Annotated in this window: 45 protein-coding genes and 2 tRNA genes (1 of these 47 running past the window's edge); 19 read left to right on the top strand and 28 right to left on the bottom strand. The window is 66.8% G+C overall.

The features are described from left to right. Positions 1-331: 331 nt before the first annotated feature. From queC to ACGTN6_RS14525, 4 genes are read left to right on the top strand one after another with little or no spacing between them, the layout of a single operon-like run. Positions 332-1,045, top strand: coding sequence for a 7-cyano-7-deazaguanine synthase QueC (gene queC, locus ACGTN6_RS14540; protein WP_394592753.1), 714 nt, complete (start codon positions 332-334; stop codon positions 1,043-1,045). Beyond that, positions 1,038-1,679 carry a 7-carboxy-7-deazaguanine synthase gene (gene queE, locus ACGTN6_RS14535; RefSeq protein WP_394592758.1) on the top strand — a complete coding sequence of 214 codons (642 nt, stop codon included), beginning with the start codon at positions 1,038-1,040 and terminating at the stop codon, positions 1,677-1,679. Before queC ends, queE begins: the two co-directional genes overlap by 8 nt. Then, positions 1,679-2,524 (top strand): 6-carboxytetrahydropterin synthase, encoded by an 846-nt coding sequence (locus ACGTN6_RS14530; RefSeq protein WP_394592751.1) that lies wholly within the window; start codon positions 1,679-1,681, stop codon positions 2,522-2,524. The genes queE and ACGTN6_RS14530 overlap by 1 nt, the downstream gene beginning before the upstream one ends. Next, entirely contained in the window at positions 2,521-2,787 is a 267-nt protein-coding gene (locus ACGTN6_RS14525) for a YkgJ family cysteine cluster protein (protein ID WP_394592749.1), read from the top strand. Before ACGTN6_RS14530 ends, ACGTN6_RS14525 begins: the two co-directional genes overlap by 4 nt. Before the next feature lie 111 nt (positions 2,788-2,898). Here ACGTN6_RS14525 and ACGTN6_RS14520 read toward each other — a convergent pair whose 3' ends face one another. Genes ACGTN6_RS14520 through ACGTN6_RS14510 form a run of 3 tightly spaced genes read right to left on the bottom strand, consistent with a single transcriptional unit; the run spans position 2,899 to position 7,925 of the window. Continuing rightward, positions 2,899-6,798, bottom strand: a complete 3,900-nt coding sequence (locus ACGTN6_RS14520; protein ID WP_394592747.1) for an AAA family ATPase — start codon at positions 6,796-6,798, stop codon at positions 2,899-2,901. A gap of 33 nt (positions 6,799-6,831) precedes the next feature. Then, positions 6,832-7,467 carry a MiaE family protein gene (locus tag ACGTN6_RS14515; RefSeq protein WP_394592744.1) on the bottom strand — a complete coding sequence of 212 codons (636 nt, stop codon included), beginning with the start codon at positions 7,465-7,467 and terminating at the stop codon, positions 6,832-6,834. A 23-nt stretch (positions 7,468-7,490) separates the two neighbouring features. Continuing rightward, complete coding sequence (locus ACGTN6_RS14510) at positions 7,491-7,925, bottom strand: DUF1289 domain-containing protein (RefSeq protein WP_394592742.1); 435 nt, start codon at positions 7,923-7,925, stop codon at positions 7,491-7,493. A 247-nt stretch (positions 7,926-8,172) separates the two neighbouring features. Between ACGTN6_RS14510 and acnB the strand changes: the two genes are divergently transcribed. The 3 genes from acnB to ACGTN6_RS14495 all read left to right on the top strand — a co-directional run bounded on the left by acnB (position 8,173) and on the right by ACGTN6_RS14495 (position 13,430). Further along, complete coding sequence (gene acnB / locus ACGTN6_RS14505; protein ID WP_394592740.1) at positions 8,173-10,776, top strand: bifunctional aconitate hydratase 2/2-methylisocitrate dehydratase; 2,604 nt, start codon at positions 8,173-8,175, stop codon at positions 10,774-10,776. A gap of 207 nt (positions 10,777-10,983) precedes the next feature. Continuing rightward, positions 10,984-11,469 carry a ribonuclease E activity regulator RraA gene (gene rraA, locus ACGTN6_RS14500; protein WP_394592738.1) on the top strand — a complete coding sequence of 162 codons (486 nt, stop codon included), beginning with the start codon at positions 10,984-10,986 and terminating at the stop codon, positions 11,467-11,469. Positions 11,470-11,507: 38 nt separating this feature from the next. After that, positions 11,508-13,430 carry a glycerophosphodiester phosphodiesterase gene (locus tag ACGTN6_RS14495; RefSeq protein WP_394592737.1) on the top strand — a complete coding sequence of 641 codons (1,923 nt, stop codon included), beginning with the start codon at positions 11,508-11,510 and terminating at the stop codon, positions 13,428-13,430. Positions 13,431-13,436: 6 nt separating this feature from the next. Here the strand turns inward: ACGTN6_RS14495 and ACGTN6_RS14490 are convergent, their stop codons facing one another. From ACGTN6_RS14490 to ppsA, 6 genes are all read right to left on the bottom strand, one after another. Then, positions 13,437-15,266 (bottom strand): gamma-glutamyltransferase family protein, encoded by a 1,830-nt coding sequence (locus ACGTN6_RS14490; RefSeq protein ID WP_394592734.1) that lies wholly within the window; start codon positions 15,264-15,266, stop codon positions 13,437-13,439. A gap of 54 nt (positions 15,267-15,320) precedes the next feature. Next, on the bottom strand, positions 15,321-15,764 hold the full coding sequence (locus tag ACGTN6_RS14485) for a hypothetical protein (RefSeq protein ID WP_394592733.1): 444 nt from the start codon (positions 15,762-15,764) through the stop codon (positions 15,321-15,323). 321 nt (positions 15,765-16,085) lie between these two features. After that, positions 16,086-16,847 (bottom strand): hypothetical protein, encoded by a 762-nt coding sequence (locus ACGTN6_RS14480; RefSeq protein WP_394592731.1) that lies wholly within the window; start codon positions 16,845-16,847, stop codon positions 16,086-16,088. A 13-nt stretch (positions 16,848-16,860) separates the two neighbouring features. Further along, a complete protein-coding gene (locus ACGTN6_RS14475; RefSeq protein ID WP_394592729.1) occupies positions 16,861-19,245 on the bottom strand; it encodes a Lon protease family protein in 2,385 nt (794 codons plus the stop codon). Positions 19,246-19,304: 59 nt separating this feature from the next. Next, positions 19,305-19,643: an anti-virulence regulator CigR family protein gene (locus ACGTN6_RS14470; protein WP_394592727.1), complete on the bottom strand. Its 339-nt coding sequence runs from the start codon at positions 19,641-19,643 to the stop codon at positions 19,305-19,307. A 15-nt stretch (positions 19,644-19,658) separates the two neighbouring features. Continuing rightward, positions 19,659-22,031 (bottom strand): phosphoenolpyruvate synthase, encoded by a 2,373-nt coding sequence (gene ppsA / locus ACGTN6_RS14465; protein ID WP_394592725.1) that lies wholly within the window; start codon positions 22,029-22,031, stop codon positions 19,659-19,661. A gap of 235 nt (positions 22,032-22,266) precedes the next feature. On the opposite strand from ppsA, the gene ppsR reads away from it, so the two are divergent. The 5 genes from ppsR (at position 22,267) to ACGTN6_RS14440 (ending at position 28,093) form a co-directional block, all read left to right on the top strand. Continuing rightward, positions 22,267-23,100: a posphoenolpyruvate synthetase regulatory kinase/phosphorylase PpsR gene (gene ppsR, locus ACGTN6_RS14460; protein ID WP_394592722.1), complete on the top strand. Its 834-nt coding sequence runs from the start codon at positions 22,267-22,269 to the stop codon at positions 23,098-23,100. A gap of 111 nt (positions 23,101-23,211) precedes the next feature. Then, positions 23,212-24,492, top strand: coding sequence for an imelysin family protein (locus ACGTN6_RS14455; protein WP_394592719.1), 1,281 nt, complete (start codon positions 23,212-23,214; stop codon positions 24,490-24,492). Between the two features lie 76 nt (positions 24,493-24,568). Next, positions 24,569-25,966: a di-heme oxidoreductase family protein gene (locus tag ACGTN6_RS14450; RefSeq protein ID WP_394592717.1), complete on the top strand. Its 1,398-nt coding sequence runs from the start codon at positions 24,569-24,571 to the stop codon at positions 25,964-25,966. Next, positions 25,966-27,003, top strand: a complete 1,038-nt coding sequence (locus tag ACGTN6_RS14445; protein ID WP_394592714.1) for an imelysin family protein — start codon at positions 25,966-25,968, stop codon at positions 27,001-27,003. Before ACGTN6_RS14450 ends, ACGTN6_RS14445 begins: the two co-directional genes overlap by 1 nt. Before the next feature lies 1 nt (position 27,004). Next, positions 27,005-28,093, top strand: a complete 1,089-nt coding sequence (locus ACGTN6_RS14440; protein WP_394592711.1) for a DUF1513 domain-containing protein — start codon at positions 27,005-27,007, stop codon at positions 28,091-28,093. A 30-nt stretch (positions 28,094-28,123) separates the two neighbouring features. Here ACGTN6_RS14440 and ACGTN6_RS14435 read toward each other — a convergent pair whose 3' ends face one another. From ACGTN6_RS14435 to ACGTN6_RS14360, 16 genes are all read right to left on the bottom strand, one after another. Beyond that, positions 28,124-29,344 (bottom strand): CaiB/BaiF CoA transferase family protein, encoded by a 1,221-nt coding sequence (locus ACGTN6_RS14435; protein WP_394592708.1) that lies wholly within the window; start codon positions 29,342-29,344, stop codon positions 28,124-28,126. Positions 29,345-29,399: 55 nt separating this feature from the next. After that, positions 29,400-30,581 (bottom strand): acyl-CoA dehydrogenase, encoded by a 1,182-nt coding sequence (locus ACGTN6_RS14430; protein WP_394592706.1) that lies wholly within the window; start codon positions 30,579-30,581, stop codon positions 29,400-29,402. A 96-nt stretch (positions 30,582-30,677) separates the two neighbouring features. Further along, a complete protein-coding gene (locus ACGTN6_RS14425; protein ID WP_394592703.1) occupies positions 30,678-31,919 on the bottom strand; it encodes a uracil-xanthine permease family protein in 1,242 nt (413 codons plus the stop codon). Positions 31,920-32,018: 99 nt separating this feature from the next. After that, the gene (locus tag ACGTN6_RS14420; RefSeq protein WP_394592700.1) at positions 32,019-33,665 is read right to left on the bottom strand and encodes a glycerol-3-phosphate dehydrogenase/oxidase; all 1,647 of its coding nucleotides are present in this window, start codon (positions 33,663-33,665) and stop codon (positions 32,019-32,021) included. A 164-nt stretch (positions 33,666-33,829) separates the two neighbouring features. Continuing rightward, a complete protein-coding gene (locus ACGTN6_RS14415) occupies positions 33,830-35,572 on the bottom strand; it encodes an ABC transporter substrate-binding protein (protein WP_394592697.1) in 1,743 nt (580 codons plus the stop codon). 74 nt (positions 35,573-35,646) lie between these two features. Beyond that, entirely contained in the window at positions 35,647-35,919 is a 273-nt protein-coding gene (locus ACGTN6_RS14410; protein WP_394592694.1) for a DUF2160 domain-containing protein, read from the bottom strand. A 12-nt stretch (positions 35,920-35,931) separates the two neighbouring features. After that, positions 35,932-36,825 (bottom strand): carbohydrate ABC transporter permease, encoded by an 894-nt coding sequence (locus ACGTN6_RS14405; protein ID WP_394592692.1) that lies wholly within the window; start codon positions 36,823-36,825, stop codon positions 35,932-35,934. A 1-nt stretch (position 36,826) separates the two neighbouring features. Then, positions 36,827-37,708, bottom strand: coding sequence for a carbohydrate ABC transporter permease (locus ACGTN6_RS14400; RefSeq protein WP_394592691.1), 882 nt, complete (start codon positions 37,706-37,708; stop codon positions 36,827-36,829). Continuing rightward, a complete protein-coding gene (locus ACGTN6_RS14395; RefSeq protein ID WP_394592688.1) occupies positions 37,701-38,801 on the bottom strand; it encodes an ABC transporter ATP-binding protein in 1,101 nt (366 codons plus the stop codon). Before ACGTN6_RS14395 ends, ACGTN6_RS14400 begins: the two co-directional genes overlap by 8 nt. 1 nt (position 38,802) lies before the next feature. Beyond that, a complete protein-coding gene (locus tag ACGTN6_RS14390) occupies positions 38,803-39,891 on the bottom strand; it encodes an ABC transporter ATP-binding protein (RefSeq protein ID WP_394592686.1) in 1,089 nt (362 codons plus the stop codon). 347 nt (positions 39,892-40,238) lie between these two features. Further along, positions 40,239-40,868: a uracil phosphoribosyltransferase gene (gene upp, locus ACGTN6_RS14385; protein ID WP_394592683.1), complete on the bottom strand. Its 630-nt coding sequence runs from the start codon at positions 40,866-40,868 to the stop codon at positions 40,239-40,241. Between the two features lie 134 nt (positions 40,869-41,002). Then, entirely contained in the window at positions 41,003-41,689 is a 687-nt protein-coding gene (gene ung, locus ACGTN6_RS14380; RefSeq protein WP_394592681.1) for a uracil-DNA glycosylase, read from the bottom strand. A gap of 3 nt (positions 41,690-41,692) precedes the next feature. Beyond that, positions 41,693-42,172, bottom strand: a complete 480-nt coding sequence (gene gpt, locus ACGTN6_RS14375) for a xanthine phosphoribosyltransferase (protein WP_183387039.1) — start codon at positions 42,170-42,172, stop codon at positions 41,693-41,695. 7 nt (positions 42,173-42,179) lie between these two features. After that, a complete protein-coding gene (locus tag ACGTN6_RS14370; protein ID WP_183387038.1) occupies positions 42,180-42,725 on the bottom strand; it encodes an adenine phosphoribosyltransferase in 546 nt (181 codons plus the stop codon). 21 nt (positions 42,726-42,746) lie between these two features. Next, on the bottom strand, positions 42,747-44,051 hold the full coding sequence (locus ACGTN6_RS14365) for an NCS2 family permease (RefSeq protein WP_394592678.1): 1,305 nt from the start codon (positions 44,049-44,051) through the stop codon (positions 42,747-42,749). 173 nt (positions 44,052-44,224) lie between these two features. Then, the gene (locus ACGTN6_RS14360; RefSeq protein WP_394592676.1) at positions 44,225-44,854 is read right to left on the bottom strand and encodes a riboflavin synthase subunit alpha; all 630 of its coding nucleotides are present in this window, start codon (positions 44,852-44,854) and stop codon (positions 44,225-44,227) included. 447 nt (positions 44,855-45,301) lie between these two features. Between ACGTN6_RS14360 and ACGTN6_RS14355 the strand changes: the two genes are divergently transcribed. The 4 genes from ACGTN6_RS14355 to ACGTN6_RS14340 all read left to right on the top strand — a co-directional run bounded on the left by ACGTN6_RS14355 (position 45,302) and on the right by ACGTN6_RS14340 (position 48,683). Next, positions 45,302-46,351, top strand: coding sequence for a methionine ABC transporter ATP-binding protein (locus ACGTN6_RS14355; RefSeq protein WP_394592674.1), 1,050 nt, complete (start codon positions 45,302-45,304; stop codon positions 46,349-46,351). Beyond that, positions 46,332-46,985, top strand: coding sequence for a methionine ABC transporter permease (locus ACGTN6_RS14350; protein WP_183387034.1), 654 nt, complete (start codon positions 46,332-46,334; stop codon positions 46,983-46,985). The genes ACGTN6_RS14355 and ACGTN6_RS14350 overlap by 20 nt, the downstream gene beginning before the upstream one ends. Positions 46,986-47,234: 249 nt before the next feature. Then, positions 47,235-48,029 carry a MetQ/NlpA family ABC transporter substrate-binding protein gene (locus ACGTN6_RS14345; RefSeq protein ID WP_394592670.1) on the top strand — a complete coding sequence of 265 codons (795 nt, stop codon included), beginning with the start codon at positions 47,235-47,237 and terminating at the stop codon, positions 48,027-48,029. Between the two features lie 198 nt (positions 48,030-48,227). Beyond that, entirely contained in the window at positions 48,228-48,683 is a 456-nt protein-coding gene (locus ACGTN6_RS14340; RefSeq protein ID WP_394592668.1) for a GAF domain-containing protein, read from the top strand. Between the two features lie 94 nt (positions 48,684-48,777). Here the strand turns inward: ACGTN6_RS14340 and ACGTN6_RS14335 are convergent. The 3 genes from ACGTN6_RS14335 to glpK all read right to left on the bottom strand — a co-directional run bounded on the left by ACGTN6_RS14335 (position 48,778) and on the right by glpK (position 50,550). Then, positions 48,778-48,854: transfer RNA gene (locus tag ACGTN6_RS14335), tRNA-Val, on the bottom strand. Between the two features lie 15 nt (positions 48,855-48,869). Continuing rightward, positions 48,870-48,946 (bottom strand) — tRNA-Val (locus tag ACGTN6_RS14330). Positions 48,947-49,041: 95 nt separating this feature from the next. Beyond that, a complete protein-coding gene (glpK, locus tag ACGTN6_RS14325; RefSeq protein ID WP_394592666.1) occupies positions 49,042-50,550 on the bottom strand; it encodes a glycerol kinase GlpK in 1,509 nt (502 codons plus the stop codon). Positions 50,551-50,762: 212 nt separating this feature from the next. Here glpK and ACGTN6_RS14320 point away from each other — a divergent pair, with 212 nt between their 5' ends. The 3 genes from ACGTN6_RS14320 to ACGTN6_RS14310 all read left to right on the top strand — a co-directional run. Continuing rightward, positions 50,763-51,521: a DeoR/GlpR family transcriptional regulator gene (locus ACGTN6_RS14320; protein WP_394592663.1), complete on the top strand. Its 759-nt coding sequence runs from the start codon at positions 50,763-50,765 to the stop codon at positions 51,519-51,521. A gap of 160 nt (positions 51,522-51,681) precedes the next feature. Next, positions 51,682-53,181, top strand: a complete 1,500-nt coding sequence (gene glpD / locus ACGTN6_RS14315; RefSeq protein WP_394592661.1) for a glycerol-3-phosphate dehydrogenase — start codon at positions 51,682-51,684, stop codon at positions 53,179-53,181. Positions 53,182-53,436: 255 nt separating this feature from the next. Further along, positions 53,437-54,142: the 5' end (the start) of a carbohydrate porin gene (locus ACGTN6_RS14310; RefSeq protein WP_394592659.1), read on the top strand. The gene runs 773 nt beyond the window's last position; only the first 706 of its 1,479 coding nucleotides appear in the window; the start codon lies at positions 53,437-53,439; the stop codon falls past the right edge of the window.

Below are 54,142 nucleotides of genomic sequence, written 5' to 3'. Positions count from 1 at the left end.
TGACTCCAGCGAATGCTGGACCACATGGCGTTTGAACTCCAGGGAGTACTGGCGACGGGTTTTCAAGCGCATAGCACCTTACCTCCGGGGTTGCAGGTAAGGTGTCTACAAATTCAGGGGCACATCATTAGCCCTTAGCCCTTAGCCCTTAGCCCTTAGCCCGCAGCCCGCAGCCCGCAGCCCGCAGCCCGCAGCCCGCAGCCCGCAGCGAGATTGCCGCCTGTCCCACCGGTCAAGTACACTGTGCGCCCTGCCGGACCGGACCCCGGCCATGGTCCCGACGCGCCCGAGGCGCGGCGGGCGGACAAATTCTCCGACCCACAGGTTACGTATGTCCCCATCTTCCACACCGGCCACCGTGGTGATCTACTCCGGCGGCATGGATTCCTATACCGTGTTGCACCGCGCCCTGCGCGAGGACCGCGAGGTCCACGCCCTGTCCTTCGACTACGGCCAGCGCCATTCCCGCGAGCTCGAGGTCGCCCGCGAGGTCTGCCGCGACCTCGGCGTGCCCCACCAGGTGATCGACATCACCGCCATCCATGGCCTGATCGACGCCTCGGCACTTACCGACGCCAGCCGCGAGCTGCCCGACGCCGACTACGCCGAGGCCAACCTCAAGGACACCGTGGTTCCCAACCGCAACATGATCCTGCTGTCGTTGGCCATCGCCAAGGCGGTCAACATCGGCGCCGATCGGGTCGACTACGGCGCCCACGGCGGCGACCACGTGCTCTATCCGGACTGCCGCCCCGAATTCGTCGAGGCCATGAACGCCGTGGCCGGCATCGCCAACTTCGAACCGGTCACCCTGCACGCGCCCTACCTGCGCGCCGGCAAGGAGGAGATCCTCGCCGATGGCCTGGCCATGGGCCTCGACTACGCCAGGACCTGGACCTGCTACCGTGGCGAGGCGTTGGCCTGCGGGCGCTGCGGCAGCTGCCGCGAGCGGCTCGACGCCTTCGACGCCAACGGCGCCGTCGATCCGATCGGCTATTCTCAGCGGCCCGCTGCCGAGACGGCTGATGGGGCTGGCGATGTATAGCGTCAAGGAGGCTTTCTACTCGCTGCAGGGCGAAGGCGGCCAAGCCGGGCGCGCCAGCGTGTTCTGCCGCTTCAGTGGCTGCAACCTGTGGTCGGGGCGCGAGGCCGACCGCGCGGCCGCGGCCTGTCGCTTCTGCGATACCGACATCCGCGGCACCGACGGCCAGCACGGCGGGCGTTTCGACGGGGCCGACGCCCTGGCCGACCACCTGATCGCGCTGTGGCCGGACGCACCGGGCACCGCCACGCCCCAGGTGATCTTCACCGGCGGCGAGCCGCTGCTGCAGCTCGACTCGGCGCTGATCGACGCCATGCACGAGCGCGGCTTCGACGTCGCCGTGGAGACCAACGGCACCCTGCCGGCCCCGCCGGGCATCGACTGGCTGTGCGTCAGCCCCAAGGGCGAGACGGCGCTGGCCCAGACCTCCGGCGACGAACTCAAACTGGTCTATCCGCAGAGCGATGCGCCGCCCGAGCGCTTCACCGCCCTGGACTTCCACCACTTCTTCCTGCAGCCGATGGATACCACCGCGGTCGGCGGTGGCGATGTCACGGCCGACACCGTGGCCTACTGCCTGAGTCATCCCCAGTGGCGGCTCTCGCTGCAGACCCACAAGATCACGGGGATCGACTGATGACGCTGTTCGTGAACCGACTCACTCATCTGGACGCTTCACTGTGGTGCCCCCAGCGGGGACTGATCGGTGCCAGCTGGCGTGTCGACGCCGAACTCGACGGCGAGCTGGGCGAAGACGGCATGCTGTTCGACTTCGGCGAGGTCAAGCCGTGGATCAAGTCGCGCATCGACCAGGGCCCCGATCACACCCTGCTGGTGCCCAGCGAAACGCCGGGGATCAGCGTGCAGGACTGCCCCGAGGGTCTGTGCATACGCGCCGAGGCGCCCTACCCGTTCGAGGTGCGAGGCCCACGCCAGGCCTTTACCCTGCTGCCCTGGGATACCATCACGCCGCAAAGGCTGGCCGATCACCTGTCGACGGAGCTCTCGCGTCAGCCACCGGCCCGCGTCGAGACAATCCGCCTGACGCTCGCCGATGAACCGATCGACGGCGCCGCCTACACCTACAGCCACGGTCTCAAACGCCACGATGGCAACTGCCAGCGCATCGCCCACGGGCACCGCTCTCGGCTGCACGTCTGGCAGAGCGGCGAGCGCCGCCCGGCGCTCGAGGCCGAATGGGCCGAACGGCTGGCGGACCGCTACCTGGTGGACGAAGCCGACGTCGTGGATGGCCTGGACGCCTCCTTCATGGGCCGACTGGCCAGCCGTTACACCGCCGAGCAGGGCCGCTTCGCGCTGACGCTGCCCCGTAGCCGATGCGTGGTGATGCCCACCCCCACCACGGTGGAGCACATCGCCGCCTGGCTGGCCCGCGAGATCGCCCGGGAGACCGGCCAGACCACGCGCGTCCAGGCCTTCGAGGGCATCGACAAGGGGGCCCTGGCAGAGGCACGACCATGACGGGATCGACCCACGGCGGCTGCCGCCCAGGCTGCGGCGCCTGCTGCATCGCTCCCTCGATCAGCTCGCCGATCCCCGGCATGCCCGAAGGCAAGCCGGCCGGCGTGCGTTGCGTGCAGCTAGACGAGCACAACCTGTGCCGGCTGTTCGGCCATCCCGAGCGTCCGGCGGTCTGCGCCCGATTCGACTACGATGCCGACCTCTGCGGCGAGCACCGCGACCAGGCGCTGGAACGCATCACCGCGCTGGAAGTCGCGACCTGACGGCGTCCCTGACCTCACCGCCGCTGCGTCGACCGAACCTGAAGACGACTCCCACAGCGCTCCCTGCCATCGGGCGGGGTCTGTGGGAGCCGGCTAGATCCTGGAAGGCGTTCAGTCTTCCAGGTCGGCGGTACGCGGCAGACGCTTGTCGAGCAGGGTCCGCCAGCGCACCAGCACCGGGGCGTCGCTGTGGCTGACCTCGCCGAGCAGTGCACGGAAAGACGCACGGGCGGACGCGTCGTCCGGATCGACCAGCGTCAGCCAGGCCTCCAGAGCGCACAGCTGCTGATGCAGATTGCCATCGTCTCGAGCCTGCTGCAGGGCCTGGTCGGTCAGCGCACGCACTTCCTCGGCAGGATGCCCAAGACAATGGCGCACTCTCGCCAGGTGCACCGCCAGCTCCGGCACGAACAGCGTGGCCCGCTCGCGAGCGATCAGCAGACACTGGTCGAGATAGTCTTCGGCGCGCGCCAGCTCGCCGAGCGAGACACAGGCATCCACGCACCACAGCGAGGGCCGCTGGTAAGGATCGCGGCCGGTCACCTCGACCAGCTCCTCCAGCGCCGCGTCGATGCGCTTCAGCCCTTCCCGGTCGGCGGACAACGCCCGCTGCCAGCCGAGCACGACCCGCGCCGACACCTGCCACAGCTGCAGGTCAGGCGTACCGGTGATCTCGTAGGCGCGCTCGGCGCGCTGGGCGGCCAGGTGCACGTGGCCGACCTGGCGATAGAGGGCGGCGGCATACATCAGCGCCATGGCCAGGCTGCCCGGATGGTTGATGCGCTCGGCCAGGCGGATCGCCGACTCCACCTGCTGCTCGGCGCGGCGGTAGTCGCCCCTCAGGCATAGTGCCCAGCCCTGGAAACAGGCCGCGGCCACCTGGGGATGATCGGAGAACGGCAGCCACTCGATCATCATCGGCGAATTGAGCGGATCGATCTCCTCGAGGTGCTCATAGGCCTGCTGGATGCGCCCTGCCCAGTACTCGCAGCTGGCCCGGGCGAAGTCAGCGAGTCGCCGATAACGGGGATCCTCGAGCTGCTCGGCGAGATCGGCCAGCCGTGCCGCCAGCAGGAAGGCATCGGCGTGGGCATTGCGCTGGCTACAGCCCACCCATAGCCCCCACTTGACCAGGAACGCCTGCTCCAGGTCCTCGCTTTCCTCAGGCGCCTCATCGGCGCAGCTCATCAGCTCACGAGCCCGCACGAAACTCTCATGGGCGGTCGGTGAGCCGTGCCCCTCCAGGGCGAAGGCCGCCTGGCCGCGCACCGTGTGCAGGCTGATCTCGCGCTCTGCCTGGCCCTCCACCTGGCGCAGGCTGGCCAGGCCGAAGTCGGCCATCTTGAGCGCCGTGCGATTGGCGCTGACCTTGAGCGCCTCGCGGGCGGCCAGCTCGAAGTAGCGGGCGCCGCGGGCGTAATGGCCACTGCGCCGCAGGTGGGTGGCGAAATCGCCGGGATGGCGGCTGATCCACACCGGGAAGCGCTCCTCGATCAGCCCCACCACCTGTCGATGCAGGGCCACGCGCACGTCGCGGGGGCAGGACAGGTAGGCGGCTTCCTGCAGCAGCTGGTGGGTGAACTGATACTCGCGACCCTCCTCGGCATCCTCCACCGGCTCGATGATCTCCAGCCGCGTCATCTGCTCAAGCGCCGACGTCAGCCGCGGCAGCTCCCAGCCGCTGCACTCGGCGAGGAAATCCAGCCGGAAGCGGCGCCCCAGCACCGCGGCCACGTGGGCGACTTCGCGGTCGCCGTCGAGTTGGTCGATGCGGCTGGCCAGCAGGCCGAGCAGCCCGCGCGGCAGCTCGTCCAGTTGGACGCTGCGACCCTCGCGGCGATCCATGTCGACCCGGCGGCAGATCTCCTGCAGATAAAGCGGCACACCGTCGCAGCGCTCGATGATCTGGCTGCGCAGGCGTGGGCTGAGGTGCAACCGATAGCGTCGAGCCAGTTGGGTCAGCAGCCGCGAGGACTGCATGGGATCGAGGCGCCCCAGGGTGATCTGCTGGTCCCAGTCGAGCTTGGCAGGCAGCGCTTCACGACCGTGGTGGCTGGCCACCAGCAGGAAGGGGCAGTTGATCGGCAGCCGCGCCTGGAGACCGGCCAGCACCTTGAAAGACGGCTCGTCGAGCCACTGCAGGTCGTCGATCATCAGCACCAGGGTCCGCTCGGCGGCCAGCCGGTCGATCAGCCGGTGCAGCAGGCCCACGACCAGCTCGACGGCCTCGCCGCTCTGGGCGAGCACCGCTATCTCGCGCGGTTCGCGCAAGCCCAATGCTTCCTCCAGCAGCCGCCGAGGCTCATCGTCGAGGTTCTCGGCGACGAGATCGCCCAGGGAATCGGCGTCGAGAGCATCGGCCAGATGCCAGCGCAGCAGCTGACGCGCCACCCCGTAGGGTTCCTGAACGGACAGCCGAGTGGTCGGCTGCCAGCAGATCGCGGCCTCACGGCTCTGCTCCAGCTGGCGAAAACCGACCAGCAACGCCGATTTGCCAAGCCCGGAGGGACCGCGCACCAGCACGCTCTGGCGCAGCCCGATGCCGGCCCGAGCCAGGGCGTCACGCAAGGTCCGCAGCGCCGACTCGCGGCCCACCAGGCTGGGCGGCAGGGCTTCCCGTCCGCCCTCGTTTTCCCCGAGGACCAGCGCCCGCAGGCGTACCCGGCCGTCGCTGGCCACCAGCCGCGACGACAGCCGCGGCTGCAGGTCAAGCGCCGGCGGCATGTGCTGGCTGGCATCCTGCGAAATCACCAGCTCACTGCCCTGGGCGGCGCTCATCAGGTCCAGCGCGCCTTGAGTGACCTGCCCCAGCGGATCGACCAGATGACGCTCCGGCAGGTAGACCACGCGACCGCTGTTGAGGCCGGCGGCCAGGGCGATGCGCGGCGGTTCGTCCTCGCCGCTCCAATGGCGCACGCTCTCCTCGGGCAGTACCCGGCGACAGTGCTCGTAGAGCGCCACCAGCTCGGCCAGCTGGTGGGCCGGGCCATGGGTACCGAAGCAGGCCAGCCCCAGGCCCCCGGTGGCACCCGGCAGCCAGAAGCCGCCGAGATGGTGGCACTGCTGCTCGAGCCAGCGCATCAGCTCGATCTGCAGCGACAGGCAGGCCCGCGACTCGCCGCGGGTGGAGAGATCCGCATCGAGACTCAGGCGAATCGCCATCACCGAGAGCTGGCGCTGCTCGATTTCATCCTCGCGCAGCGGCGCGCTATCCGCGGCCAGGGTCCGCGAAAAGGCCCCGCTGGGTCCGGAGACCGTATCCGGCTTGCCGTCGGACCAGTAGCGCGCCAGCTGCAGGAAGGCCGGATCGGGCTGCTGCCCCGTCAATGCCAACAGCTGCAGGTAGGCATTGTACTGCTCGTGAGCAGCCGCCAACTGACCCTGCTCGGCCAACTGACGCACCAGCCGCTCGTGAAAAGGCCCATAGCCCGAGAAGCGGCTGACCAGCGCCTGCAGCAGCGCATCGGGCAGCGGATCGTGCTGCTCGAGCACCGCCTCTGCGTAGCGGATCACTCGGTGCCGCCACTCGTTGCGAACCTGAACCAGCCAGCGCTGGAACTCGGCGCAGGCGGCCAGCTGCAGCTCCTCGACCAGGTCTCCCTGGTAGCACTCGAGGATCTCCTCCAGGGTCGACACCTCGGCCGGCGCGTCGAGCATGGACTGCAATTCGTGGAGGTCGAAGCGCCAGCGCTCGGGCAGGTGGAAGGCGATGGTCTGACGCGACACCGACAGCACCTCCTCGGCCTGCTCGCCCAGCGACTGGCGCAGGCAATGCAGGGCATGACGCAGATTAGTGCGCCCCGAGGAGAGCCCTTGGTCGGGCCACAGCAGTTCGGCCAGGGTCGCCCGGTTGACCGGCTGATCGTGGAGCAGCAGGTACACCAGCAGCGCCTTGACCTTGTCATAGCTGAAATGAGTCAGGGCGTCGTCGCCCAAGGTCAGCGAGAAGTGACCGAAGAGGGCCAGGCGGTCCTGGTCGTCATGGGTAACGGCGTCGGAAGCATCCCGCATGATTGATCGGTCCAGCTGGGCGTCGCCCCGACTTCAGGCCGGGACGCCGCTGTGAAAACGAAATGCCGTGTCCGGCATGCTGATCAGTTCGGCTTCCCGCTCGGCGAGGAAGGCGATCCGATCGTCGATAGCGCCCGAGGCGGCGTCTCTCGCCAGCATCAGGTAGTCCTCATAGTGACGCCCTTCCGACTTAACCAGACCGCGGTAGAACTTGGCAAGCTCGTCGTCAAGGTGCGGGATCAAACGCGCGAAGCGCTCGCAGCTTCGCGCCTCGATCAGGGCGCCCACGATCAGGATATCGACCAGCCTCGCCGGTTCTTCAGTGCGCACATGGCGTCGCAGTCCCTCGGCATAGCGAGAGGCCGAGATGTGCCGGTAGGCGATACCGCGCGCTTCCATCAGCTTGACCACCTGCTCGAAGTGCAGCAGCTCCTCGCGGGCCAGCTGACTCATCTTGGACAGCAGCAGCGGTTGATCCACGTAGCGGTAGAGCAGGCTCATGGCCGTGGAGGCGGCCTTCTTCTCACACTGGGCGTGATCGATCAGCAGCAGTTCGGGGTTGTCGAGCGCCTCGTCGATCCAGGCATCGGGGGTGACGCAGTACAGGAATTCGAGCAGCCCGGCAGGCAGCAGATCGTATGGGGCACAGTCGGCGGCGGTCACGGTCATCGGGTAGTCCGGTGGTTCGGGGTTCAGGAAAGGGCGACGAGTTCGAGACGACGATGCTCCGCCGCCGCCATGAGCGCCTCGGCGATGCCCGCGTGCAGGGCTGTGGCATCCAGCGGCTCGTGGGGGACGATGCCGTAGCGCGACAGGTCGCGTATGCGGTCGCGGCCGACGCGCAGCAGCTCCACCGCTCGCGACAGCGGCGGCTGCTCGGCGCGAAAGCGAATGCCGTGGCGCACCAGCTGCGCTTCCAGGGCAGTGGCATCCACCACCCTCAGAAAGCGGCCGGCCGCCTCTTCGCGCAGGGCATCCAGTTCGGCCATGCGGCATTTACGCGTCTCACCATCCAGTGCAGCCCAGTCGCGAATCTCATCGTCGACGCGCTGGCATCCCCGGCAGACGCGATCGCCCACCGTCGTCGAACACAGGCCCACACAGGGGGAAGCGATGCGCCCCGTCATCGGTCGTTCCTCTCCGTTGACATCAAGGTTTCCATGGTAACGCGCCGCCCGCGCGCTGACACCCCAACGGCACCGACGACCAAAGTTCGAGCCCCGCCATGGCCGGGCTTCTTAACATTGTCGACAGTTTCTCCTAGAATAGCGTCACCGTTGACCGTGCTAGTTCACGTCGTGCCGACGCCCGCGCTGCGGTACCACCATCGTGGCGCAGCGCGCTCGGCCACCACCAACCAATGAGGGCCACCACGTGCTTGAAGCCTATCGCCAACATGTCGAGGAGCGTGCCCAGGCGGGCGTTCCGCCGAAGCCGCTGAACGCCGAGCAGACGGCTGCCCTGGTCGAGCTGCTGAAGACGCCGCCCGCCGGCGAGGAAGAGGCCATCCTCGACCTGCTGACCAATCGCGTGCCGCCGGGTGTCGACGAAGCCGCCTACGTCAAGGCCGGCTTCCTGACCGCCATCGCCAAGGGTGAGGCCGAGTCGCCGCTGATCGACAAGGTCCATGCCGTCAAGCTGCTGGGCACCATGCAGGGCGGCTACAACATCGTCTCGCTGGTCGAACTGCTGGACGATGAGGCGCTGGCCAGCGAAGTGGGCGAACAGCTCAAGCACACCCTGCTGATGTTCGACGCCTTCCACGACGTGGAAGAGCGTGCCAAGGCCGGCAACACCGTGGCCAAGGACGTCATCCAGTCCTGGGCCGAGGCCGAATGGTTCCTGTCCAAGCCGGCGATGGCCGACAAGATCACCCTGACCGTGTTCAAGGTGCCCGGCGAGACCAACACCGATGACCTCTCCCCGGCCCCGGATGCCTGGTCGCGCCCGGACATCCCGCTGCATGCCAACGCCATGCTCAAGAACCCGCGCGACGGCATCGAGCCGGAAGAGCCGGGCGTCACCGGTCCGCTCAAGCAGATCGAAGACGTCAAGGCCAAGGGCCATCCTGTCGTCTACGTCGGCGACGTGGTCGGCACCGGCTCCTCGCGCAAGTCCGCCACCAACTCCGTGCTGTGGTTCTTCGGCGACGACATCCCCAACGTGCCGAACAAGCGCGCCGGCGGCTTCTGCTTCGGCGGCAAGATCGCCCCGATCTTCTTCAACACCATGGAAGACTCCGGCGCCCTGCCGGTCGAGATGGACGTCGAGAAGCTCGAGATGGGCGACGTCATCGACGTCTACCCGTACGAAGGCAAGGTCTGCAAGCACGGCACCGACGAGGTGCTGACCACCTTCGAACTCAAGACCCAGCTGCTGCTTGACGAAGCCCGTGCCGGCGGCCGCATCCCGCTGATCATTGGCCGCGGCCTGACCGCCAAGGCCCGTGAATCCCTGGGTCTGGCCCCGTCCGACGTGTTCCGCCTGCCCGAGCAGCCCGCCGACACCGGCAAGGGTTTCACCCTGGCCCAGAAAATGGTCGGCAAGGCCTGCGGCATGGACGGCGTGCGCCCGGGCATGTACTGCGAGCCCAAGATGACCACCGTGGGCTCCCAGGATACCACCGGTCCGATGACCCGCGACGAGCTCAAGGATCTGGCCTGCCTGGGCTTCCAGGCCGACCTGGTGATGCAGTCGTTCTGCCACACCAGCGCCTATCCGAAGCCGGTCGACGTGGAGACTCACCACACCCTGCCCGACTTCATCATGAACCGCGGCGGCGTCTCGCTGCGCCCCGGCGACGGCATCATCCACAGCTGGCTGAACCGCATGCTGCTGCCCGACACCGTGGGCACCGGCGGCGACTCCCACACCCGCTTCCCGATGGGCATCTCCTTCCCGGCGGGCTCCGGCCTGGTGGCCTTCGCCGCCGCCACCGGCGTGATGCCGCTGGACATGCCGGAATCGGTGCTGGTGCGCTTCAAGGGCCAGCGTCAGCCTGGCGTCACCCTGCGTGACCTGGTCCACGCCATCCCCTACTACGCCATCCAGCAGGGCCTGCTGACCGTCGAGAAGTCCGGCAAGAAGAATGCCTTCTCCGGCCGCGTGCTGGAGATCGAGGGCCTCGAGGACCTCACCGTCGAGCAGGCCTTCGAGCTCTCCGACGCCTCCGCCGAGCGCTCCGCCGCCGGCTGTACCATCACCCTGGGCGAGGACTCGGTCGCCGAGTACCTGAAGTCCAATATCACCCTGCTCAAGTGGATGATCGCCAACGGCTACGGCGACAGGCGCACCATCGAGCGCCGCATCCAGGGCATGGAAGAGTGGCTCGAGAACCCGAGCCTGATGCGCGCCGACAAGGACGCCGAGTACGCCGAAGTCATCGAGATCGACCTCGACCAGCTGGCCGAGCCGGTGCTGTGCGCCCCGAACGATCCGGACGACGCCCGCCTGCTCTCCGAGGTGGCCGGCCAGTCCATCGACGAGGTGTTCATCGGCTCGTGCATGACCAACATCGGCCACTTCCGCGCCGCCGGCAAGCTGCTCGAGAAGCAGCCCGCGGGCAGCCTGAAGACCAAGCTGTGGCTGGCGCCGCCGACCAAGATGGACCAGCACCAGCTGACCGAGGAAGGCTACTACGGTATCTACGGCCGTGCCGGCGCACGCATGGAAATGCCCGGCTGCTCACTGTGCATGGGCAACCAGGCACGCGTCGCCGCCAAGAGCACCGTGGTCTCCACCTCCACGCGCAACTTCCCCAACCGCCTGGGCGACGGCGCCGACGTCTTCCTGGCGTCCGCGGAACTTGCCGCCGTGGCCGCGGTGGAAGGCCGTCTGCCGAGCGTCGACGAGTACCGTCGCTACATGGGCGAGTTCGACGCCATGGCCGGCGAGATCTATCGTTACATGAACTTCCACGAGATCGAGGAGTTCCAGAAAGCCGCCTCGAACGTGATCCCGGTGGCTCAGGAAGCCTGACCACCGCCATCGTCACCGATGCTCGCAACATCGTAGGCCCGCCGCCCGGCGGGCCGTCGACGACCGAAGCGCCCCGCCTTGGCGGGGCGCTTTTTTTGTTCGCGGGCTGGTTGGCAGAACCTGCGACCATGGCCGACTTTATTCACCACGCCTCGGCCTGGCATGATCGAAGAGATTCCCTCTTCGTTCCCTAGCAAGGACCCCGACATGACTTCCTTCGTCACCCCCGATCTCTGCGATGCCTACCCCGAGGTAGCCGTGCTCGAGCCACTGTTCGTCAACTTCGGCGGTCTGGAGGCCTTCTTCGGCCCGGTGCGCACCGTCAAGTGCTTCGAGGACAATTCCCTGGTTCGCCAGGCCGTCAACGAGCCAGGAGACGGCGCCGTGCTGGTGGTCGACGGCGGCGGCTCCACCCGCTGCGCCATGCTCGGCGATCGACTGGCCGAACAGGCCGCCGGCAACGGCTGGGCCGGCATCCTGATGTACGGTTGCGTGCGCGACGTCGATGAGCTGGCCGAGACCGAGCTCGGCATCCAGGCCCTGGCCGCCCATCCGCGCAAGAGCGAGAAACACGGCGAAGGCCAGCGGGACATTCCGGTCAGCTTCGCCAGCGTGACTCTCTCGCCGGGACAGTGGCTGTACGCCGACAACAACGGCATCCTGGTGGCCGACGAGCGCCTGAACCTGGACTGAGCCCGCCTCGACGGCAACTTGCCGGGCCGGCCGCGACGATGTCAGGCTTGGCACATGACTCCGGCCCCAAGGCGCTCATGCTGTCCCTGACCACGCTCGGTGGCGACGTGCTGCGCAGCCTGCGTGATCACCTGCGCCCGCTCGTCGCCTACCATCTGTTCTTCACCCTGCTGGCCTCGAGCCTGCTGCTGCCGGCGGCGGGCTGGGCCCTCGCCCACCTGCTCGGCCACTTCGGCCGTCCACTACTCTCCCCGGCGGCGCTGCTCGAGATCCTGCTGACGCCGGGCGGCCAGGCCTGGCTGCTGGCCGCCCTGGGCGTCATCTTCCTGCTGCTCTACCTGCAGCAGGCCGGCATGACCCTCGTCGCGGTGCGCCCGCGGGACCACCATGTCCGACTGGCCTTCGAGGCCCTCTGGGGCTGCTTGAGGCGGCTGCCGGCGCTGTCCGGCCTGGTGGTCCTGCAGGTCGGCAGCCAGCTGCTGCTGGCGCTGCCGCTGGTGCTGACCCTGGTGGGGCTGCACGACCTGATCCTCGGCCACCTGGACGCCTACTACGTCCAGCAGGTGCGTCCACCGGCGTTCTGGGGCTTCCTGGCCGCCGCCCTGCCCTTGACGCTGCTCTGGGCGGCGGCCGCCGCTACCCTCTACACCCGCTGGCACCTGGCCCTGCCGGTGCTGATCCTCGAGGAGGCATCGCCCCGTCGCGCCCTGGCCCGCAGCCTCGCACTGACCCGCGGTCGCGGGCACGGCATCGCCCTGTCGATCCTGGTGCTGTTGGCGGCGATCCTGGCCCTGCCGCTGGCCGCGAGCATGGCCTTCGACGCCCTCTTCACGCCCCTGATCGAGAAACTGCCCGACCATCAGGCAGTGCTGGTCCCCGCCATGCTCGGCTATGTGGGGCTCTACGTGCTGGTCACGCTGGCCATCACCTTCCTGGGCATCGCGGCCAACGCCCTGATGGGCGCCTGCCTCTACCTGCGCCTGGCCCATCGTGAGCCGAGGCCGCCGGCGCCGCCTCCCGGCACCCACTCGGGCCGGCTGGCCTGGGCCGTGGAACTCGCGGTGGTGCTGTTCGCGATCGGCCAGGCCTGGCTGATCGTCAATCGCTTCGAGCTGCGCGAGGAGGTGGCGATCATCGCCCACCGCGGCAGCTCGCTGAAGGCGCCGGAGAACACCCTGGCGGCCATCGACCAGGCTATCGTCGACGGTGCCGACCTCATCGAGGTCGACGCCCGCCTGACCGCCGACCGCCAGGTGGTGCTTCATCACGACAGCAGCCTGGCCCGGCTCGCCGGCGACCCGCGACGCATCGCCGATATCGATCGTGCCAGCCTTGCCGCCGTGGACGTGGGCAGCTGGTTCGGCGATCCCTTCGTGGGCACGCGGATTTCCGGGCTTGACGAGGCGCTGGTGCGAACACGTGGCCGCGCCGGCCTGATGATCGAACTCAAGCCGACGACGGGCAACGGTGACCTCCTGGTGCGACGGGTGCTCGACGCCCTGGCCGAGGAGCGCCTGGCCAGGCTGGCCTGTCGCGAGCGCGCCACCGACGGCATCCGGCGAGCCGCCTGCGGCGAGCCCGACGTGCTGGCGCGAGTGGCCCTGGCGACCCAGGCCTACCCGCTGCTCGCGGAGATCGAGCGCCAGGCGCCCCGGGCCCGCACCATCCTGCTGGCCCAGCTGGTGATGCGCGGCACCCTGCCGCGACGCGGCTTCGATGCCCTGGCCCTGCGCCACAACCGGATCGACGCCGACGAGGTACGCCGCGCTCACCACTATGGCTACCGGCTGCATGCCTGGACCATCAATGATCCGGCGCGCATGTCACGGCTCATCGACCTCGGCGTGGACGGCATCATCACCGACCGCCCCGACCGACTGGCGGCACTGATCGCCGAACGCCACCGCCTCGGCGATGGTGCCCTGATGCTGGTCAAGCTGCGCAACTGGCTGCGCGAATGACGGTCGTCAGTCGCCGGTCGCGACGCCGCCGCCCCGCGGGTCGCTGGCCCCGGCCAGGCCGTCCCCGTCGCGCCGCAGGACCTGCAGGCCGCTGGCCAGCTCGCCGACCTCGACCTCATGCCCCCGCTCGGCGAGGGCCGCGTGCACCGCCTGGGGATAGCCCTCCGCCTCGAGGCGGATGCCCCCGTCGCGGATGACCGCGTGCGGCAGGCCGATGGCCGCCGCCGGCTCGAGCTCCCAGGCCAGCAGGGCCACCAGCGTCGTGGTGAGATACGGGACGATGTCGGCACCACCGGCCGCTCCCAGGCTCGCCACCAGGTCGCCGCTCTCCCGATCGAAGACCAGGGTCGGACTCATGCTCGAGCGCGGCCGCTTGCCGGCGGCGGCCCGGTTGGCGAAGGGCGTGCCCTGGTCGTTCGACGGCCGCAGGGAGAAATCGGCCAAGGCGCTGTTGAGCAGGTAGCCGCCGGGCTTGCCGGTGCCTCCGTCGGCCAGCAGGCGGGCGCCGAAAGCCTGGCCGATCGAGGTGGTCATGGACACGGCCCGGCCCTCGCCGTCGATGACGCTGAGATGGCTGGTGCCAGGCTCCGGCTGGCCGGGGGGCATGGCCCAGGCGCTCGACGTCGTGACCGGATTGCCGGCCCTGGCCCGGTCGTCGTCCAGCCGCTGCTCGCCGATGAGGTCGGCGCGTGCGGCCAGGTAGTCGTCGGCCACTAGCGTCGACCACTCGCCCCCCGGCGGATCGACGAACGCCGGATCGGCGACGTAGCGGTCGCGATCGGCACGCGCCAGCCGCGTGGCCTCGACGAGGCGATGAAGCCAGGCCACCGTGGGCCGCTCGTCGTCCAGCGGCGCTTCCAGCGGGGGCAGGTGGTCGAGGGTGCCGAGGATCTGCATGATGGACAGGTGGCCGGAGGCCGGCGGGGGGAAGCCGCAGACGCGCCAGCGTCGCCAGGGGGCGCAGAGCGGCTCGCGCTGTTCGGCGACATAGGTGGCGAGGTCCTCGAGGGCCAGCGCGCCCGGCAGGTCGGGATGCCCCTGGACCCGGGCCACCAGGTCCTCGGCGACGGCGCCGGTGTGCAGCGCCGAACTGCCCTGCTCGGCGACTCGCTCGAGGATCGCCGCCAGGGCAGGATTGGTCAGGGTCTGCCCCGCGGCCAGGGGCTCGCCCCCCTCCGTGTAATACAGCGCGGCCGCCGCGCCGTCGTCGGCAAGCTCGGGGACCGCCGACAGCGCCCGGTGCAGAGGCTGGCTCACCGGGACACCCTGCCGGGCCAGCGTGATGGCCGGCGCGATGAGACTCGCCCAGTCCAGGCTGCCATGGGCGTCGTGGGCCGCCGCCAGCATCCGCAACATGCCCGGCACGCCGACGGCACGACCGCTGGAGGCGGCCACCGCAAAAGCCAGCGGTTCGCCCTCGCCGTCCATGAACAGCGTCTCCTCCACCTCCGAGGGCGCCTTCTCACGGCCGTCGAAGGCCCGCACTCGCTCCCCGTCGTAGAGCATCAGAAAGCCACCGCCGCCAAGACCGGAGGACTGCGGCGCCACCAGGGACAGCACCAGCTGCGCGGCGACGGCGGCATCGATGGCCGCCCCGCCGGCCGCGAGGACCTGACGGCCGGCGTCGGAGGCCAGGGGATGCGGCGTGGCAATGGCGAAGGATTCGCCGACCATCGCCGAGGGCGCTTCTTCCTCGGCGGCCTGGCCGGAGAGCGCGTCGGGGCGCTGGTACTGGAACGAGGACTCGGCCCCGCCCGGTGACGACAGCAACACCATTAGGGCTCCCAAGGCCGCCTGCCCCAGGCGTCGGCTGACTGTCGGGGGACATCTCTCCATGGCCTTGGCTCCCGTGACCAAGGCGATCACCTCACCAGCATAGGCGATATCGGTTCAACGCCGACATCGCCAGGCGGCCAACAGCCCGAGCAGCGCCATGCCCAGCAGGCCGGCGGCACCCCAGCCGAGGACGTCGACCAGGCGCAGGAAGGCACCGGGCGCCGGGCGCGGGCGGGCCGCCATGCCATTGGCGACCAGCTGAGCACCACCGTAGAGCGCACAGGCCAGCAGGGCCAGCGGCCAGGCCCCTCGCAGCCGGGCCAGGCCCCGCGTCAGTGCCCAGGGGGGCGACGGCGACGCGGCGGCACGACGTCCGGCGGCTTCGCGACGCGGCGTGGCGCTACCGCGGCGGGGCTTGGCACGGTCGCCGCGGCGAGCCGAAGCCGGACGCCGACGCGGCAGACGGCCAGAGACCCAGCGGCCGCTCTGCCAAAGCCCCCAGCCGAGGGTGAAGCAAACCGCCAGGGCCAGACCGCCCATTACCAGGAAATACGCCATGGGGCGGCTCCTCGAGAAAAGATCAGCCGCCCATGATGCCAAAAGCGGAGGCGCCTGTCGGCGCCATCGCCGATGCACCGGAGCGGATCTGAAGATCGCTACCACGAAGAGTACCCTCAGCGGATCAGCGCCACCCAGCAGGGTTTCGTGGGAGCGCACGGTTCGGCGCTCCGAATCCTCTGCGCGAATGGTGGGCAAGCCCCCGGGCTCTGCCAGAATCTTTTGCGCTCTGAAGATCGCTACTACAGGGCTCAGGGCTCAGGGCTCAGGGCTCAGGGCTCAGGGCTCAGGGCTCAGGGCTCAGGGCTCAGGGCTCAGGGCTCAGGGCACCACGATCACCGGAATCGTCACCCGCGACAGCCAGTCGGGCACCTCGTCCATCAGCGCACGCAGATCGTCGCGGCGCACCATCAGGGCACCGCTACGGCACATCGACAGGCGTCGCACCAGGCAAGCCGCGTCCTCTCGGGGCAGCATCTCAATGCCTGCGAACAGGGCCGACAGCGGCTCGGGCACCGACGTGGATTCACCGTCGGCGTCCCTCGCCATCATCCTCAGCGGCCCCGTCGATAGCGCTCCCTGCGCTTCGTCCCAGATCACCACCGGACAGGGCGCGGCGAGGATCAGTCCCCGACCGGCGCGCTCTTGCCATCCCCCGGTGCGGCCGGCCTTGCCCAGCAACAGCAGGTCACCGGGCAACGTCAGCGACAGCGTCTCCTCGACCACTCGACCGCGACGCACGCACAGCGAGTGGCGCACGCCGCGTCCGGCCACGGCCAGATCCAGCGCGCGTCGCAGCTGCTCTCCCTGGCGTGCCAGCCCGGCCTCGAGCCCCGCCACGCTGAGCCGGCGAACGCGTCCGGAGCAGCCGCCGACCTCGCGGGCGAAGGGAAACGCTGCGCTGAGCAGCAGGTCCTTGTCTTCGACGTAGAGCGCCAGCAGCTCTCGGCCCTGTTGTTCGGCGACTTGTACCGCGGCGCTCAGCGCCACCAGGCCGAGACGCGATGCGTCGAGCAGCGCCAGCACCCGTGTCGCGCCCAGAGGCACCGGCCCACCGCTCTCGGGACCCGACGGAGGTCGCATCCCCGAACGCTCCCTATGGCGCGCCATCGTCGTCCTCCGGATCGTGTTTCGCCTCGTCAGGCGTCGGCGGATTCGATAGCTGGCGCAACGCCTCACGAAAAACGGCCAGGCGCTCGCCCACGCGCGCCTCGAGGTCGATGTCTGCCTGAGAGGCGGTCAGCAACGCCAGGGCCTCGTCCACGTGCCGAATGGCGAACAGCCGGAACCGGCCCGACGTCATCGACTCGCGGACCTCGGCGGAGAGCATGAGGTGTTCGACGTTGGCGGCAGGCAGGATCACCGCCTGGCCGTCGAGCTCGCCGCACGCCCGGCACACCGCGAAGTAGCCCTCGATCTTCTCGTTGACGCCGCCCACCGCCTGGACCTCCCCGTGCTGATTGATCGAGCCGGTCACCGCAAACCGCTGGTCGAGCGGCACTCGGGCGATGGCCGAGACCAGCGCGCAGGCCTCGGCCACCGAGGCGCTGTCGCCCTCGACGCCGCCGTAGGACTGCTCGAAGGCCAGGCTGGCGGATAGCGACAGCGGCGCATCCCCGGCGTAGCGATTGGCCAGGTAGCGCGACAGGATCATCACCGCCTTGGCGTGAATCGGCCCACCGAGCTTGGCCTCGCGTTCGATATCCACCACATGGCCATTGCCGGGACGCGCGGTGGCGGTGATGCGGATCGGCTGGCCGAAGCCATGATCGGTCAGCCGCATCACGGTGAGGCCGTTGACCTGGCCCACCCGCTGCCCGCTGATGTCGATCATCAGGGTGCCGCGGGTAATCAGCTCGTGGCTACGCTCACGAATGCGATCGGCCCGCCGCCGCTGCTCGACCACGGTGCGCTCTACGGCGTCGCGGCCGATCACCGTTTGACCAGCCACCTCGGCCCAGTGGTCGGCCTCCACCAGCAGGTCTTGCAGGTCACGATGGCGGGCGGTGAGCCGCTGCTGGTCGTCGGCCAGCCGGCTGGCTCGCTCGATCACCGCGGCCACGCCGTCCGGGTCCAGCGGGCGCAGTCCGGACTCCGCCACGAAGCCCGCCACCATGCGCGCATAGAGGCCGAGCCTGTCAGGATCGCGGGCGAAGTCATCGTCCATGTCCGCCTGCACCTTGAACAGCTCAAGGAAATCCGGGTCATGCTCGCAGAGCAGGTAGTAGAGCAGCCGGTCGCCGAGCAGCACCACCTTGACGTCCAGCGGCACCGGCTCAGGTTCCAGGCTCAAGGTGCTGATCAGGCCGTATGCCTGCTCGAGCGACTCGGTGCGGATGCACCCGGTCGACAGCGCCCGCTTGAGCGTGTCCCAGGCACCAGGCTGGGTCAGCAGCTCGCGCACGTCGAGCACCAGATAGCCGCCATTGGCCCGATGCAGGGCCCCGGCCCGGATCAGCGTGAAATCGGTCAGCAGGGTCCCGTCGTGAACCTGGTGCTCGATGCGTCCCACCAGATGCTGGTGGCTGGGCAGGTCAAGATAGACGACCGGCGCCCCCTCGGCGTCGCCATTGTCGACCAGCAGGTTGAGGCGAAAGCGGCTGAACAATGCCTCGGGAGAGATATCGGGCTCATCGGCGCGGAAGGACTCGACGTTGTCGAGCAGCGCCTGGCGGATGGCACTCAGATGCGCCATCACACCGGCGTGGTCGGCGTAGCGCTCCTCCAGCTCGTCCAGCGGCGCATCGATGGCCGTCTTCAGTAACTCCTCGTTGAGGGCATTGACCTGCTCGCGAAGGGTATTGGCCAGGCGAGGCAAGCGGCGGATCGCCTGGGCGAGCTTGCGCTGCAAGATCTCGACGCTACGTTCGATGCGCTCGCGTTCGGCCTGCTCCAGTGCCTGATAGGCATCGGGCGACAGCATCTCGCCTTCGCGATCGGCCGGCGCGAAGGTGAAACCACCGGGTGTGGAGAGCAGCAGGATGTCGTGTTCACGGGCCTCGCGACGCACCGCTTCGACGGCATCGCGCTGGCGTTCGGCCATGGCTTGCTGCAGCTCATGGAGCCGGTTCTGGTACTCGTCGCTTTCGAATACCGACGGAATGGCGCTCGCGAGTTCCTCGACCAGTCGCTCGATGTCGCCGCGCAGCTGCCGGCCGAGCCCGGGAGGCAAGCGCAGCAGCGCGGGAACGGCAGGATCATCGAAATCATGGCGATAGCAGAGATCGGGGGGCGGCGGCGCCGCCGCCCGTTCGGCTAGAAAGCGGGTGACCAATCCGCGCAGCCCGTGCCCGGGCGAACCCAAAACGTACAGATTGAAGCCCTCATGGCGGATCGCCGTTCCTAGCAGCAGTGCCTCTCGAGCACGCACCTGGCCGTCGAGCAAGTCCAGCGGCTCGAGTTCGCTGGTCGAGGCGAAATCGAAATGCTCGCTCGGGCAGCGCCGAAACACCGCCTCTACCGCCAGGGGCTCCACCATCATGCGTCTCCGTGCCGACGCCTTCAGTATGGCGGATCCTGGCCCGGGGCCCCTGACGTGGGTCAGTAAAGAACGCCGTGGCTCACGGAATGGATGATGTCGTTGGTGATGTCCATCAGCACGGCGTCGGCTCCGACCCGGTGCCATTCGTAGCCGTCATAGTGCGGCAGGTCACGGCGGATGCCGTCGTCCAGGCGCTTGCCGATGCCGGGCGGCATTGGCTTGCCGCGAGCCAGGTTCTGACGGACGCCGGGCAACGAAGTCGAAGTGTACGCATGCGGGCATCCGCCCTTGCCTGAGTGATGCCCGCAGTCTAGCCACTCATCCGGAGACGAGCGTGGCAGCGACGTGCAGAAACGACGACACCCGGGCCATGGCCCGGGTGTCGTGGGGTGCCGCATGCCGCTCGGGGACGATCAGCCCAGCGTCTCGCCGGCCAGCATGAACCAGGTCTCGAGAACCGCGTCCGGGTTCAGGGACACCGAGTCGATACCCTGCTCCATCAGCCACTTGGCCAGGTCCGGGTGGTCCGACGGCCCCTGGCCGCAGATGCCCACGTACTTGCCCTGGGCCTTGCAGGCCTGGATGGCCATGGACAGCAGCTTCTTGACCGCCGGGTTGCGCTCCTCGAAGAGGCCGGCGACGATGCCGGAGTCCCGATCGAGGCCCAGGGTCAGCTGGGTCAAGTCGTTGGAGCCGATGGAGAAGCCGTCGAAGTACTCGAGGAACTCGTCGGCCAGCAGGGCGTTGGCAGGCAGCTCGCACATCATGATGACCTTGAGGCCATTCTCACCGCGCTTGAGACCGTTGGCGGCCAGCAGGTCGATCACGCCGCTGGCTTCTTCGGTGGTACGCACGAAGGGCACCATGATCTCGACGTTGTCGAGGCCCATCTCCTCGCGCACCCGCTTGATCGCGCGGCATTCCAGCTCGAAGCAGGCCTGGAAGTCCGGGGACAGGTAGCGCGAGGCACCGCGGAAGCCCAGCATCGGGTTCTCTTCGCCCGGCTCGTAGAGCTTGCCGCCGATCAGGTTCTCGTACTCGTTGGACTTGAAGTCCGACAGCCGCACGATGACCCGCTGCGGGTAGAAGGACGCCGCCAGGGTGGAGACCCCCTCGACCAGCTTGTCGACGTAGAAGCTGACCGGATCGTCGTAGCCCGCGGTGCGCACGTCGATGGTCTGCTGCAGGTCGGTCGGCAGGGTCGCGTAGTCGAGCAGCGCCTTGGGGTGCACGCCGATCATGCGATTGATGATGAACTCGAGGCGCGCCAGGCCGACACCGGCGTTGGGCAGGCCGGCGAAGCTGAAGGCGCGGTCCGGATTGCCGACGTTCATCATGATCTTGAAGGGAATCTCAGGCATGGCGTCGACGCTGGTGACGTTGCGATCGAACTCCAGCAGGCCATCGTAGACGTGGCCGGTATCGCCCTCGGCGCAGGACACCGTGACGTCGCGACCGTCGACCAGCGCCTCGGTGGCATCACCACAGCCCACTACCGCCGGGATGCCCAGCTCGCGGGCGATGATCGCCGCGTGGCAGGTGCGCCCGCCGCGATTGGTGACGATCGCCGAGGCGCGCTTCATCACCGGCTCCCAGTCGGGGTCGGTCATGTCGGTGACCAGCACGTCACCGGCATGGATCTTGTCCATGTCGTCGGGTCTCGCCACGACCTTGACCGTGCCGCGGCCGATACGCTGGCCGATGGCCCGACCGGTCACCAGGGTGCGGCCCTTCTCCTTGAGCTGGAAGCGCTCGAGCTTGCCGCCTTCCTGCTGCGAGACCACGGTCTCGGGGCGCGCCTGGACGATGTAGAGCTCGCCGTCGTCGCCGTCGAGCGCCCACTCGATGTCCATGGGGCGCTGGTAGTGCTGCTCGATGATCACCGCCTGACGGGCCAGCGCCATGACCTGTTCGTCGTTGATGCTGAAGCGGGCACGATCGGCCAGCGGCACGTCGACGGTCTCGACCGACTTGCCGGCACTGGCGTCGGCGGTGTAGACCATCTTGATCAGCTTGGAGCCCAGGTTGCGGCGCAGTACCGCCGGGCGGCCGGCCGCCAGGGTCGGCTTGTGCACGTAGAACTCATCGGGGTTTACCGCGCCCTGCACGACGGTCTCGCCCAGCCCCCAGGAGGCGGTGACGAAGACCGCATCGCGGTAGCCGGACTCGGTGTCCAGGGTGAACATCACGCCGGAGGCGCCGGTCTCGGAGCGCACCATCTTCTGGATGCCGGCGGACAGCGCCACGTTCTCGTGGGCGTAGCCGCGGTGCACCCGGTAGGAGATCGCGCGGTCGTTGAACAGCGAGGCGAACACCTCGTGCACGGCGCGCTTGATGTTGTCGAAGCCTTCGATGTTGAGGAAGGTCTCCTGCTGGCCGGCAAAGGAAGCATCCGGCAGGTCCTCGGCGGTGGCCGAACTGCGTACCGCCACCTTGAGGTTGGGATGCTTGGCCTGCAGCTGCTCGTAGCTCTCGCGCAGGGCGGCCTCGAAGCTCGGGGGCAGCGGCGTGTCGATCACCCACTGGCGAATCTGGGCGCCGACGCGGGCGAGCTCGGTGACGTCATCAACATCCAGGGTCGACAGTGCCTGGTTGATGCGCTCATTGAGGCCTTCGTGGGACAGGAACTCGCGATAGGCGTGGGCGGTAGTGGCGAAGCCGCCGGGCACGGTGACGCCGGCCCCGGCCAGGTTGGAGATCATCTCGCCAAGAGAGGCGTTCTTGCCCCCCACCCGCTCGACATCGTTCATGCCAAGATGATCGAACCACAAAATGTAATCGTCCACGAGACCCCCTTAGGTATTGGATATCGGCACCAAACAATGCATGACGCACACGGTCATGACGGGATGGTGGCGACTCTACCAGCGGCTCGCCATATTCGCCATTGGTCTAACATCGAAGTCATTGGAGGTTTTTTACAACAAAACGTCCTGCACGCCGATTCCTGTAGTCGGCGCCTTGTCTCGCCCATCGCCAGGCTTGACAATAAGGCCACTCCAACCCAGCCCGAGCACCCCCATGACGCGTACCGCCTTCTTCATCTCCGACGGCACCGGCATCACCGCCGAGAGCCTGGGCCGCAGCCTGCTGGCCCAGTTCGAGAACGTCGATATCCGCATGCTCACCAAGCCCTATATCGACAGTGTCGACAAGGCCCGGCGGCTGGTCGAGATCATCCAGGCTGCGGCGGTGAAGGACGGCGAGACACCGATCATCATCGACACCATCGTCGACCAGGACGTGCGTAACGTGATCCGCAACGCACCGGGCTTTCAGGTCGACATCTTCTCCACCTTCCTCGAACCGCTGGAGCAGGAGCTGGCCACCCATTCCTCCTACAGCGTGGGTCGCACTCACTCCATCGGCAGCGACGACGTCTACATGGACCGCATCCATTCCGTGCACTTCGCGCTGGATAACGACGATGGGGCCCGCACCCACCAGTACGATCAGGCCGACATCATCCTGGTCGGCGTATCGCGCTGCGGCAAGACACCGACCTCGCTCTACCTGGCCCTGCAGTTCGGCATTCGCGCCGCCAACTACCCCTTTACCGAGGACGACCTGGACGACAACGGCAGTCTCAAGCTGCCCCGCGACCTGGCCCGTCATCGCCACAAGCTGTTCGGGCTGACCATCGATCCGCGACGGCTGGCGGCGATTCGCCACGAGCGCCGTCCCAACAGCCGCTACAGCTCCATGGACCAGTGCGTCCAGGAAGTCGAGCAGGCCGAGGCCCTCTACCGCCGCCTGCACATCCCCTTCATCGACACCACACGCTTCTCCGTGGAAGAGATCTCCACGCGGATGATCGCCGAGACCGGCATCCATCGTCGCTTCTCGCCACGCTGAGCCGCCGCGGACATCGTTGATGAATGAGACAAAGTTTCATTCACGCCTACCAGCGAGATCGATTATCCTTTCGTTGACACCAGCCAACCAACATCAACAAAGGATGCCGAGATGCCGATTCCGCTCGCCATGCGCCCGCTGCGCCATGCCATCGCCGCCACCGCCCTGCTGCCGCTGGGCGCCGTCGCCGCCGACGACGTCACGCCCGAAGAGGTGGTGGGCCACTATGCCGACCTGGCCCATGCCACCTTTGAGGATGCACTGACCGCCGCACGGACACTCGATGCGCGCATCGACGACCTGCTCGCGGCGCCCGGCGACGAAACCCTGGCCGCCGCCCGCCAGGCCTGGCTCAAGGCGCGGGTGCCCTATCAGCAGAGCGAGGTGTTCCGTTTCGGCAATCCGGTGGTCGACGACTGGGAAGGCCAGCTCAATGCCTGGCCCCTCGACGAGGGGCTGATCGACTATGTTGCCTCGAACGACTACCAGCACGAGCTGGGCAACGCCGGGGCCACCGCCAACCTGGTCGCCAACACCTCGATCCAGATCGGCGGCGAGACCCTCGACGTCAGCGAGCTCAGTCCCGAACTGCTCGCCGACCTCAACGAGATCGGCGGCTCCGAGGCCAACGTGGCCACCGGCTATCACGCCATCGAATTCCTGCTATGGGGCCAGGATCGCCACGGCTTCGAAGCCGGCAACGGCGAGCGCCCCGCCAGCGACTACCTGACCGGCGAGGATTGCACCCACGGCCATTGCGATCGCCGCGGCGCCTACCTCGACGCCGTCTCTGATCTGCTGGTCTCGGACCTGGAGTGGATGGTCGCCCAGTGGACACCGAACGAGGATGACAACTACCGCCAGGCGCTGCTCGCCGAGCCCGCCGACGAGGGCCTGCGGCGCATGCTGTTCGGCATGGGCTCGCTGTCGCTGGGCGAGCTGGCCGGCGAACGCATGAAGGTCGCCCTGGCCGCCAACTCGGTCGAGGACGAGCACGACTGCTTCAGCGACAACACCCATAATTCGCACTTCTACAACGGCCAGGGCGTGCAGAACGTCTATCTCGGCCAGTACCAGCGCCTGGACGGCAGCACGCTCGACGGCCCCTCGCTCTCCGACCTGGTCGCCTCAGAGGACGCCGAACTCGACGCCAGCCTGCGCGCCCAGCTCGAGGCCTCCATGGCCGAACTCGGCGAACTCAAGCAAGCCGCCGAGGCCGAACAGTCACCCATGGCCTTCGACATGATGATCGCCCCGGGCAACGAGGCCGGCGCCGCCCTGGTCAACGACGCCATCCTGGCGCTGGTGACCCAGACCGGTTCCATCGAACAGGCCGCCGGTCGCCTGGGCGTCACCCAACTGCAGCCGGACGACGCCGGGCACACCTTCTGAACCCGGCATCATCCATCCTGCGGCCGCCGCCGGCCTTGCCGGCGGCGGCCCCTGTCGTCAAGAACCAGGCACTTCCATGTCCCGACTCTCTCCTTCCCTCGCCGCGTTGCTCCTTGTCCTCGCCGGCCACGCCACGGCCGCAGCGCCGCCCGTGCAGGACACTCCCGACAGCGGTGGCCAGGGCTCGGTGGCACAGTTCGACCACAACGCCTACTCGCTGCCCCTCGACAACCTGTCGATGACCAAGCGGCTCGACTTCAGCGTCGGCAACAGCTTCTTTCGCAATCCCTGGGTGGAGGCCCCGGCGAGCACCGAGGCTCGGGACGGCCTCGGGCCGCTGATCAACACCAACAGCTGCCAGGGCTGCCATATCAAGGACGGTCGCGGCCATCCGCCGCGCGGCGACGAGCGCGCGGTGTCGCTGTTCCTGCGGCTGTCGCTGCCCGATGATGGCAGCGATCCCGAGACCCTGCACCGGGTCGGCGTGAGGCCGGTGCCCGGCTATGGCACCCAGCTGCAGAACGCCGCGATCACCGGCATGCAGGCCGAGGCCAGAATGCAGCTGACCTATGACGAACGCACGGTAACCCTCGACGACGGTACCGAGGTGGCGCTGCGCGTGCCCGAATACCGGATCCTCGAGCCCGCCTACGGCCCACAGCCCGATACGCTGTTGACCTCGCCGCGGGTGGCCCCGCCGATGATCGGGCTGGGCCTGCTCGAGGCCATTCCCGCCGCGCGCATCGAGGCCGCCGCCGATCCCGAGGATACCGACGGCGACGGCATCTCCGGGCGCGTCAACCGTGTCTGGGACGAGCGGCGCGGCGAGACCGCGCTCGGCCGCTTCGGCTGGAAGGCCGGACAGCCGAGCATCGAGCAGCAGAACCTGCACGCCTTCGCCGGCGACATGGGGCTGACCTCGACCCTGGTGCCCCATACCGACTGCATGCCCGAACAGGGCTGCAAGGACACGCCCGACGGCGGCACGCCCGAGGTCAGCGACGAGATCGCCGATTTCGTGACCTTCTACGCAAGCAGCCTGGCGGTGCCCCAGCGCCGCCGTCTCGACGACCCGGCGGTGCGCGCCGGCGCCGAAACCTTCAATGCGCTGGGCTGCGCCGGCTGCCATACCCCGCGCCAGCAAACCGCCGAGGACGCCGCACGCCCCGCCTTGGCCGGCCAGACCCTGTGGCCCTACACCGACCTGCTGCTCCACGACATGGGCGAGGCGCTGGCCGACGGCCGACCGGAGTTCGAGGCCAGCGGTCGCGAGTGGCGCACCCCGCCGCTGTGGGGCATCGGCCTGGCCCAGGCCGTCAACCCGCGGGCCGGCTTCCTGCACGACGGCCGCGCCCGCAGCCTGGAGGAGGCCATCCTGTGGCACGGCGGCGAGGCCGAGCCGGCTACCGACGGTTACAAGGCGCTGCCATCGACGCAGCGCGAACACCTGATCCGCTTCCTGGAGTCCCTGTGATGTCGCACCGCTCTCTGCTCAAGCGCCTCGGTCGCCTCGGCCTGGCGGCGCTGACTCTGGCTGGCACACCGCTGTACGCCGACGACTCGTCCGAGGCCCGTGCCCGCTGGCACCAGGCAATCGGCGATCGCTACACTCTGCTCGCCGAGGCCGGCACCCAGCTGGAGGCCAGCGCCCAGGCCTACTGCGACGCCCCGGGCGCCGATGCCCGCGCCCGGCTCGAGAACGACTGGCTGGATGCCTACCAGGCCTGGCAGGGGGTACGCTTCGTCGACTTCGGCCCCATCGAGCAGCAAAGCCGCGCCTGGCAGCTGCAATTCTGGCCCGACAGCAAGAACCTGGTGGGCCGCAAGGTGCAGGCGTGGCTGAACACCGACGCGCCGCCCACCATCGAGGCCATCGCCGCCGACAGCGTCGCCGTGCAGGGTTTTCCTGCCCTCGAATACCTGCTGTTCGACGAGCACATGGCAACCCCCGGGGCGCTGGCCACACCCCGGGCCTGCGGGCTGCTGCAGGCGGTCAGCGGCCATCTGGCCGACACCGGCGCCGCCCTGGTCCGAGATTGGCAGGCCTTCGGCGAGCATTATCGCGGCACCGACAGCTACACCGCCGCGACTCTGCAGGCCGCTCTGCTGACCCTCGAGGCCCTGGAGGACAAGCGCCTCGCCGAGCCGCTGGGACTGGCCGGCTCACCGGCCAACGGCTACCGAGCCGAGGCCTGGCGCAGCGGGCGCTCCGTGCGCCTGATCGAGGCCAGCCTGGCCGGCCTGCAGGACAGTTTCCTGCCCGGGCTACGCCCGCTGCTGGCCGAGGCCGGCCAGGCCGAACTCGCCGACGACTTCGCCGCGGCCCTCGACGAGGCCCGTCAGCGCGCCGCCACCATGGCCCCGGGCCTGGCCACGGCGCTGGACGATCCGGCGGCCTTCGCCGACCTCCAGGGGCTCTACGTCAAGATCGGCCAGTTGGGCTGGCTGGGCCAGCGGATCACCGGCGCCCTGGGGCTGGTACGGGGCTTCAACGCCAGCGACGGAGACTGACATGCTGGCCAGACGCGACCTGCTGAAGGCCGGCTTCGCCGGCCTCACCACACTGGGCCTGCCGGTCCTTGGCATGGCATCCGTCGGCCGCGCCGACGACTGGCTGTTCAGCGCCGTGGACGATGCCGAGGGGCACAAGGTGCTGGGCTATGTGCCGGCCACCGGCGAGCGCTTCCGCATCGCCGTCTCGGAGCGCTGCCACGGCGGCTGTCGACGCCCCGGTCACGCCCAGGCGGTACTGTTCGCCCGCCGCCCGGGGCGCTCGATGCACGTGATCGCGCCCGGCGATCGTCGGGAAATGGCCAGGATCGAGGCCGGCGCCGGCCATCACTTCTATGGCCACGGCGCGTTCTCGCCGGACGGCCGCTACCTCTACGCCACCGTCAACCGCATCGACGACGGCGCTGGCCTGATACGGGGCTTCGACGCCGAGCGCGACTATGCTCTGCACGACGAGCTCGAACTTGGCGGCATCGGCCCCCACGAACTGCGCCTGATGCCCGACGGCGAAACCCTGGCGGTGGGCCTCGGCGGCATCCGCACCCACCCCGACTACGATCGGGTCAAACTCAACCTGGACGACATGGCGCCAGCTTTGCTGATGGTGAATCGCCACAGCGGCGAGATTCACGAGCGCCACGTCCCGAGCCATCACCAGCTGAGCTGCCGCCATCTGGACGTAGGCCCCGACGGCACGGTGATCGCCGGCTACCAGTTCCAGGGGCCAGCCTGGGAGCGGCACCCGCTGCTGGCCCGCCGCGCCCCCGACGGCGGCTTCCAGGAGCTCGCCCTGCCCGACGAGCTCACCGACGAGCTGCGCCACTATACCGCCAGCATCGCCGTGGCCCGCGACGTACCGCGGGTGCTGGTCACCGCGCCAAGGGGGCACAAGGTGGTGATGCTCGACAGCCGCGACGGCCGCCTGGTGGCGAGTCACGGTATCCAGGACGCCGCCGGCGCACTGGCCGATGGCCAGGGCGGCTTCTGGGTCTCCTCCGGGCGCGGCGACTTCTATCGGGTCGCCGGCGACGGTAGCGCGCCCGAGCGCCTCGAGCACCTTGCCCTCAGTTGGGACAACCATCTCACTTGAGCGGGAAGTGAGTGGTGATATCGCGCCGAACTACCTGACCACCCCCGCCCTTCTGAGCCGGGCGATATCCTCCCGGGAGAGCCCCATCTCGGCGAGCAGGGCATCGCTGTCCTGCCCCAGTTCGGGTGGGGGCCGCTCGCTGATCGCGCACTCGCCGTCGAAGCGCAGCGGATTGGCCACTTGTGGGATCCGCCGCTCCCCTGCGCGGAGCTCCCGGTACAGGCCACGATGGCGCACCTGGGGATCGGCGAAGACGTCATTCAAGGTATTGATCGGCCCGGCGGGGATACCGCGCGCCTCGAGGTCGGCAAGCCAGGCATCGCGCCCGCGAGTCAGCAGGATTTCGGCTATCCGCGGCACCAGTATCTCACGGTGCGCAACGCGGGCGGCGTTGGTGTCGAAGGCCGGATCCTCGGCCCACGCCGGATGGCCCAGCAGTTCGGCCAGGCGTGCGAACTGGGCATCGTTGCCCACCGTCAATACCAGATGACCGTCGGCGCAGGCGAAGGCCTGGTAGGGCACGATATTGGGATGGGCGTTGCCGTGGCGTTGGGGGCTTTCCCCCGACACCAGAGCGTTGAGCGCCTGGTTGGCCAGGGTCGCGACCTGGACGTCGAGCAGCGCCACGTCGATGTGGCGCCCGGGGTGCTCCCGCCCTGCCCCGCCCTGCTGGCGTTCGTGCAGCGCCGCCAGCACGCCGATGGTGGCGTAGAGCCCGGTCATCACGTCGGTAATCGCCACCCCGGTCTTCATCGGCATGCCATCCGGCTCGCCAGTCAGGCTCATCAATCCACCCATGGCCTGGATCATGAAATCGTAGCCGGCCCGATGGGCATAGGGGCCATCCTGGCCGAAGCCGGTGATCGAGCAGCTGATCAGCCGCGGGTTCACGGCCTTGAGGCTGGCAGGATCCAGCCCATAGCGGGCCAGGCCACCGACCTTGAAGTTTTCCAGCAGCACATCGGCCCCGACCGCCAGCTCACGTACCAGGGCCTGCCCCTGCGCGGTGGCGATATCCACGGCCAGTGACTGCTTGCCACGGTTGGCGCACAGGTAGTAGGCGGCCAAGCGCTCGGCATCAGCTTCGTCGTCGAGCCATGGCGGGCCCCAGCCACGGGTGTCGTCGCCGCGCTCGGGGTGCTCGATCTTGATCACCCTGGCGCCCAGGTCGGCCAGCAGTTGCCCGGCCCAGGGCCCGGCCAGCACCCGGGACAGATCCAGCACCACCACGCCGTCCAGCGGTCCGCTCATTGCGATCTCCCTGCTCTCGAGCTGTTCCGGCGTCAAGCCATCGAGGAGGCCTGTGTTAGCCGGTGAACGCCTGGAGGCCGGTCTGCGCCCGCCCCAGGATCAGCGCATGGATGTCATGAGTACCCTCGTAGGTGTTGACCGCCTCGAGGTTCATGACGTGACGGATCACGTGGTATTCGTCGCTGATGCCGTTGCCGCCATGCATGTCGCGCGCCGTGCGCGCGATATCCAGCGCCTTGCCGCAGTTATTACGCTTGATCAGCGAGATGGTCTCGGGCACCAGCTGGCCGGCGTCGATCATCCGCCCCACCCGCAGCGCGGCCTGAAGCCCGAGCGCGATCTCGGTCTGCATGTCGGCGAGCTTCTTCTGGATCAGCTGGTTGGCGGCCAGCGGGCGGCCAAACTGCCGGCGGTCCAGCGTGTACTGCCGAGCGGCATGCCAGCAGGCCTCGGCGGCGCCCATGCTGCCCCAGGCGATGCCGAAGCGGGCGCGATTGAGGCACGAGAAAGGCCCCTTGAGGCCGGTGACGTCGGGCAGCCGTGCCTCGTCGCCGACCTGTACGTCTTCCAGCGCGATTTGGCCGGTGGTCGAGGCGCGCAGGCTGAACTTGCCTTCGATCTTGGGCGCCGAGAGCCCGGCCATGCCCTTCTCCAGCACGAAACCGCGGATCACGCCCTCCTCGTCCCGGGCCCAGACCACGAAGACATCGGCGATCGGCGCGTTGGTGATCCAGGTCTTGGTACCGTTGAGTCGCCAGCCGCCCTCGGTGCGCACGGCGCGTGTCGACATGGCACCTGGATCGGAGCCGTGATCGGGTTCGGTGAGCCCGAAGGCGCCGACCCACTCCCCACTGGCCAGCTTCGGCAGGTAGCGCGCTTTCTGCGCTTCGCTACCGAAGGCGTGGATGGGATACATCACCAGGCTGGACTGCACGCTCATGGCGCTGCGATAGCCGGAATCGACCCGCTCGACCTCGCGGGCGATCAGCCCATAGCTGACGTAATTCATGCCGGCGCAGCCGTAGCCGTCGATGGTTGCGCCCAACAGGCCGAGCTCGCCCATCTCGGTCATGATCTCGCGATCGAAGCGCTCGTGCCGATTGGCTTCCAGCACCCGGGGCAGCAGCTGCTCCTGGCAGTAGTCGTGAGCCGTCTGCTGCACCAGGCGCTCGTCGCCATCGAGCTGATCGATGAGGCGAAAGGGGTCATCCCAGGTCATGGGGGTGATCTGGCTCATGATGGACGCTCCATATAAATTTCTACATTCCAATAAAATGTAGACCTATACGTCCGCTTTGCCAACCCCCGACGCGCCCCTCGCCTCGCGCGCCAATCAGTCCTCGTCGGCCCTTGGCAGGATGGCGTTGAGCAGGATGCCCACCAGCGCCGCGAGGCCGACGCCCTGCAGGGTGAACTGACCGCCGCCAAGCTGCATGCCACCGATGCCGAACACCAGGATCAACGACACCACCACCAGGTTGCGCGGCGCGGTCAGCGGCTTGCCGGCGCGCACCAGGGTGTTCATGCCGACCACCGCGATGGAGCCGAACAGCAGCGTCATGATGCCGCCCATCACCGGCCCTGGAATGGTCTGCAGCACGGCGCCGAGCTTGCCCAGGAAGGACAGCAGCACGGCGATCACCGCGGTGACCACCATGATCCGCGGATTGAAGGCGCGGGTCAGGGTCACCGCGCCGGTGACCTCGGAATAGGTGGTGTTGGGCGGGCCGCCGAACAGCGACGCCGTGCAGGTGGCCAGGCCGTCACCCAGCAGAGTGCGGTGCAGGCCAGGCTTGTCCAGGTAGTTGCGGCGGGTCACCGAGCCGATGGCGATCATGTCGCCGATATGTTCCACCGCCGGCGCAATGGCCACCGGGATCATGAACAGCACCGCGGCCCAGTGAAAGCTCGGCGTGACGAACTCGGGTAACGCCAGCCAGGCCGCCTCACGCACCGGGGAGTAATCCACCACGCCCATCAGCGCGGCCAGCGCATAGCCGGTGGCGATGCCGCCGAGGATCGGGATCAAGCGGATCATGTCGCGGCCGAACACCGCCAGCACCAGGGTGACCAGCAGGCTAGCCATGGACAGCACCATGGCCTGTCCGTATCCGATGGCATCGCTGGTGCCACCAGTGGCCATGTCCACCGCCACCGGCGCCAGAGCCAGACCGATGACCATGATCACCGGCCCCACCACCACCGGCGGCAAAAGAAAGTGCAGCCAGACGGTCCCCTTGAGGCGCACCAGCTGCGAGATCAGCACGTAGACCAGGCCGGCGGCCAGCAGGCCGCCGAGGGTCGCAGATACCCCGAAGCTCGCCACCGAGCCCTGGATAGGCGCGATGAAAGCGAACGACGAGGCCAGAAAGACCGGCACGCTGTTACGGGTCACGGCGTGAAACACCAGGGTGCCGAGGCCGGCGGTGAACAGCGCCACGTTGGGGTCGAGGCCGGTCAACAGCGGCACCAGCACCAGCGACCCGAAGGCCACGAACAGCATCTGGGCGCCGACGATCAGGGTACGAAGCGGTGATTCGGCCGGGGCGGTGGCAGCCGCCGTGTTATCGCTCATATCAAGGCTCCAGGAAGGCCAGGGGTTGGGGAAAACAGCGCGGCATTCTAGCAGCCTCCGCGGCTCGACGCCCCGGGACGCCAGGGCGCGAGCCGCCGCTCAGGACGTCTTCTCCCCCATTGCGGCATCGGCACCATCGCGCATCGTCGTGGCAAAATACTCTTCCAGGCGCGCCTGCGCCTGGTCGCCGAACAGGATATCGCAGGCTTCGAGAAGTCCCGGCGAGGTGCGGATAGTCTCCTCCGGCACGACCAGCGAAATCTTGGATCGACGGCGCAGGAAGTCCTCGAGCCGGGTGACCATCTCGCGGCGACGAGTCAACTTGAGCTCGCCACGCAGGTACTCGGTGCCTTCGATGAGGACCTCGCCCTGGCGGGGATCCTGGCGAATGTCCTCGAGCAGCTCCAGGGCCTGGGTGCCATAGCGCCGCCACAGACGCGTGCTCAAGGGCTCGGAGGCACCGGCTGCCGTCATGCTATCGAGCGCCATCAAGCGGGCCTGGTGCATGAACGTCTCGCGCAGCGACGCCCCCGGCTCGCCGTACCAGCGCACGTCCGGATAGGGGCATTCGACCCCGAGCCGACGCACCTCCTCCACCACTTCCTCGCCGACGTTCAGACAGTCCGTCAGCTTGCCGCCGAAGATGCTCAGGTGACGCGCCTGCGGGTCGACGTCGATGGCATGCTTGCGGGACAGGTTGAGAAAGTCGCGCTCGCCCCCGTTGCCGGGCTTGACCGCCAGGGGCCGGACACCACAGCGGGTCGCGATGATATCGGCCTCGGTGAGCGGCTTGTCCAGCGACAGGCGCTTGTTGATATTGTCGAGCACGAAGTTCACGTCTTGCTGGGCGATGCCGACCTCTGGGGACTCGACCCGCGTGTCGGTAGTCCCGATGCAGGTGCGAGCCCCCATGGGAATCACGAAGAATAGCCGCCCGTCGTCGGCGAAGAAGGCCAGAACGCGGCGCTGATCGGTGAGCCGCGGCACGATCAGATGAATACCCTTGGAGAAGACATGGCGATGAGCGGTTTTCTGCCCTGAGAGTTCGTTGAGCCGATCGACCCAGGGGCCGGCGGCATTGATCAGCACCTTCGAGCGAATCGCAAAGCGCTTCCCGTCGATGCAATCCTCGACGTCGGTGACCCAGTGATCTCCCTCTCGCCGGGCGCCCAGTGACTCGACATAGTTGGCGGCCACGGTGCCGAAATCCAGCGCACTGCGCACGAAATTGAAGACGAAGCGTGCATCGTTGTCGTGAAGATAAGCGTCGGAGTATTCAAAGCCGCCGCTGACGTGCTCGGTCGCGATGATCGGTTCCCGGCCCTTGATGTCGCGAGCCCGAAGAAAGTTCGGCCGGCGCGTGAACCCGTTGCCCATCAGCCAGTAGAGCCAGGTGCCCGCCCAGGGGTACAGGGGGTGGTGGCGGAACCCCCGGTTGATGGTGGTCAGGAAACGAATCTCCTGAACCGTCGATGGATAGCTCTCGATCAGATGGTTGCGACTCTTGCATAGCTTTCGCACCAGCGCGAAATCGCCGCTTTCCATGTACTTGATGCCGCCCCACACCAGATTGGACGATTGCATGCTGGTGCCGCCGGCGAAGTCGCCGCGGTCGATCATCGCCACCCTGGCGCCCTTGCCGCTGAGCGCAGCGGCCGCCGACGCGCCATTGATACCGCCGCCGATGACCAGCACATCGAAGACCTGCTCGGGTAGCTTGCGAAGATTGTTCTGCCGTAATTGCATGTCTGGCCCTTCTTGGAAGCGAAAAGCCCCGCCCGGCGCATGCCGAGCGGGGCCTGGGTCCCGTTCAGGCAACCGTTAACACTCTTGGCGTCGTCCCCCGCCGGTGGACGGGGAAAACCAGGGCCCGTCGAACTCGACGCAGGCCGAGCTCGACGGGTTCCCGTTCAACCACGCGTGCCGGCGGCCATCCATTCCTCCATCATCTCGTCATAGGGCACGGTATGGCCCTGAGGCATCTCGTCATCCAGTTTGGCCTTGGGCGAGCCGGGCTGGTCGAGCCAGTATTCGGGGTCGCGCTCCTCGTTGAGGTTCGGAGAGTAGGTCGCGAAGACCTTGGCCCGCGCCAGCCGCGCCATGATGCTGTCCAGGTCCGCGGCCAGATTGTCGAGCGCCTCCTGGGGCGAGATATCCCCGCTGACGGCCGGCGACAGGTTCTGCCACCACAGCGGTGCCATGCGCGGATAGTCCGGCACGTTGGTGGAGGACGGCGTCCACTGGGACTCGTTGGGGCTGCGATAGAACTCCACCAGGCCGCCGAGCTTGGGCGCCATCTCGGTCATCTGCTCGGAGAAGATGTCGGACCGGCGAATCGGCGTGAGGCCGGCCATCAGTTTCTCGAGAGACACCGTCTTGGAGACCGTGAACTGGGCGAACAGCCAGGCGGCGGTACGCCGGTCCGCAGGGGTGGAATCGAAGAAGGTCCAGGCACCCACGTCCTGGTAGCCGACCTTCATGCCCTCCTCCCAGTAGGGGCCGGTCGGTGACGGCGCCATGCGCCACTTCGGATTGCCTTGCTCGTCGGTCACCGGCAGCTCCGGGTCCGTCATGTCGGCGGTGAAGGCGGTATACCAGAACATCTGCTGGGCCACGTTGCCCTGTGCCGGCACCGGCCCCGCCTCGCCGAAGGTCATGCCGCTGGCCTCGGGCGGCGCATAGCGGTCGAGCCAGTCGACCATCTTGGTGACGGCGAACACCGAGGCCGGCGAGTTGGTGGCACCGCCGCGGCTGACGCTGGCGCCCACCGGCTCGCTCTGCTCGTTGACGCGGATCCCCCAGTCGTCGACCGGATTACCGAACGGCACCCCGGGGCTGCCCATGCCGGCCATGGAGAGCCAGGAATCGTGGAAGCGCCAGCCCAAAGAGGGATCGCGACGCCCATAGTCCATGTGGCCATAGACCTTGGTGCCGTCGATCTCGCCGACGTGCTCGGTGAAGAACTCGGCGATGTCTTCATAGGCGGTCCAGTTGGTCGGCACGCCCAGGTCATAGCCGTAGAGCTCCTTGAACTGATCCTGGAGATCCTCGCGCTGAAACCAGTCGTAGCGGAACCAGTACAGGTTGGCGAACTGCTGGGTAGGCAGCTGGTAGACGCTACCGTCCGGGCCGGTGCCATACTGCAGACCGATGAAGTCGTCGAGGTCCAGCGTCGGCAGCGTGAAGTCGGCCCACTCGTTGTCCATCGCCCGCGAGAGGTTCACGGTGGTGCCATAGCGGATGTGGGTGCCGATCGCGTCAGAGTCGTTGACGTAGCCGTCGTAGATGTTGCGGCCGGACTGCATCTGCGTCTGCATGTTGTTCACCACATCACCCTCGCCGATGATGTTGTGAGTGATATCGATGCCGGTCAGCTCGCTGAAGGCCTCGGCGAGCACGTCGCGCTCGTAGATATGGGTCGTCAGGCCCTCGGCGACGGTGTTGATCTCCATGCCCCGGAACGGCTCGGCCGCCTCGGCGAACCAAAGCAGCTCCTCGATCTGCTGCTCGCGCGTCAGTGTCGATTCCTGGAAGTGCTCATCGACCAGCCGCTCGGCGATGGCCCGGGCGTCGTGATCATCAGCCTGCAGGGTCCCGCTCGCCAGCATGACACCGGCCGCCAGCAGAGAGAGACGCATTGTTGTCGCTTTCATATAGACCTCATCGGTTGTTGTGATCGTTCTTCCGTGATCGTTCTTCCGTGAACGTTCCGCTCCATGCGTCGCTGTCAGCCCCAGCGCATCAGTACCAGCATCCACAAGATGGAGGCTCCCAGGGCCATCCAGATACTCAGCGGCGAGAATCCCACCACCAGCAGATGGATATAGGCGGCGGAGAGCAGGCCGATGAACAGCCGGTCTCCCCGCGTGGTCGTGATCGGCAGAAAACCCTTGCGCTCGACCGAGGGCGAGGCGACCTCCCAGGCGGTCATGCCTGCCAGGATGGCGGCGATGGTCGCGAAGAAGATCATGGTCGGCGTGGTCCAGACCATCCATTCCATACCTTGGCCTCCTCAGGTCCGGCCCAGGGCAAAGCCCTTGGCGATGTGGTTGCGCACGAAGTAGACGACGACGATGCCCGGCAGAATGGTCAGGGTGCCGGCGGCCGCCAGAGCGCCCCAGTCGATCCCCGAGGCTCCCTTGGTCTGGGTCATCACCGAGGCAATAGGCTGGGCATCGGTGGCGGTCAGGGTGCTGGCCAGCAGCAGCTCGACCCAGGAGAACATGAACAGGAAGAACAGCGTGACGCCAATCCCCGAGCTGATCATGGGAATGAAGATCCTGACGAAGAACCTCGGGAAGCTGTAGCCGTCGATGAAGGCGGTCTCGTCGATCTCCTTGGGCACGCTGCTCATGAAGCCCTCGAGGATCCACACCGCCAGGGGAATGTTGAACAGGCAATGCGCGAGGGCCACGGCGATATGCGTATCGAAGAGCCCGACCGTGTAGTAGAGCTGGAAATACGGCAGCAGGAATACCGCCGGCGGCGCCATCAAGTTGGTCAGAAGCCAGAAGAACAGGTGCTTGTCGCCGATGAACTGGTAGCGGCTGAAGGCATAGGCCGCTGGCAATGCCACCACGATGGTGATCGCCATGTTCATCAGTACATAGGTGATGGAGTTCACGTACCCCATATACCAGTTCGGCTCGGTGAAGATCTTGGCGTAGTGCTCCAGGGTGAAGTCCTCGGGCCACAGCGTCAGCCCGCCTAGGATCTCGGTGTTGGACTGGAACGACATGTTGAGCAGCCAGTAGATCGGCAGCAGCACGAAGACGATATAGGCCGCCATCAGGCCACGCTTGCGCCACTGGCGACTCGCCGGGCGTGCCTTGCGACGGCGCCTGGCATCGGCGGCCGCGGCGCGCTTGCGCACGGCGTCGGGGGTGGTGGGCATCGAATCGGTCATGTCAGGCCTCCCCATCCTGCTTGTCCTTCTGCATGTTCATGATCGCGGTGTAGAACACCCAGCTGACGAGCAGGATGATCAGGAAATAGATCAGCGAGAACGCCGCGGAGGGCCCGAGATCCTGCTGGCCGATCGCCATGGTGGTCAGCGACTGGCTGAGGAAGGTGGTCGAGCTGCCGGGCCCCCCGCCGGTGAGCACGAAGGGTTCGGCGTAGATCATGAAGGAGTGCATGAAGCGCAGCAGCACCCCGATCACCAGCACGTTGGTCAACTTGGGCAGCTGGATGTAGCGGAACACCGCCCACTTGGAGGCCCGGTCGATGCGCGCCGCCTGGTAATACGCATCGGGAATCGAGCGCAACCCGCTGTAGCAGAGCAGCGCGATCAGCGGGGTCCAGTGCCAGACGTCCATCAGCACGATGGTCGCCCAGGCATCCACCGGACTCGCCGTGATGTTGTAGCCATAGCCCAGCTCGCGCAGGCTCCAGCCCATCAGGCCGATATCACCGCGGGTGAAGATCTGCCAGATGCTGCCCACCACGTTCCAGGGAATCAGCAGCGGCATGGTCACCAGTATCAGCACCGCCGAGGCCTGCCAGCCCTTCTTGGGCATGATCAGGGCGATGCCAATCCCCAGCGGTACCTCGATCGCCAGCACCGTCAGCGAGAAGGCGAACTGGCGCAGCACCGCCGCCTGCAGGTTCGGGTCGTTGAGCATCTCCTTGAACCATTCGGTCCCCGTGAAGAAACGGGTATTGGCGTCGAAGACGTCCTGGACCGAGTAGTTGACCACGGTCATCAGCGGAATGATGGCCGAGAAGGCCACCAGCAGCAGCATGGGCAGGATCAACCACCATGCGTGATTGTTGCGAACTTTAGTCATGGTCGATCTCCACGCGGTACTCGTCGACATACAGGCCGAGGCGAGCGTCGGGGAAGCGCAGGTAGGCCCGCCCGGTCGGGGTCGGCTGGTCTTCCTCGATGCGCGCCTTGAGGGCGACATCGCCGAGCCTCAGGTTGACGATGGAGTAGGTGCCGAGATCCTGGGCGTGCTCGACGGTGGCTTCCATGCCGCCTTCCACCGGCGCCTCGTGAACCTCGATGAACTCGGGACGAATGCCCAGCTTGACGTTGGCCGAGCGAGCGCCGTCGATGGCGCGCCGCACGCCCTGCCCCACCGAGAGCGCCGTGTCACCGGCCATCACCCGGCCATCGCGCAGAGCCACATCGAGGAAGTTCATGCCGGGGCTGCCGATGAAGTAGCCCACGAAGGTATGGTTGGGGGTCTCGAACAGTTCGCGGGGCGTGCCGAACTGGACCACCTGCCCCTCGTACATCACGGCGATCTTGTCGGCGAAGGTCGAGGCCTCGAGCTGGTCGTGGGTGACGTAGACCATGGTGATCTCGAAGCGCTGGTGGATCTCCTTGAGCTTGCGGCGCAGCTTCCACTTGAGCTGCGGGTCGATCACGGTGAGCGGCTCGTCGAAGAGGATCGCCGAAACGTCGTCGCGCACCAGCCCGCGCCCCATGGAGACCTTCTGCTTCTCGTCGGCGGTGAGGTTCTTGGCCTTGCGCTTGAGCTGCGCCGTCAGCTCCAGCACCTCGGCGACCTCCGTCACCCGCTCGTGGACCCTGGCCTCGGGCGTCTTCACGTTGCGCAGCGGGAAGGCCAGGTTGTCGTAGACCGTCATGGTGTCGTAGATGACCGGAAACTGGAAAACCTGGGCGATATTGCGCGCCTCTGGCGGAAGCGCGTTGACCCGCTCGCCGTCGAACAGCACCTCGCCGCTGGAAGGCTCCAGCAGCCCGGAGATGATGTTGAGCAGGGTCGACTTGCCGCAACCTGAGGGCCCGAGCAAGGCGTACGCCCCGCCCTGGTGCCAGACATGATCCATCTCGCGGATGGCGTAGTCGTCGGGCGATCGAGGCTCGGCGAGGTAGGTGTGCGCCAGCGACTTGAGGGTAATCTCGGCCATCTCAGACACCTCCCAGATGAGACGGGATATGCACCACGGCGCCCTGGCGGTCGAAGGCATAGACCTTGTGGGTCGGGAAGTAGAGCGTGACCGGCGCGTCGACCGCGAATTCATGCACGCCCTCGAGATGCACCGTCAGGTGGAAGCGCTCGTTGTGCACGTGCAGGAAGGTCTCGGAGCCGCTGATCTCGGCCAGGTCGACGATCATCCGCATCTCGATGTCATCCTCGGCCCGGGGCGTCAGCGAGATGTGCGAGGCCCTGACGCCGAAGCGATATTCCCCCGGGGGCAACGCGCGGAGGTCGTCGTTGATCGGGAAATGCAGCCGGCTGTCGAAGGTGACCTCGGTGTCGGACACCCGGCCATCGACGATGTTGATCGGCGGCTCGGAGAACATCTCGGCGGTCAGCACGTTGCGCGGGCGGTGATAGACATCCTCCGTGCGACCGTACTGTACCAGCCGCCCCTCGTGGAGCACGGCGGTATTGCCGCCCAGCGCCAGGGCCTCGGCAGGCTCGGTGGTGGCATAGACGGCGATGCAGTGGCGCTCGGCGAAGACGGCACGCAGCTCGTCGCGAAATTCCTCGCGCAGCTTGTAGTCGAGGTTCACCAGCGGCTCGTCGAAGAGGATGATATCGGCATCCTTGACCAGCGCCCTGCCCATGGCGGTGCGCTGCTGCTGTCCACCGGAGAGCTCCAGGGGCAGGCGATCCAGGAAAGGGGTGATATGCAGCATCTCGGCGATCTCGCGCACCCGACGATCGATCTCGCGACGCTCGACCCTGGCGAGCCTGAGCGGCGAGGCGATGTTGTCGTAGACGCTGAGGCCTGGGTAATTGATGAATTGCTGATAGACCATCGAGATGTTGCGCTTGCGCACCGAACGCCCGGTGACGTCTTGACCATCCATCAGGACGCGTCCTCGGGTCGGGGCATCGAGACCCGCCATGAGCCTCATCAGCGAGGTCTTGCCGGACAGGGTTCGCCCGAGCAGGACATTGAAAGACCCCGGCCGGAGCTCGAGACTGACATCGTCGATGTGCGTCTCGCCACCGACCACGCGATCGATGTGTTCGAGGATTAGGGACATACCATTCTCGGCTGTTGTTATTGACGGTACTTCACACTCATGGAAAGCACCCTAGCCGAGATTCGAATACGACCACAAATGTAAACAACCGAAAATATTGCCACGACGTGGATGAAGCCCGTCAGCGCAAGGACAACCTACTTATTTAACAGCACTTTAGAGCCGCATTGAACTTTGGTCCAAGCGATGATTTTCGCAGCGCTGCGGGCGAGTAAAGTCAATCGAAATGATCAGAGGTGTTCATTTCCGAACAAGACGGCATCATCGGGGGAGAACACAAGCAAGCCAAGGGATCGGCTCGCCGGAGGGAAAGCGGCCGGCAGGAGCCGGCCGCATGTCACAAGGGCTCAGCGGGTGCCGAAGATCTTGTCGCCGGCATCACCCAATCCAGGGACGATATATCCATGTTCGTCCAGATGGTCGTCCACCGCGGCGGTGTAGATCTCGATCTCGGGATAGGCGTCCTGAACCCGCTTGATACCCTCGGGCGAGGCTACCAGCACGATCACCTTCATGTGCTGGCAGCCGCGCTCGCGCAGCATGTCGAGGGTTGCCACCATGGTCCCCCCGGTGGCCAGCATGGGATCGATGACGATCGCCATGCGCTCGTCCAGGTCACCCGCGAACTTGGAGAAATAGGGCACCGGCTCCAGGGTCTCCTCGTCGCGATAGAGGCCGACCACGCTGATGCGGGCACTGGGAATCAGGTCGGTGACGCCGTCCAGCATGCCGAGACCGGCCCGCAGGATGGGCACGATGGTGACCTTCTTGCCCTTGAGCTGCTGCACCGGGATCGGCTCGCCGCTCCAGCCGTCGATCTCCTGGGTCTCCAGCTCCAGGTCCTGGGTCGCCTCGTAGGTCAGCAGCTTGGCCACCTCGCCGGCCAGTTCGCGAAAACTCTTGGTGCTGATTCCGGCTTCACGCATCAATCCCAGCTTGTGCTGGACCAGGGGATGCTGGATGGCATGGACACTCATGGGCGGACCTCTTCGGCGGGGTGATTCGTCGGCAAGCATAGACGCACGCAGGGCATGCGCAAATTGCGCGCCATTCTACCCGCAACCCGACGCGAGGTTAAGGCAGCCGTGCCCGACCAGGGCACGGCGCGGGCTCATTCCGGCGTGGCCGGCAGTTGCCAGTCGACCGGCGCGCGGCCGTGCTCGGCAAGGAACGCGTTGGCACGCGAGAAGTGATGGTTGCCGAAGAAGCCGCGATGAGCCGACAGCGGCGAAGGATGCGGCGACTCCAGCACCAGGTGCCGGCGAGTGTCGATCAGCGCCTTCTTCTGACGAGCGTGGCTGCCCCACAGCAGGAAGACGGTCGGCTCGGCGTGCTCGCTGACCGTGGCGATGGCCCGGTCGGTGAAGGTTTCCCAGCCTTTGCCGCGGTGTGAGGCGGCAATGCCCTGCTCGACGGTCAACGAGGTGTTGAGCAGCAATACGCCCTGGCGCGCCCAGTGCTCCAGGTTGCCGTGATCGACCGGAACGAACCCCACATCGGCGGCCAGCTCCTTGTAGATGTTGACCAGCGACGGCGGCGTACGCACCCCGGCTCGCACCGAGAAGCACAGCCCATGGGCCTGCCCCGGACCGTGATAGGGATCCTGCCCCAGGATCACCACCCGGACCTGATCCAGCGGGGTCAGCTCGAAGGCCCGAAACCAGTGCGAGGAATGCGGATAGATGACCTTGCGGGCAGCCTTCTCGGCGGACAGGAAGTCGCGTAGCGCCTGCATGTAGGGCGCCGCAAACTCATCGCCGAGCCAGCGTTGCCAGCTATCGGGTAACGGACAGTTCATGATTCAGCGCTTGATCTGGTCGGCCAGGGGTTCGACATAGGCCACGCCCATGTCCCAGGGGAACTGGATCCAGCAGTCTTGTGCCACCTCGGTGAGGTACTGGTCGACCAGCGGACGGCCCTCCGGCTTGGCGTAGACGGTCACGAAGTGCGCCTTGGGCAGCATCTCGCGCACCTTGCGCGCGGTCTTGCCGGTATCGACCAGATCATCCACCAGCAGCCAACCGTCGCCGTCGTGATCGACGCCCTTCATGACCTCGAGCTCGCCCTGATCCTTGCCGTCGTAGCTACTGATACAGACGGTATCGATCAGCCGCACGTTGAGCTCGCGAGCAATCAACGCGGCGGGAATCAGCCCCCCGCGAGTGATCGCGACGATGCCCTTGAAGTCGCGCTCAACCAGCCGATGGCAGAGTTCGCGCACGTCGCGATGGAGCTGGTCCCAGGAGACGGTGAAATGCTGGTGATAGCGCTGATGGCTCATGGCGAACTCACTCATCTTCGGTGAAGGAACAGACCGCGAAGACGCTGTAGCCCGCCTCGCGAATGCGATCCGCGCCGCCCAGGTCCGGCAGATCGACGATGGTGGCGGTCTCGACCACCTGGCCACCGCTGCGGGTGATCAGCTTGGCGGCGGCCAACATGGTGCCACCGGTAGCGATCAGGTCGTCGACCACCAGGATCCGGTCGCCCTCGTGAAAGGCGTCGCTGTGCAGCTCGACCTCGGCCTCGCCGTATTCCAGCGTATAGGTCTCGCTGATGGTCTTGAACGGCAGCTTGCCCTTCTTGCGCACCGGCACGAAGCTGCAGCCCAGCTCATAGGCCAGCGGAGCACCGACGATGAAGCCGCGCGCATCGATGGCGGCGATGGCATCGAGATCCATCTCCTGATAGCGATGCACGAAGCTGTCGATCAGCTTGCGAAAGGCCGCGCTGTTCTGCAGCAGCGGCGTGATATCACGGAAGTTGACCCCCGGCTGCGGCCAGTCGGGGACGGTACGGATGACGGACTTGATGTAGTCGCCGTAGATGCTCATCGCAATTCTCGTCGGTCGGTGTCAGTCGAGGAACAGGAACTTGGCGCAGAAGATCAGCGCCAGGATCACCACGGCCGGGTTCAGGTCGCGGAAACGCCCGGACAGGGCCTTGATGGCCGCGTAGCTGATGAAGCCCAGCGCGATGCCCTCGGCAATGGAAAAGGTCAGCGGCATGGCAAGCGCAGCGATCAGTACCGGCGCCGCCTCGGTGGCGTCGTTCCAGTCGGCGTGGGCCAGGCTGCCGGCCATCAGCACCGCCACGTAGAGCAGCGCGCCGGCGGTGGCATAGGCCGGAATGGAACCGGCCAGCGGGGCGAAGAACAGGCTGACCAGGAACAGCACGGCCACCACCACGGCGGTCAAGCCGGTACGCCCGCCGGAAACGATACCCGCGGTGGACTCGATGTAGCTGGTGGTGGTGGAGGTACCGAGCGCGGCGCCAGCCATGGACGCCCCGCTGTCGGCCATCATGGCGCGACCGATGCGCGGCAGCTTGCCCTGCTCGTCGAGCAGGCCGCCACGATGAGCGACGCCGATCAGGGTGCCGGAGGTATCGAACAAATCGACGAACAGGAAGGCGAACACCACGCTGAACATGGCGATGTCGAAGGCGCCGGCCAGGTCGAGCTGCATCAGGGTCGGCGCGATGGAAGGCGGCATGGAGACGAGACCGCCGAACTCGTTATGGCCGAGCAGGATGGCCAGCACGGTGATACCGAGGATGCCGATCATCACCGCCCCGGTCACGCGCAGGTGCGACAGCGCGGTGATCACGAAGAAGCCGAGCAGCGCATAGAGCGCCGACGGCTCCGTCAAATCGCCCAACGATACGAAGGTGGCCTCGTTGGCCACCACGATGCCGGCGTTCTGCATGGCGATCATCGCCAGGAACAGGCCGATGCCGGCGGCGATCCCCAGGCGCAGAGACATCGGTATGGCATTGATGATCCACTCGCGGATGCGGAAAACGCTGAGCAGGAAGAAGGTAAAACCGGACAGGAAGACCGCACCCAGCGCCGTCTCCCAGCTGTAGCCCATACCCATCACCACGCCGTAGGTAAAGAAGGCATTGAGCCCCATGCCGGGCGCCAGGGCGATGGGATAGTTGGCCCACAGCCCCATGATCAGGCAGCCCACCGCCGAGGCCAGGCAGGTGGCCACGAACACGGCGCCATAGTCCATGCCGGATTCGGAGAGAATGCTCGGGTTGACGAAGATGATGTAGGCCATGGTCAGGAAGGTGGTGATCCCGGCGATGACCTCGGTCTTCACGTCGGTGCCGTGTTCGGCGAGCTTGAAGTGATTGGCGATCAGGCGTTTCGGCATGAGAGGGTCGTCCTAGCTGCGTTGTCGCGTCCTGGGGGCGAGAAAAGCCGCACATGGTAGCGGATGGCGACCCGGGAAGCGAGACGCCGCCTGGCGAGTACGGCACGACTCACTGATATATACGGGACCCCCGATAGCGTGGCCAGTCGGCTGGCCAACGCAGTCTGAACGCCTCAGGAGCCCCGGGCCGCCATGACCCGCTCGACCGTCTCGACGATGGCCTGGGTCTGGGGGTCGATCTCGATGTTGACCCGGTCCCCAGGCACCCGGTCGGCCAGCACGGTGCGCGCCAAGGTCTCGGGAATCAGATCGACGCAGAAACGCGGGCCGTGCTCTGCGGTGGCCTGGCGTGTCTCGCCGATGGTCAGGCTGGCACCGTCGACGCCGATATAGCCCTTGTCGAACAGGAAGCGGCCCAGCGCTGCAGGCAGCTCGAACCACAGCCGGCGATTGTTGGGCGCCTCGTCGACCTCGACCAGTGCCGCCGTGGCCATCACGTGGCCGGACATGGCGTGGCCGCCGATCTCGTCGCCGAAGCGTGCCGCTCGCTCGACGTTGACCCGGCCACCCACGTTAAGCGCCCCCAGGTTGGTGACTCTCAGGGTTTCACGCATCAGATCGAAGCTCACCCGCCCGTCGTCAATCGCCGTGACGGTCAGGCAGACACCATTGTGGGCCACCGATGCCCCGATCTCGAGCCCATGGCGCAGGGCCTCCGGCAAAACCAGCACATGGGTGCGGAAGGCTTCCGCTTCCTCGATGGCCACCACTTCCGCGGTGCCCTGGACGATGCCTGTGAACATGCCTTTCCTCTCGTGTCGTGCCGCCCCGACGGGCAGGAAGCCACTCAGTGTAGAAAAACGCGCCCCGTCGCGTCCATGCCAGGGGCCTCCTCTCTGGCGACATGAGCCAAATCTGATTAGCCAAAAGCCCATAAAACAGATGATTTTACTGCACATTCTTAAAAACCAGTGACAATCACTAACCACGTGCTTTAAGCCTGCCCACATGCACCAAAGCGTTTGACATACGTTCGTTCGAGACCTAGGATTGCGGCCACATTTTGAAGGCGCCGATTTGAACCCGGATTGCGGGCGCCGACGTCGCACGGCTTGCCAGTCGCGCGATGTGCAAGTGCAGCTAAAAGGGTGTGTCCAGCGTTGATGGCCACCCGTCAGGGTGGCCTTTTTTTTCCCGCCCGCCACGCGCACGCCGCCCGCCCCACCCCGGCGCCACCCCTGGTGGCCCAGATGATTCGACTGCACAACGTATCCAAGACCTACTTCGCCAAGGGTAAGCGAGACGGCGTCGAGGCCCTCAAGGCCGTCGACCTGCACGTGCCCAAGGGCCAGATCCACGGCGTCATCGGCCTGTCCGGCGCCGGCAAGTCGACCCTGATCCGCTGCGTGAACCTGCTGGAGCGCCCGACGACGGGCAGCGTCACGGTGGACGGGCAAGAGCTCACCGGCCTGTCGCGAGACGCCCTCAACCAGGCGCGCCATCGCATCGGCATGATCTTCCAGCACTTCAACCTGCTGACCTCGCGCACCGTCTTCGACAACGTCGCCCTGCCGCTCGAACTGATGGGCGTCAACAAGACCGAGATCGGTGAGCGCGTCACGCCGCTGCTGGAGCTGGTCGGCCTGGCCGACAAGGCCAGCCACTACCCCGCCCAGCTCTCCGGGGGCCAGAAGCAACGCGTGGCCATCGCGCGCGCCCTAGCCAGTCGACCCACGGTGCTGCTGTGCGACGAGGCCACCTCAGCGCTCGACCCGCACACCACCGGCTCGATCCTGGAGCTGCTGCAGGACATCAACCAGCAGCTCGGCCTGACCATCCTGCTGATCACTCACGAGATGGAAGTGGTCAAGACCATCTGCCACCGGGTCAGCCTGATCTCGGGCGGCGAGCTGGTCGAAGAGGCCGACGTCGGCGACTTCTTCACCGCCCCGCGCACCCGGCTCGGCCGCGAATTCCTCAATGACTTCCTCGAGCTCGAGCCGCCGCGGGCGCTGATCGAGCGCCTCGAGGAGGCGCCCGGCGCGCGCACCCACCCGATCGTCAGGCTGGCCTTCTCCGGCGACGCCGTCTCCACCCCATTGATCTCGCGCCTGGCGCGTGAGTGCGGCGTGGACGTCAGCATCCTCCAGGCCAAGGTGGAGTCGATCCAGGATCGCACCCTGGGGCTGATGATCGCCGAACTGATGGGCGACGCGGACGACACTGGCCGCGCCATCGCCTACCTGGAAACCCACGACCTGCAGGTGGAGGTGCTCGGCCATGTCCAGCGCGATGCTTGAACTGATCCTCGAGGCCACCCTCGACACCCTCTACATGGTGGCGATCTCCGGACTGATCTCGGCGGCGCTGGGCATTCCGCTCGGCGTGCTGCTCTATGTCACCCGACCACGCCAGATCCTGGCCCAACCGGTCGTCAACGGCGCGCTCGGCATCATCACCAATGTCGGTCGCTCGGTGCCCTTCATCATCCTGATGGTCGCGATCATTCCCTTCACCCGCGCCCTGGTCGGCTCCTCCATCGGCACCAACGCCGCCGTGGTACCGCTGACCATCGCCGCGATCCCCTTCATCGCCCGCCTGGTCGAGGGCGCCCTGAACGAGATCTCGCCCGGACTGGTGGAAGCCGCCCAGTCCATGGGCGCCACCCCGTGGCAGATCATCGTCAAGGTGCTGCTGCCCGAGGCAAGGGGCGGCATCTTCACCGCTCTGACCGTCACCATCGTGACGCTGGTGAGCTATTCCGCGATGGCCGGTGCGGTCGGTGGCGGCGGGCTCGGCGACCTGGGCATTCGCTATGGCTACAACCGCTTCAACCCCACCATCATGCTGATCACCGTGGTGATTCTGGTGTTCATGGTCCAGGGCTTCCAGAGCCTGGGGGACTATCTGGTGCGCAAGAGCGATCACAAGTGAGGACTGACGCCGCTTGACTACTGCGCTCGACATCCTGGCCGCCGGCGGTACTCGCCCTCCTCATGTAGCGGGCTACACTCCGGGAGCCGCGCTCCGGCGGCGGCCAGCCTGCCTTCGCTCGTAACGTCAATCAGCGCCACCCCGTTGAGCTCACATCAGATTGATAACCAAATCACATTACACATCTCGTTTTTATACCTTTATAGTCGTGGGCGAACCTCACGTCAGCTTCGACAGGGAGACATCGACATGCGCAACATCCTGATCGGCGGCCTCGCCGCTTCCGCTTTGACCCTGGCCATCGGCCAGGCCAACGCCGACGAGCACAGCATCAAGGTGGGCACGGTGGCAGGCCCCGAGACCGACGTCATGCAAGTCGCTGCGGACATTGCCGAGCAAGAGTACGGCCTGGACGTCGAGATCATCGAGTTCACCGACTACGTCACGCCCAACGCCGCACTGGCCGACGGCAGCCTCGACGCCAACGCCTACCAGCACGAACCTTACATGCAGTCGATGGTCGAGGATCGCGGCTACGACTTCGCCATCGCCGGCCGCACCTTCGTCTATCCGATCGGCGCTTACTCCGAGAAGGTCGACAGCATCGAGGCACTGCCGGACGGCGCTACCATCGCCCTGCCCAACGACCCGACCAACGAGGGGCGCTCTCTGATCCTGCTGCATGAGGAAGGCCTGATCACCCTGGACGACCCGAAGAACCTCGAGGCCACCCCGCTGAACATCGTCGAGAACCCGCATGACTTCGAGTTCCGCGAGATCGAGGCCGCCCAGCTGCCACGCGTGCTGCCCGACGTGGACATGGCCTTCATCAACAACACCTTCGCCCAGCCGGCCGGCCTGAGCCTGGACGACGCCCTGGTCAAGGAAGGCCCCGAGTCGCCCTACGTCAACATCATCGCCGTACGCGCCGGGGACGAGGACCGCGAGGAGATCCAGCAGCTGGTCGACGCCTACCAGTCCGACGAGGTCGCCGCCAAGGCAGAGGAGCTTTTCAAGGGCGCGGCCGTCCCGGGCTGGGAATGAGGGCAAGCGGACTTCTACTGCGCTCGATATCCTGGCCGCCTACGGTGCTCGCTCTCCTCATGTAGCGGGCTACACTCCGGGAGCTGCGCTCCGGCTGCGGCCAGCCTATCCTCGCTCGTAACGCATTCCGCATTACCCTCAGGATTGAGAAGTTTGGGGCCGGCCGATGTGCCGGCCCCTGTCGTTGAAGGAGACATCATGACCGACTACGCTCTGCTCGCCCGCCAGCTCGGCGCCCTGCTGGACACCCGCGACTGGCTGACCAACAGCGCCCAGACCAGCGCCTTCATCATGCAGGAGATCCCCGAGCTGAACTGGGTGGGCTTCTACCTGCAGCGCGAGCCCCAGCGACTCGACCTGGGCCCCTTCCAGGGCAAACCAGCCTGCCACCCGATCCCCTTCAGCAAGGGCGTCTGCGGCGCAGCAGCCCGCACGCGGGAGACACAGCGCGTCGACGACGTTCACGCCGTCGCCGATCACATCGCCTGCGACGCGGCCTCGCGGGCCGAGCTGGTGATTCCGGTGATGGTCGCCGACCGGCTATGGGGCGTGCTCGACCTCGACAGCCCCAGGCAAGGCCGCTTCAGCGCCAGCGACCAGGAAGGCCTGGAGGCACTGGTACAGGTCTTCGTCGAACACACGGATCTGAACTAGCAGCGCCCCGCCCTGCCACCGCCGGGCAGGGCGGGCGTGTCATGCAAGCACACGAAAACGCCCCGTGCCTGGGGCACGGGGCGTTTCGGGAATCTGGTAGGACCAAGCGGATTTGAACCGCTGACCTCCACGATGTCAACGTGGCGCTCTAACCAACTGAGCTATGGTCCTGCTGCGATGTCGAGATGGTAGGACCAGGCGGATTTGAACCGCCGACCTCCACGATGTCAACGTGGCGCTCTAACCAACTGAGCTATGGTCCTACGTTTCCGGCGATGTTCGCCGTGACAACGGTTGCGTATTCTACTGACCCGGACGGAAAATGCAACCCCCTTTTGCCAACACGAAACGCGCAAGATCAGGAAGTTGGCGCAGACTCGTCCGGCGCACAGCGCACCCGATCCACCGCCTCGAGCCAGCCGCCATACAGGCGCTCGCGCTCGGCCTCGTCCATCGCCGGGCTGAAGCTTCGTTCGCAGCGCCAGAGGGCGGCGATCTCGTCGAGGTCCCGATACCATCCCAGGCGCAGGCCGGCCAGATAGGCAGCCCCCAGGGCCGTGGTCTCGAGAATTCCCGGACGATCCACCTGCACTCCCAGCATGTCGGCCAGGAACTGCATCACCCAGTTGTTGCCCACCATGCCGCCATCCACCCGCAGAGTGCCCGGCGGCGTGCTCATGTCATCGCTCATGCAGACCTGCAGGTCGCGCGTCTGATAGCACACTGCCTGCAGCCCGGCGGCCACGATATCGGCGATGCCGGTGTCGCGCGTCAGGCCCAGGATGGCACCGCGGGCCTTGGGGTCCCAGTGCGGCGCGCCGAGCCCGGTAAAGGCCGGCACCAGGTACACGCTATGGCCACTCTTGGTCTCCCGCGCCAGGGTCTCGGTCTCGGCGGCATCGGCAAACAGCTTGAGGCCATCGCGCAGCCACTGGACGGTGGCGCCAGCGACGAAGATGCTGCCCTCCATGGCGTAGGTCGGCACGCCATTGAGCCGATAGCCGACCGTGGTCAGCAGTCGATTTCGCGATACCTCGGCACGCTCTCCGGTGTTGACGATCATGAAGCAGCCGGTGCCGTAGGTGCTCTTGCCCATCCCCGGCGAAAAGCAGGCCTGGCCGACCAGGGCCGCCTGCTGATCGCCGGCGACCCCGGCGATCGGCAGCTCGTCTCCCAGGAACTCCGGGCCCGCCAGCCCGAAATCGTCGCTGGAATCATGCACTTCGGGCAGCAGGTTCGCCGGAATATCGAACAGCGCCAGCAGCTCCGGATCCCAGCGCTGCGCATGAATGTCGAACAGCGCCGTGCGTGACGCGTTGGTGGCATCCGTGGCATGCACCCGGCCACCGGTGAGACGCCAGATCAGGAAGGTGTCGACGGTACCGAACGCCAGCTCGCCCCGCTCCGCCCGCTCCCGGGCGCCCTCGACATTGTCGAGCAGCCAGGCCAGCTTGGTCGCCGAGAAATAGGGATCGATCAGCAGCCCGGTACGCGCCTGAACCAGCTCGGTATGCCCAGCCTGGCGCAGGGAGTGGCAATGATCGGCCGTACGCCGATCCTGCCAGACGATGGCGTTGTAGAGAGGCTTGCCGGTCTCGCGATCCCACAGCAGGGTCGTTTCTCGCTGGTTGGTAATGCCGATGCCGGCGATATCCGTCACGCTCACCCCGTGCTCCGCGATCACCTGGCGACAGGTAGCAACCACCGAGTCCCAGATCGCTTCGGGGTCATGCTCAACCCAGCCATCGGCCGGGAACTGCTGGGGAAATTCTCGCTGGGCAGTGGCGACGCCATGCCCCTCGCGATCGAAGAGGATCGCCCGAGAACTGGTTGTGCCCTGATCGATGGCAAGCAGATAAGAGGCCATGAGGAAGCATCCTGGTATCGTTGGTTCGGAGAGGCGTTTTCGTTTTTCACGCCTACAATGTTCGATTATGATCAAAAGACTACGCTACTGGCAGAGGGCGCTCAATTGACAACAGCGCTCGACGCCTACGACTTTGGGAGCATACCGATCATCACGCATCGCCCTGCAATGGCGCTCGGATTGGCGTAGAATCCCGCCATCAAGGAGTTAGCATGACCCCACAGCAGCGCCAAGACAGCATCGTCGAGCTCGTTCGCCGCCAGGGCTACGCCAGCATCGAGCAGCTCACCGAACATTTTGCGGTCACGCCCCAGACGATTCGCCGCGATCTCAACCGCCTCTCCGGCGACGGCCAGCTCAGGCGCGTTCACGGCGGCGCCGGCCTCGAATCGAGCACGGTCAACACCGCCTATTCGATGCGCAAGAGCCTCAACCTGGAGGCCAAGCAGCGCATCGCGGCACTGCTCGCCCGCCACATTCCCGACCACGCCTCATTGTTCATCAACATCGGCACCAGTAACGAAGTGGTGGCCGAGGCCCTGCTCGACCACCAGGGCCTCGAGGTGATCACCAACAACCTCAACGTGGCCGCCATTCTCCAGCGCAAGGAAGACTTCAACGTGATCGTCGCCGGCGGCCAGGTCCGCTCTCGCGACGGCGGCATCATCGGCGAAGCCACCATCGACTTCATCAACCAGTTCAAGGTCGACTTCGGCGTCATCGGCATCAGCGGTATCGATGAAGACGGCTCGCTGCTGGAATTCGACTATCAGGAAGTGCGCGTCGCCCAGGCAATCATTCACAACTCCCGCCAGGTCTTCCTGGCCGCCGATCACTCGAAGTTCCAGCGCAACCCGGTCGTTCGCCAGGGCAACCTCGCCCAGCTCGACGCCCTGTTTACCGACCGCCAGCCCTCCGAGCGCATACAGGAACTGCTGCGCGAGCACAACGTCGCCCTGCACCTCGCCTGACTCTCTTCCTCTCCTCCCTTCCCGCCCACCGCGCCATATCATGTCGTTCCTCACGGCGGGAGCGCCTTGTCGCTTGATGTTCGTTTTCAAATACCCTATTTTCGTTTTCCAACATAAACGACATCATTTCCCTACGGCCCAGTGCCCACCGGAGCGTGACATGGCGACATCTCCCGATATTCTGGATCTCTTCGTGATCGGCGGCGGCATCAATGGCGCCGGCATTGCCGCCGATGCCGCCGGACGCGGCCTCTCGGTCGGCCTTTGCGAACAGGCCGACCTGGCCAGCGCCACCTCCTCGGCCAGCAGCAAGCTGATCCATGGCGGCCTGCGCTACCTGGAACACCACGAGTTCCGCCTGGTCCGCGAAGCCCTGCGCGAGCGCGAGACGCTGCTCGCCAAGGCGCCCCATATCATCTGGCCGCTGCGCTTCGTGCTGCCCCACCGCTCGCATCTCCGCCCGGCCTGGATGCTGCGCGCCGGACTGTTCCTCTACGACCATCTCGGCAAGCGTCGTCGCCTGCCCGCCTCTCGAGGGCTGCGCCTGGCGCCGGAACTGGGCCTGTCGCCCGACCTGTCACGGGGCTTCGAATACTCGGACTGCTGGGTGGATGACGCTCGCCTGGTGATCCTCAACGCCATCCAGGCCAGCGAATCAGGCGCCGAGATCCTGGTGGGCACACGCTGCGTCGGCGCCCACGAGGTCGACGGTCACTGGGAAATCGAGCTGGAGGACGTGGCCAGCGGCATGCGCCTGACCCGCCGTGCCCACTCGCTGGTCAACGCCTCCGGCCCCTGGGTGGAAAGCGTGATTCGCGGCATGACGCCACGCGCTTCCCGCTACGGCATGCGCATGATCCAGGGCAGCCACATCATCGTGCCGAGGCGCAACAGCGACGAGCGCGCCTTCATCCTGCAGAACACCGACCAGCGGATCGTCTTCGTGCTGCCCTATGAAGAGGACTTCAGCCTGATCGGCACCACCGATCGTCGCTACCAGGGAGACCCCGCCCGAGTCGAGGCCAGCGAAGAGGAGATCGCCTATCTGCTGGACGTCGTGAACGACCACTTCACCACTCCGCTGACGCGCGACGATGTCATTCGCACCTTCTCCGGCGTGCGTCCGCTGTGCGATGACGAGTCCGCCGAGCCCTCGGCCATGACCCGCGACTACACGCTGGACCTCGACACCCATGGCGCTCCGCTGCTGTCGGTGTTCGGCGGCAAGATCACCACCTATCGCAAGCTCGCCGAGGCCGCACTGGCGAGCCTCGCACCGCACCTGCCCTCCATGAAGCCCGCCTGGACGGCAAACGCCCCGCTGCCGGGCGGAGATATCGGCGACCAGGAGACGTTTCGCCGTCGCCTGGAGACCGACTACCCCTTCCTCACGACCGACCAGGTACGACGCTTCGCCCGCACCTACGGCTCACTGTGTCATCGGTTCCTGGCCGGCAAGTCGTCTCGCCAGGAACTCGGCGAAGACTTCGGCGCCGGCCTGTCCGCCGCCGAGGTGGACTACCTGGTGGAACACGAATGGGCCCGCGAGCCTCAGGACATTCTCTGGCGTCGCACCAAGCTGGCCCTGCGCCTCTCCGAGCAGCAGGTCATCCGGCTCACGTCTTACATGAACGCCAAGCGACAGGCCCTGGCCGTCTGAGGCGACAGACCCTGGTCATCCGAGATGTGCCGCTGGCCACGCCGGTCAGCGGCAGTTTTCGTATCGCTACGAAGAATACATCACTCAATTTTTCGCTCCTTTCTACATAGAAAAACCAGAAAGCTAACCGACTACGACCAAAGCCGAATGGCACTCATCAATCGTAGCGCTACGATTGATCGCGAATTTCGCAGCGCTACGAAGTTCGACACTTCGAAGATCACGACAACAACACACGCAAACCGGGATCCCCTCATGACCAAGACCTTCCAGCTCGCCCCCCTCGCCGCCGCCCTTGCGCTGACCGGCATGAGCGCCCATGCCCTGGCCGACGATGCCGACATCGAAGCCCGCCTGGCAGCGCTCGAGGCTCGGGTGGTCGCCGCCGAGCGACGTGCCGAGGCCGCCGAGGCTCGCCTGGAGGAGCAGGCCCACGACGAGGACTACGAGGCCAGGCTCGCCGCCCTCGAGGATCAGGCAAGCAGCGATGACGGCTTCTCCTTCAGCGCCTACGCCCGTTCAGGCCTGCTGCTCGGCGACGAGGGCAAGAGCCTGCCCGGCGGTCCCTATGTGACGCCCGCCGGCACCGTGGGCGGCGCCGTGGGTCGCCTGGGCAACGAGCCGGATACCTACGTGCACGCCAGGCTGAACCATCAGCACACCTATGCCAGCGGCGCCAAGCAACGCTTCCAGGTGTCCTTCGCCGATTCGGTCGAGACCAGTAACGACTGGACCGCCAACGAGTCCGACCTGAACGTGCGACAGGTATTCGTCGAGCTCTCGGAGCTGCCGAGCCTCGCAGGGGGCGCCTTCGAGGACGCCACCCTGTGGGCCGGCAAGCGCCTGGATCGCGACAACTTCGACATCCACTGGCTCGACAGCGATGTGGTCAAGCTGGCAGGCCTCGGCGCGGGGGTCTACGACGTCCAGCTCGGCGATGCCTGGAAGGCGAACTTCTCGC

Source organism: Halomonas sp. B23F22_20, assembly GCF_043496985.1.
Taxonomy (GTDB): Bacteria; Pseudomonadota; Gammaproteobacteria; order Pseudomonadales; family Halomonadaceae; genus Halomonas.
Note: the sequence above shows the minus strand (reverse complement) of the source record. Positions and strands in the feature narration are given on the sequence as shown.

Excerpts from the sequence above, each read along its gene's own strand:
- ACGTN6_RS14480 (WP_394592731.1), bottom strand. The coding sequence starts at position 16,847 with ATGCGACCTCCGTCGGGTCCCGAGAGCGGTGGGCCGGTGCCTCTGGGC.
- ACGTN6_RS14390 (WP_394592686.1), bottom strand. The coding sequence starts at position 39,891 with ATGTCCCTAATCCTCGAACACATCGATCGCGTGGTCGGTGGCGAGACG.
- ung (WP_394592681.1), bottom strand. The coding sequence starts at position 41,689 with ATGAACTGTCCGTTACCCGATAGCTGGCAACGCTGGCTCGGCGATGAG.
- ACGTN6_RS14490 (WP_394592734.1), bottom strand. The coding sequence starts at position 15,266 with ATGGAGAGATGTCCCCCGACAGTCAGCCGACGCCTGGGGCAGGCGGCC.
- queE (WP_394592758.1), top strand. The coding sequence starts at position 1,038 with ATGTATAGCGTCAAGGAGGCTTTCTACTCGCTGCAGGGCGAAGGCGGC.
- ACGTN6_RS14355 (WP_394592674.1), top strand. The coding sequence starts at position 45,302 with ATGATTCGACTGCACAACGTATCCAAGACCTACTTCGCCAAGGGTAAG.
- ACGTN6_RS14340 (WP_394592668.1), top strand. The coding sequence starts at position 48,228 with ATGACCGACTACGCTCTGCTCGCCCGCCAGCTCGGCGCCCTGCTGGAC.
- upp (WP_394592683.1), bottom strand. The coding sequence starts at position 40,868 with ATGAGTGTCCATGCCATCCAGCATCCCCTGGTCCAGCACAAGCTGGGA.
- glpK (WP_394592666.1), bottom strand. The coding sequence starts at position 50,550 with ATGGCCTCTTATCTGCTTGCCATCGATCAGGGCACAACCAGTTCTCGG.
- ACGTN6_RS14520 (WP_394592747.1), bottom strand. The coding sequence starts at position 6,798 with ATGCGGGATGCTTCCGACGCCGTTACCCATGACGACCAGGACCGCCTG.
- ACGTN6_RS14530 (WP_394592751.1), top strand. The coding sequence starts at position 1,679 with ATGACGCTGTTCGTGAACCGACTCACTCATCTGGACGCTTCACTGTGG.
- ACGTN6_RS14440 (WP_394592711.1), top strand. The coding sequence starts at position 27,005 with ATGCTGGCCAGACGCGACCTGCTGAAGGCCGGCTTCGCCGGCCTCACC.
- ACGTN6_RS14455 (WP_394592719.1), top strand. The coding sequence starts at position 23,212 with ATGCCGATTCCGCTCGCCATGCGCCCGCTGCGCCATGCCATCGCCGCC.
- ACGTN6_RS14470 (WP_394592727.1), bottom strand. The coding sequence starts at position 19,643 with ATGCGGCACCCCACGACACCCGGGCCATGGCCCGGGTGTCGTCGTTTC.
- ACGTN6_RS14410 (WP_394592694.1), bottom strand. The coding sequence starts at position 35,919 with ATGGAATGGATGGTCTGGACCACGCCGACCATGATCTTCTTCGCGACC.
- ACGTN6_RS14495 (WP_394592737.1), top strand. The coding sequence starts at position 11,508 with ATGTCAGGCTTGGCACATGACTCCGGCCCCAAGGCGCTCATGCTGTCC.
- ACGTN6_RS14395 (WP_394592688.1), bottom strand. The coding sequence starts at position 38,801 with ATGGCCGAGATTACCCTCAAGTCGCTGGCGCACACCTACCTCGCCGAG.
- ACGTN6_RS14450 (WP_394592717.1), top strand. The coding sequence starts at position 24,569 with ATGTCCCGACTCTCTCCTTCCCTCGCCGCGTTGCTCCTTGTCCTCGCC.
- queC (WP_394592753.1), top strand. The coding sequence starts at position 332 with ATGTCCCCATCTTCCACACCGGCCACCGTGGTGATCTACTCCGGCGGC.
- ACGTN6_RS14405 (WP_394592692.1), bottom strand. The coding sequence starts at position 36,825 with ATGACCGATTCGATGCCCACCACCCCCGACGCCGTGCGCAAGCGCGCC.
- glpD (WP_394592661.1), top strand. The coding sequence starts at position 51,682 with ATGGCGACATCTCCCGATATTCTGGATCTCTTCGTGATCGGCGGCGGC.
- ACGTN6_RS14525 (WP_394592749.1), top strand. The coding sequence starts at position 2,521 with ATGACGGGATCGACCCACGGCGGCTGCCGCCCAGGCTGCGGCGCCTGC.
- ACGTN6_RS14345 (WP_394592670.1), top strand. The coding sequence starts at position 47,235 with ATGCGCAACATCCTGATCGGCGGCCTCGCCGCTTCCGCTTTGACCCTG.
- ACGTN6_RS14515 (WP_394592744.1), bottom strand. The coding sequence starts at position 7,467 with ATGACCGTGACCGCCGCCGACTGTGCCCCATACGATCTGCTGCCTGCC.
- ACGTN6_RS14485 (WP_394592733.1), bottom strand. The coding sequence starts at position 15,764 with ATGGCGTATTTCCTGGTAATGGGCGGTCTGGCCCTGGCGGTTTGCTTC.
- rraA (WP_394592738.1), top strand. The coding sequence starts at position 10,984 with ATGACTTCCTTCGTCACCCCCGATCTCTGCGATGCCTACCCCGAGGTA.
- ACGTN6_RS14425 (WP_394592703.1), bottom strand. The coding sequence starts at position 31,919 with ATGAGCGATAACACGGCGGCTGCCACCGCCCCGGCCGAATCACCGCTT.
- ACGTN6_RS14475 (WP_394592729.1), bottom strand. The coding sequence starts at position 19,245 with ATGATGGTGGAGCCCCTGGCGGTAGAGGCGGTGTTTCGGCGCTGCCCG.
- ACGTN6_RS14415 (WP_394592697.1), bottom strand. The coding sequence starts at position 35,572 with ATGAAAGCGACAACAATGCGTCTCTCTCTGCTGGCGGCCGGTGTCATG.
- ACGTN6_RS14320 (WP_394592663.1), top strand. The coding sequence starts at position 50,763 with ATGACCCCACAGCAGCGCCAAGACAGCATCGTCGAGCTCGTTCGCCGC.
- ACGTN6_RS14420 (WP_394592700.1), bottom strand. The coding sequence starts at position 33,665 with ATGCAATTACGGCAGAACAATCTTCGCAAGCTACCCGAGCAGGTCTTC.
- gpt (WP_183387039.1), bottom strand. The coding sequence starts at position 42,172 with ATGAGCCATCAGCGCTATCACCAGCATTTCACCGTCTCCTGGGACCAG.
- ACGTN6_RS14430 (WP_394592706.1), bottom strand. The coding sequence starts at position 30,581 with ATGAGCCAGATCACCCCCATGACCTGGGATGACCCCTTTCGCCTCATC.
- ACGTN6_RS14435 (WP_394592708.1), bottom strand. The coding sequence starts at position 29,344 with ATGAGCGGACCGCTGGACGGCGTGGTGGTGCTGGATCTGTCCCGGGTG.
- ppsR (WP_394592722.1), top strand. The coding sequence starts at position 22,267 with ATGACGCGTACCGCCTTCTTCATCTCCGACGGCACCGGCATCACCGCC.
- ACGTN6_RS14370 (WP_183387038.1), bottom strand. The coding sequence starts at position 42,725 with ATGAGCATCTACGGCGACTACATCAAGTCCGTCATCCGTACCGTCCCC.
- ACGTN6_RS14510 (WP_394592742.1), bottom strand. The coding sequence starts at position 7,925 with ATGACGGGGCGCATCGCTTCCCCCTGTGTGGGCCTGTGTTCGACGACG.
- ACGTN6_RS14400 (WP_394592691.1), bottom strand. The coding sequence starts at position 37,708 with ATGACTAAAGTTCGCAACAATCACGCATGGTGGTTGATCCTGCCCATG.
- ACGTN6_RS14445 (WP_394592714.1), top strand. The coding sequence starts at position 25,966 with ATGTCGCACCGCTCTCTGCTCAAGCGCCTCGGTCGCCTCGGCCTGGCG.
- ACGTN6_RS14360 (WP_394592676.1), bottom strand. The coding sequence starts at position 44,854 with ATGTTCACAGGCATCGTCCAGGGCACCGCGGAAGTGGTGGCCATCGAG.
- ACGTN6_RS14365 (WP_394592678.1), bottom strand. The coding sequence starts at position 44,051 with ATGCCGAAACGCCTGATCGCCAATCACTTCAAGCTCGCCGAACACGGC.
- ACGTN6_RS14350 (WP_183387034.1), top strand. The coding sequence starts at position 46,332 with ATGTCCAGCGCGATGCTTGAACTGATCCTCGAGGCCACCCTCGACACC.